This window comes from Fundidesulfovibrio soli (assembly GCF_022808695.1).
GTDB classification, from domain to species: Bacteria; Desulfobacterota; Desulfovibrionia; order Desulfovibrionales; family Desulfovibrionaceae; genus Fundidesulfovibrio; species Fundidesulfovibrio soli.
In genome coordinates, this window is sequence record NZ_JAKZKW010000015.1 from 31177 (window position 1) to 86778 (window position 55602).

Annotated in this window: 52 protein-coding genes and 1 tRNA gene (1 of these 53 only partly in view); 25 read left to right on the forward strand and 28 right to left on the reverse strand. The window is 67.0% G+C overall.

What is annotated here, in order from left to right; genetic code table 11:
* The first annotated feature begins 156 nt into the window (after window positions 1-156).
* Window positions 157-1080 carry an ADP-ribosylglycohydrolase family protein gene (locus tag MLE18_RS12830; RefSeq protein WP_243439202.1) on the forward strand — a complete coding sequence of 308 codons (924 nt, stop codon included), beginning with the start codon at window positions 157-159 and terminating at the stop codon, window positions 1078-1080.
* An 87-nt stretch (window positions 1081-1167) separates the two neighbouring features.
* Here the strand turns inward: MLE18_RS12830 and MLE18_RS12835 are convergent, their stop codons facing one another.
* From MLE18_RS12835 to MLE18_RS12870, 8 genes are all read right to left on the reverse strand, one after another.
* On the reverse strand, window positions 1168-1944 hold the full coding sequence (locus tag MLE18_RS12835) for a TIGR03943 family putative permease subunit (RefSeq protein ID WP_243439203.1): 777 nt from the start codon (window positions 1942-1944) through the stop codon (window positions 1168-1170).
* Window positions 1941-2915, reverse strand: a complete 975-nt coding sequence (locus MLE18_RS12840; RefSeq protein ID WP_243439204.1) for a permease — start codon at window positions 2913-2915, stop codon at window positions 1941-1943. The genes MLE18_RS12835 and MLE18_RS12840 overlap by 4 nt, the downstream gene beginning before the upstream one ends.
* A 166-nt stretch (window positions 2916-3081) precedes the next feature.
* Window positions 3082-3990: a DUF1571 domain-containing protein gene (locus MLE18_RS12845; protein WP_243439205.1), complete on the reverse strand. Its 909-nt coding sequence runs from the start codon at window positions 3988-3990 to the stop codon at window positions 3082-3084.
* A gap of 338 nt (window positions 3991-4328) precedes the next feature.
* Window positions 4329-5384: a class I fructose-bisphosphate aldolase gene (locus MLE18_RS12850; protein WP_243439206.1), complete on the reverse strand. Its 1056-nt coding sequence runs from the start codon at window positions 5382-5384 to the stop codon at window positions 4329-4331.
* Window positions 5385-5470: 86 nt separating this feature from the next.
* Complete coding sequence (locus MLE18_RS12855; protein WP_243439207.1) at window positions 5471-5890, reverse strand: Fur family transcriptional regulator; 420 nt, start codon at window positions 5888-5890, stop codon at window positions 5471-5473.
* Window positions 5890-6693, reverse strand: coding sequence for a metal ABC transporter permease (locus MLE18_RS12860; RefSeq protein ID WP_243439208.1), 804 nt, complete (start codon window positions 6691-6693; stop codon window positions 5890-5892). Before MLE18_RS12860 ends, MLE18_RS12855 begins: the two co-directional genes overlap by 1 nt.
* Complete coding sequence (locus MLE18_RS12865) at window positions 6690-7469, reverse strand: metal ABC transporter ATP-binding protein (RefSeq protein WP_243439209.1); 780 nt, start codon at window positions 7467-7469, stop codon at window positions 6690-6692. The genes MLE18_RS12860 and MLE18_RS12865 overlap by 4 nt, the downstream gene beginning before the upstream one ends.
* 48 nt (window positions 7470-7517) lie before the next feature.
* Entirely contained in the window at window positions 7518-8414 is an 897-nt protein-coding gene (locus MLE18_RS12870) for a metal ABC transporter solute-binding protein, Zn/Mn family (protein WP_243439210.1), read from the reverse strand.
* A 224-nt stretch (window positions 8415-8638) separates the two neighbouring features.
* Between MLE18_RS12870 and cbiM the strand changes: the two genes are divergently transcribed.
* From cbiM to MLE18_RS12890, 4 genes are all read left to right on the forward strand, one after another.
* Complete coding sequence (gene cbiM / locus MLE18_RS12875) at window positions 8639-9229, forward strand: cobalt transporter CbiM (protein WP_243439211.1); 591 nt, start codon at window positions 8639-8641, stop codon at window positions 9227-9229.
* Entirely contained in the window at window positions 9230-9964 is a 735-nt protein-coding gene (cbiQ, locus tag MLE18_RS12880) for a cobalt ECF transporter T component CbiQ (RefSeq protein ID WP_243439212.1), read from the forward strand.
* Window positions 9961-10674 carry an energy-coupling factor ABC transporter ATP-binding protein gene (locus MLE18_RS12885; RefSeq protein WP_243439213.1) on the forward strand — a complete coding sequence of 238 codons (714 nt, stop codon included), beginning with the start codon at window positions 9961-9963 and terminating at the stop codon, window positions 10672-10674. The genes cbiQ and MLE18_RS12885 overlap by 4 nt, the downstream gene beginning before the upstream one ends.
* Window positions 10675-11249: 575 nt before the next feature.
* A complete protein-coding gene (locus MLE18_RS12890; protein WP_272881651.1) occupies window positions 11250-11984 on the forward strand; it encodes a superoxide dismutase in 735 nt (244 codons plus the stop codon).
* 382 nt (window positions 11985-12366) lie between these two features.
* Here MLE18_RS12890 and MLE18_RS12895 read toward each other — a convergent pair whose 3' ends face one another.
* Window positions 12367-12945, reverse strand: a complete 579-nt coding sequence (locus tag MLE18_RS12895; RefSeq protein ID WP_243439214.1) for a hypothetical protein — start codon at window positions 12943-12945, stop codon at window positions 12367-12369.
* 87 nt (window positions 12946-13032) lie between these two features.
* Window positions 13033-14592: an SDR family oxidoreductase gene (locus MLE18_RS12900; protein ID WP_243439215.1), complete on the reverse strand. Its 1560-nt coding sequence runs from the start codon at window positions 14590-14592 to the stop codon at window positions 13033-13035.
* A 145-nt stretch (window positions 14593-14737) separates the two neighbouring features.
* Here MLE18_RS12900 and MLE18_RS12905 point away from each other — a divergent pair.
* Window positions 14738-14814 (forward strand) — tRNA-Pro (locus tag MLE18_RS12905).
* 158 nt (window positions 14815-14972) lie between these two features.
* Entirely contained in the window at window positions 14973-15389 is a 417-nt protein-coding gene (locus tag MLE18_RS12910) for a hypothetical protein (protein ID WP_243439216.1), read from the forward strand.
* Between the two features lie 193 nt (window positions 15390-15582).
* On the opposite strand, the gene MLE18_RS12915 is transcribed toward MLE18_RS12910, so the two are convergent.
* Entirely contained in the window at window positions 15583-16713 is a 1131-nt protein-coding gene (locus tag MLE18_RS12915; protein ID WP_243439217.1) for a glycerol dehydrogenase, read from the reverse strand.
* Window positions 16714-17404: 691 nt separating this feature from the next.
* On the opposite strand from MLE18_RS12915, the gene MLE18_RS12920 reads away from it, so the two are divergent.
* Window positions 17405-18268, forward strand: coding sequence for a helix-turn-helix transcriptional regulator (locus MLE18_RS12920; RefSeq protein ID WP_243439218.1), 864 nt, complete (start codon window positions 17405-17407; stop codon window positions 18266-18268).
* Window positions 18269-18301: 33 nt separating this feature from the next.
* On the opposite strand, the gene MLE18_RS12925 is transcribed toward MLE18_RS12920, so the two are convergent.
* From MLE18_RS12925 to MLE18_RS12935, 3 genes are all read right to left on the reverse strand, one after another.
* Window positions 18302-18622 (reverse strand): hypothetical protein, encoded by a 321-nt coding sequence (locus MLE18_RS12925; RefSeq protein ID WP_243439219.1) that lies wholly within the window; start codon window positions 18620-18622, stop codon window positions 18302-18304.
* A gap of 388 nt (window positions 18623-19010) precedes the next feature.
* Complete coding sequence (locus tag MLE18_RS12930; RefSeq protein ID WP_243439259.1) at window positions 19011-20234, reverse strand: aminotransferase-like domain-containing protein; 1224 nt, start codon at window positions 20232-20234, stop codon at window positions 19011-19013.
* Window positions 20235-20325: 91 nt separating this feature from the next.
* Window positions 20326-22005 carry a putative transporter gene (locus MLE18_RS12935; RefSeq protein ID WP_243439220.1) on the reverse strand — a complete coding sequence of 560 codons (1680 nt, stop codon included), beginning with the start codon at window positions 22003-22005 and terminating at the stop codon, window positions 20326-20328.
* 213 nt (window positions 22006-22218) lie between these two features.
* Between MLE18_RS12935 and MLE18_RS12940 the strand changes: the two genes are divergently transcribed.
* The 3 genes from MLE18_RS12940 (at window position 22219) to MLE18_RS12950 (ending at window position 24705) form a co-directional block, all read left to right on the forward strand.
* Window positions 22219-22569, forward strand: a complete 351-nt coding sequence (locus MLE18_RS12940; protein WP_243439221.1) for a hypothetical protein — start codon at window positions 22219-22221, stop codon at window positions 22567-22569.
* Window positions 22570-22680: 111 nt separating this feature from the next.
* Window positions 22681-23043 (forward strand): response regulator, encoded by a 363-nt coding sequence (locus MLE18_RS12945; protein ID WP_243439222.1) that lies wholly within the window; start codon window positions 22681-22683, stop codon window positions 23041-23043.
* Between the two features lie 48 nt (window positions 23044-23091).
* Window positions 23092-24705: a chemotaxis protein CheA gene (locus tag MLE18_RS12950; RefSeq protein ID WP_243439223.1), complete on the forward strand. Its 1614-nt coding sequence runs from the start codon at window positions 23092-23094 to the stop codon at window positions 24703-24705.
* A 23-nt stretch (window positions 24706-24728) separates the two neighbouring features.
* On the opposite strand, the gene MLE18_RS12955 is transcribed toward MLE18_RS12950, so the two are convergent.
* On the reverse strand, window positions 24729-25748 hold the full coding sequence (locus MLE18_RS12955; protein ID WP_243439224.1) for a GGDEF domain-containing protein: 1020 nt from the start codon (window positions 25746-25748) through the stop codon (window positions 24729-24731).
* On the reverse strand, window positions 25745-26362 hold the full coding sequence (locus MLE18_RS12960; protein ID WP_243439225.1) for a chemotaxis protein CheC: 618 nt from the start codon (window positions 26360-26362) through the stop codon (window positions 25745-25747). The genes MLE18_RS12955 and MLE18_RS12960 overlap by 4 nt, the downstream gene beginning before the upstream one ends.
* Before the next feature lie 253 nt (window positions 26363-26615).
* Between MLE18_RS12960 and MLE18_RS12965 the strand changes: the two genes are divergently transcribed.
* The gene (locus MLE18_RS12965) at window positions 26616-27437 is read left to right on the forward strand and encodes an enoyl-CoA hydratase-related protein (RefSeq protein ID WP_243439226.1); all 822 of its coding nucleotides are present in this window, start codon (window positions 26616-26618) and stop codon (window positions 27435-27437) included.
* 14 nt (window positions 27438-27451) lie between these two features.
* Here MLE18_RS12965 and MLE18_RS12970 read toward each other — a convergent pair whose 3' ends face one another.
* The 6 genes from MLE18_RS12970 to MLE18_RS17995 are packed head-to-tail and all read right to left on the reverse strand — an operon-like array spanning window position 27452 to window position 32891.
* The gene (locus MLE18_RS12970) at window positions 27452-28195 is read right to left on the reverse strand and encodes a hypothetical protein (protein WP_243439227.1); all 744 of its coding nucleotides are present in this window, start codon (window positions 28193-28195) and stop codon (window positions 27452-27454) included.
* 7 nt (window positions 28196-28202) lie between these two features.
* Window positions 28203-29120 (reverse strand): tol-pal system protein YbgF, encoded by a 918-nt coding sequence (gene ybgF, locus MLE18_RS12975; RefSeq protein ID WP_243439228.1) that lies wholly within the window; start codon window positions 29118-29120, stop codon window positions 28203-28205.
* The gene (locus tag MLE18_RS12980) at window positions 29117-29425 is read right to left on the reverse strand and encodes an MTH1187 family thiamine-binding protein (protein WP_243439229.1); all 309 of its coding nucleotides are present in this window, start codon (window positions 29423-29425) and stop codon (window positions 29117-29119) included. Before MLE18_RS12980 ends, ybgF begins: the two co-directional genes overlap by 4 nt.
* The gene (locus MLE18_RS12985; RefSeq protein WP_243439230.1) at window positions 29422-31617 is read right to left on the reverse strand and encodes a rhodanese-like domain-containing protein; all 2196 of its coding nucleotides are present in this window, start codon (window positions 31615-31617) and stop codon (window positions 29422-29424) included. Before MLE18_RS12985 ends, MLE18_RS12980 begins: the two co-directional genes overlap by 4 nt.
* The gene (locus MLE18_RS12990) at window positions 31614-32270 is read right to left on the reverse strand and encodes a YeeE/YedE thiosulfate transporter family protein (protein WP_243439231.1); all 657 of its coding nucleotides are present in this window, start codon (window positions 32268-32270) and stop codon (window positions 31614-31616) included. Before MLE18_RS12990 ends, MLE18_RS12985 begins: the two co-directional genes overlap by 4 nt.
* A 3-nt stretch (window positions 32271-32273) precedes the next feature.
* Complete coding sequence (locus MLE18_RS17995) at window positions 32274-32891, reverse strand: rhodanese-like domain-containing protein (RefSeq protein WP_272881652.1); 618 nt, start codon at window positions 32889-32891, stop codon at window positions 32274-32276.
* A 191-nt stretch (window positions 32892-33082) separates the two neighbouring features.
* On the opposite strand from MLE18_RS17995, the gene lepA reads away from it, so the two are divergent.
* The 4 genes from lepA to MLE18_RS13015 are packed head-to-tail and all read left to right on the forward strand — an operon-like array spanning window position 33083 to window position 37911.
* Window positions 33083-34885 (forward strand): translation elongation factor 4, encoded by a 1803-nt coding sequence (gene lepA, locus MLE18_RS13000; protein ID WP_243439232.1) that lies wholly within the window; start codon window positions 33083-33085, stop codon window positions 34883-34885.
* A 37-nt stretch (window positions 34886-34922) separates the two neighbouring features.
* Complete coding sequence (gene lepB, locus MLE18_RS13005) at window positions 34923-35525, forward strand: signal peptidase I (RefSeq protein WP_243439233.1); 603 nt, start codon at window positions 34923-34925, stop codon at window positions 35523-35525.
* Between the two features lie 13 nt (window positions 35526-35538).
* The gene (locus MLE18_RS13010) at window positions 35539-37080 is read left to right on the forward strand and encodes a YifB family Mg chelatase-like AAA ATPase (protein ID WP_243439234.1); all 1542 of its coding nucleotides are present in this window, start codon (window positions 35539-35541) and stop codon (window positions 37078-37080) included.
* Between the two features lie 45 nt (window positions 37081-37125).
* Window positions 37126-37911 carry a YecA family protein gene (locus MLE18_RS13015; protein WP_243439235.1) on the forward strand — a complete coding sequence of 262 codons (786 nt, stop codon included), beginning with the start codon at window positions 37126-37128 and terminating at the stop codon, window positions 37909-37911.
* A gap of 244 nt (window positions 37912-38155) precedes the next feature.
* Here the strand turns inward: MLE18_RS13015 and MLE18_RS13020 are convergent, their stop codons facing one another.
* Both MLE18_RS13020 and MLE18_RS13025 read right to left on the reverse strand, forming a co-directional pair.
* A complete protein-coding gene (locus MLE18_RS13020) occupies window positions 38156-40315 on the reverse strand; it encodes a PAS domain-containing sensor histidine kinase (protein WP_243439236.1) in 2160 nt (719 codons plus the stop codon).
* Window positions 40316-40446: 131 nt separating this feature from the next.
* Window positions 40447-40839: a hypothetical protein gene (locus MLE18_RS13025; RefSeq protein ID WP_243439237.1), complete on the reverse strand. Its 393-nt coding sequence runs from the start codon at window positions 40837-40839 to the stop codon at window positions 40447-40449.
* Window positions 40840-41263: 424 nt separating this feature from the next.
* On the opposite strand from MLE18_RS13025, the gene MLE18_RS13030 reads away from it, so the two are divergent.
* From MLE18_RS13030 to pstA, 3 genes are read left to right on the forward strand one after another with little or no spacing between them, the layout of a single operon-like run.
* Entirely contained in the window at window positions 41264-42073 is an 810-nt protein-coding gene (locus tag MLE18_RS13030) for a PstS family phosphate ABC transporter substrate-binding protein (protein ID WP_243439238.1), read from the forward strand.
* Window positions 42074-42133: 60 nt separating this feature from the next.
* Window positions 42134-43027, forward strand: coding sequence for a phosphate ABC transporter permease subunit PstC (gene pstC, locus MLE18_RS13035; RefSeq protein WP_243439239.1), 894 nt, complete (start codon window positions 42134-42136; stop codon window positions 43025-43027).
* Window positions 43028-43039: 12 nt separating this feature from the next.
* On the forward strand, window positions 43040-43909 hold the full coding sequence (gene pstA, locus MLE18_RS13040) for a phosphate ABC transporter permease PstA (protein ID WP_243439240.1): 870 nt from the start codon (window positions 43040-43042) through the stop codon (window positions 43907-43909).
* 317 nt (window positions 43910-44226) lie between these two features.
* On the opposite strand, the gene MLE18_RS18135 is transcribed toward pstA, so the two are convergent.
* A complete protein-coding gene (locus MLE18_RS18135) occupies window positions 44227-46827 on the reverse strand; it encodes a methyl-accepting chemotaxis protein (RefSeq protein ID WP_243439241.1) in 2601 nt (866 codons plus the stop codon).
* Window positions 46828-47031: 204 nt separating this feature from the next.
* Here MLE18_RS18135 and MLE18_RS13050 point away from each other — a divergent pair, with 204 nt between their 5' ends.
* Complete coding sequence (locus MLE18_RS13050) at window positions 47032-48240, forward strand: PhoH family protein (RefSeq protein ID WP_243439242.1); 1209 nt, start codon at window positions 47032-47034, stop codon at window positions 48238-48240.
* Window positions 48241-48415: 175 nt separating this feature from the next.
* Here the strand turns inward: MLE18_RS13050 and MLE18_RS13055 are convergent, their stop codons facing one another.
* Window positions 48416-49165, reverse strand: coding sequence for a sulfite exporter TauE/SafE family protein (locus MLE18_RS13055; RefSeq protein ID WP_243439243.1), 750 nt, complete (start codon window positions 49163-49165; stop codon window positions 48416-48418).
* Window positions 49166-49174: 9 nt separating this feature from the next.
* Window positions 49175-49549: a carboxymuconolactone decarboxylase family protein gene (locus MLE18_RS13060; RefSeq protein ID WP_243439244.1), complete on the reverse strand. Its 375-nt coding sequence runs from the start codon at window positions 49547-49549 to the stop codon at window positions 49175-49177.
* 128 nt (window positions 49550-49677) lie between these two features.
* Here MLE18_RS13060 and MLE18_RS13065 point away from each other — a divergent pair, with 128 nt between their 5' ends.
* Window positions 49678-50631: a LysR family transcriptional regulator gene (locus tag MLE18_RS13065; protein ID WP_243439245.1), complete on the forward strand. Its 954-nt coding sequence runs from the start codon at window positions 49678-49680 to the stop codon at window positions 50629-50631.
* On the opposite strand, the gene MLE18_RS13070 is transcribed toward MLE18_RS13065, so the two are convergent.
* A complete protein-coding gene (locus MLE18_RS13070; RefSeq protein WP_243439246.1) occupies window positions 50628-52109 on the reverse strand; it encodes a GGDEF domain-containing protein in 1482 nt (493 codons plus the stop codon). The two genes, MLE18_RS13065 and MLE18_RS13070, sit on opposite strands and share 4 nt — an antisense overlap.
* Window positions 52110-52269: 160 nt before the next feature.
* Between MLE18_RS13070 and MLE18_RS13075 the strand changes: the two genes are divergently transcribed.
* The 4 genes from MLE18_RS13075 to MLE18_RS13090 form a co-directional block, all read left to right on the forward strand.
* Window positions 52270-52857: a GAK system XXXCH domain-containing protein gene (locus tag MLE18_RS13075; RefSeq protein ID WP_243439247.1), complete on the forward strand. Its 588-nt coding sequence runs from the start codon at window positions 52270-52272 to the stop codon at window positions 52855-52857.
* Between the two features lie 90 nt (window positions 52858-52947).
* A complete protein-coding gene (locus MLE18_RS13080; protein ID WP_243439248.1) occupies window positions 52948-54123 on the forward strand; it encodes a hypothetical protein in 1176 nt (391 codons plus the stop codon).
* Between the two features lie 71 nt (window positions 54124-54194).
* Window positions 54195-54512 carry an amphi-Trp domain-containing protein gene (locus MLE18_RS13085; RefSeq protein ID WP_243439249.1) on the forward strand — a complete coding sequence of 106 codons (318 nt, stop codon included), beginning with the start codon at window positions 54195-54197 and terminating at the stop codon, window positions 54510-54512.
* 3 nt (window positions 54513-54515) lie between these two features.
* Window positions 54516-55602: the 5' portion of a PhoU domain-containing protein gene (locus tag MLE18_RS13090; protein ID WP_243439250.1), read on the forward strand. The gene runs 569 nt beyond the window's last position; 1087 of the gene's 1656 nt are visible here — the first part of the coding sequence; the start codon lies at window positions 54516-54518; its stop codon lies off the right edge, out of view.

The window sequence follows — 55602 nt, forward strand, 5'->3', positions numbered from 1 at the left end:
CTACCCCCACACCCCCCCCCCCCCCCCACCCCCCCCCGCGCGCGGGCCCCCCCCCCCCCCCCCCCCCCCCCCCCGACCGTTTTCAGGCTCTATCCCCTTGCCCCGGCCCGCCAGGGGGGGTAACAGGGAGCGTAATCGCAACCTTGGAGGTTCGGAATGGCAGACGCGGCGCGCGCAATGGTGTTGGCCAGCTTCATCGGGGACAGCCTGGCCCTGGGCGTCCACTGGATTTACGACCAGCAGCTCCTGGCCGAGGCTCACGGCCGCGTCGACAGGCTCAAGACCCCTGGGCCAGACTCCTACCACCCGGGCAAGCAGGCAGGAGACTTCACCCACTACGGCGACCAGACCCTGGTGCTGCTCGAGTCCCTGGCGCGGGCCAAGGGCTTCGACCCCGAGGATTTCTCCCGCGCCTGGCGGGCCCACTTCGAGGGGGGCGCCCCCAGCTACGTGGACCGCGCCACCCGCAACACCCTGACCCAGCTGGCCGCCGGGTGGGAATACGGCGACGCGGGCTCGATTTCCGACGAGCTGGCCGGGGCTGCGCGCATCGCCCCGCTGGTCTATCTGCTGCACCATGACGAGGAGGCGCTCGTGGCCGCCTGCCGCCGCCAGACCACCATGACCCACAACAACTCCAAGGTGGCGGACTCTGCCGAGTTCTTCGCCCGCACCACGGCAGCCGTCCTGGGCGGGACGCCCCCCCGAGATGCCATGGCCCGGGCTCTCGAGGGCAGGCTGCCCGGCTCCCCGCTGCACCAGTGGTTCGCCGACGCCCAGGACCAGGCTGGCACGGATTGCCTCACCGCCATCTACAGGTTCGGCCAGAGCTGCCACATCGACGGCGCGTTCCAGGCCACGGCGCAGGTGATCCTGCGCCACCAGGACTCCCCGGCCGAAGCCCTGGTGGACTCCGCCATGGCCGGTGGCGATTCCGCCGCGCGCAACATGATCATCGGTATGGTCCTGGGGGCCTGGCGCGGGCTGGAGGCCCTGCCCCCGCACTGGCTGGAGGCGCTCAAGGCGCGCGGGAGGATCGAGGCCCTGTTGGACGAGTTGGACGCCGCATCAATGGCCTGATTCCGGCATCTTCATCACAAGATGAAAGCCCCGCGCACGGTTGTGCGCGGGGCTTCTTGTTCCGTCAGGTATTCTCCGGCCGGACCGCTAGTAGGCGTAGGGCTCCTCGGGGTGCCACTCGTACATCATGCCCATGCCGGGAGGGGTCTCCGTCTCGATGAGCGTGGCCGCGATCCGGTACTCCTCCTGCACGGAGGAGAAGGCCGAGCCGCCGAGGGTTTCGCCGGTCTCGGGCCTGGGGCGGTCCATGCGATCGAGCTTTCCGTAGGCCACCACCCAGGCCCCGTTCTCCGGCAATTTTTCGCCCTTGGCCGGACGCACCCGGAAGCCCACGGCGGTGGAATCCGCGTAGCAGCAGTAGAGGGCCACCCGGTAGAGCACGAACTCGCCCTCGGCATCCAGTTCGGGCGCGCGGCGAACGAAGCCGCGCACGGCGTAATCCAGGCCGATGAGCTCCGGCCGGGGCTTGCCCACGATGTCGTACAGCTCTCCCAGGTTGATGCGGATGTACTCCACGCCGCGTTTTTTCACGCGCGGTTCCAGGGGCGTCTGCGCCTCCCGCATGGCCTGGGCCTCCACGCCCATCTTCTCGGTGCCCTCGCGTACGGCCAGCGCGCTCACCACGCACAGGGCCAGCGTGAACACGTACAGCCCGGCGCGCAGCCAGGCGGCCCTGGGCGAGGGGCGCCACAATCCGTAGACGCCCAGCAGGGCCAGAGCACCCGCGGCGGCCCAGGTGAAGGCCCTGAAGCGCGGATTGAGATACATCCAGTAGTCGCCGCCCAGCAGCAGCCAGACCATGAACCCGGCCAGGCCGAGCAGGCACAGCGATTCCACCGTGGCGGGCAGTTTGCGCGGCGTCATTGCGGCCCCCAGAGCTTCAAGGCCGCTCCCAGCAGCATGCAGATTGAAAAGACCAGGACCACGGGCACGAGCACCAGCAGCTTGATGACCCTGTACCGGAAAGCCCCCTGCCACATGAGCACGAGCTTGACGTCCAGCACCGGCCCCAGGGCCAGGAAGGCCAGCCGGGCGGCCAGGGGAAAGCCCGATAAGGATGCCGCCACGAAGGCGTCGGCCTGGGAGCACAGGGAGAGCAGCACGGCCAGGCCCATCATGCCCACCACCGAGAGCATCAGGTCGCCCTGCATCAGGCTCACGAAGCCCGCCGGAACGAAGGTCTTGAATGCCGCCGCCACCATGGCCCCCAGAATGAGGATGCGGAACATGTCCAGGAAGTCCCCCTGGGCGTGGCGCAGGGCGTGCTCCAGCCGGGAGCCCAGGCTTGGCCCCTTGAGCGCCGAGAGGGGCGCGGCGTCGGCAAGGGAGCCGAACAGCCCCCCGGCGGCAGTCGCGGGTTCGTCGCCGCAGCCGCAGGCGGCCCCGGGCGCGGCGCCGGGCAGCAGGATGTCCTCCGGGGCCTTGTTGCGCAGGCAGAACCCTATTGCGACGGCCACGGCTGCCACAAGGGCGCAGCGCAGGGCCACCACGGTCAGGTCCCCCTGGAAGGCCACGAAGGTGGAGGCCAGCACCACCGGGTTGATGACCGGCCCGGCCAGCATGAAGGTCATGGCCGTGGCCGGGGGCACGCCCTTGGCGATGAGGCGGCGCACCAGGGGCACGATGCCGCATTCGCAGCAGGGCATCATCAGCCCGAGCACCGTGCCGGCCAGCACGCCCGCCAGGGGGGAGCGGGGCATGAGCCGCTCGATCCAGTCCCTGGAGGCGAACACCTCGAACAGGCCCGAGGCCAGCGCCCCCAGAAGCAGAAACGGCGCGGCCTCCAGCAGGATGGCCACGCAGATCTGGGCGAAGATCTGAAAGGATTCGTACATGTTGGGGGACTGCTCCGGGGGCCTCAGCGCGCGGCGAGAGGGGTGAAACGTACGCCTTGTATTACATGTACGGCAGTATCTGTCATACAAATCACAGCCAAACCGCTACAACGGTTTCAGGCACAACGCAAAGCCGGGGCCGGCGGTTGTGCGCCCGAGGCAGCCGTTAGAAGCGGTATTGCTTGTTGTCCTTGGAGAAATCCATTTCGGTCAGGCCGGAGTTGGGCTTCAGGTTTTTGTAGATGTATTCCTCCTGAAGTTCGCCCTTGTCGTCGTAGCAGGCGATGCCCACGGGCAGCAGGAACTCCTTGTCCACGTGGAAGACGATGCGCGATGTGTAGTACTGGCGCCCCTCGTTCGATTTGAACTTGGCCTCGACCACGGTGGCTGGGCGGCCGTCGAACTGGTCGTCGGCCATCTTGACGATCTCCATGTCGCCGTTCTCGTGGGCCTTGGGGATGTTCTTGTTCATCACGTCCAGGATGAACCCGAAGCCGACCTCGGTGATGGGGTGGCGGCTCTCGCGCATGAGCGCGGAGCTCCTCGGGCTGAAGGACCAGGTCGCAAGGCCCAGCAGGCCGTCACAACGGGCCAGCACCTTGTTGTTGTACTCCCCCTCGACGTAGAGGGCTTCCTTGGCCTCGCCCATCCATTTCATGTAGACCTTGAAGGGCTTCTGGAACTTGAGCTCGATGTGGTCGTCCCGGAACATCTTGTTGCCGACCTTCTCCTGCTTCTGGAAGGTGGCGGTGAAGTCCTTGAGAGAGGCGTAGCTGGATTTCATCCTGTCCAACAGGGCGAGCAGGGCCTTGCTGCGGTCCGGCGCGACCGTGGCCGCGGGCTTGGGGGCTTCCAAAGTCGCCTCGGGCGCGGGTGCGGCGGCGGCCTCCGCGCCGTCCTGGGCGGCCCTGGCCGGAAGGGCCGCGAGCGTCAGCGCCAGGCCCAGGAGCAGCGCCGCGAGCAGCACGGACAACCGGGTGGCGGGGCAGGTCATGATTCCTTCGCGCAGGGTCCCCTCCACGGGGCGAATCCTGCCGTTGTATCGGGCACTGGTTTTCTGACAGTGCTGCTTCATGCTGTGATCCTCTGAGTGATGACGTTTCCGGAATAGGCCTGGTTACCAAAGGCCGAATGCGCAAGCGTTTTCTTGCCGCCTGCGTCCGCCTGTTCATGTCGCTGCCCCCGTGCCGCGCCTTGCGGCGCGGGTCGTCCGGCCCGTGGGCGTGTCGCTTATGCCGGTTGCTTGAGCTTGTCCACCGGGGGCATTCATAAGATATAAGGCCGGAAAAATGGGATGGCTAGCGGGAGGGGCCAGGCAGCCCCTCCCGAAGTGCGTCACCTTGAGTAGCCGCAGGAGTCGGTAGTGGACGAAGCGCCTGTAAAATCAAGCCCATGCGACAGTGATTCGGGCAATCAGGCCACGGTCACGTCTTTGCAAAGGTATACGTCCATGATGGCGTGCAGCAGGCGCACGCCGTCCTCCATGGGGCGCTGGAAAGCCTTGCGCCCCGAAATCAGACCCATGCCGCCCGCGCGCTTGTTGACCACGGCGGTCATCACGGCTTCGGCCATGTCCGTGGCGCCGCCCGACGGCCCGCCCGAGTTGATGAGCCCCATGCGCCCGGAGTAGCAGTTGAGCACTTGATAGCGGCAGAGGTCAATAGGGTGTGCGGTGGTCAGCTGCGAATAGACGCGCGGGTCGGTCTTGCCGAACTTGATGGCCGTGTAGCCGCCGTTGTTGGTGGGCAGCTTCTGCTTGATGATGTCGGCCTGGATGGTCACGCCCAGGTGGTTGGCCTGGCCGGTGAGGTCGGCGGAGGTGTGGTAGTCCACGCCGTCCTTCACGAAGCCGGGGTTGCGCGTGTAGCACCAGAGGATTGTGGCCATGCCCAGCTCGTGGGCGCGGCGGAAGGCGTGGGAGACCTCCTGGATCTGCCGGGTGGACTCGGGCGCGCCGAAATACACCGTGGCCCCGACTGCGGCGCAGCCCATGTCGAAGGCCTGCTCCACCTGGGCGAACATGATCTGGTCCGCCTTGGCGGGCAGCGAGAGCAGCTCGTTGTGGTTGAGCTTGAGGATGAAGGGGATCTTGTGGGCGTACTTGCGCGCCACGGCCCCGAGCACCCCCAGGGTGGAGGCCACGCCGTTGCAGCCGGCCTCCAGGGCCAGCTTCACGATGTTCTCCGGGTCGAAATAGATGGGGTTGGGCGCGAAGGAGGCCCCGGCGGAGTGCTCGATGCCCTGGTCCACGGGCAGGATGGACACGTAGCCGGTGTTGCCGAGCCTGCCCGAACCCACGAGGGCCTGCAGGTTGCGCAGCACGGGCACGGGGCGGTCTGTTTGGGAATAGATGCGGTCCACCACGTCGGGGCCGGGCAGGTGCAGGGTGTGCCGGGGAACGGCTTTGCAGACGTGATCGAGGTAGTAGGCGGCCTTGTCACCGAGGTGTTGCGCGATGTCGTCGATCATGAGCGTCTCCTGCTGGTGGGGATTTCAAGCCTCCATGTACTCCGAGGCATACCCACGGGCAACGAAAATCCTTCCCGGAACCGACCTCAGCCGCCCGCGCCCGTGCGGCAGCGCTGGCAGGTGCCGTCCAGGCGCACGCTCACGTGGCTCACGCCGGGCACATGGGTGCCCACGCTCACGGCGTCCTGCTCCAGGCAGTAGAGCCTGCGGCAGCTCAGGCAGTAGAAATGGTGATGGTCCGGGTGGGCTGGCCCGGCGGCGCAGTAGCGGACGCTGCCGTCCCCGGCCTCGTGGCGGGTGGCCAGCCCGGCCTGGAGGAGCGTCTCCAGGGTGCGGTAGAGGCTCACCTTGTCCGCCGGGGCCTCGCGGCGCAGCAGTTCGAGCAGGGCGGGCGCGCCCTGGGCCTCGCTTTCGCCCAGCAAGGCCGAGAGCACCCGCAGGCGCATGGGCGTGGCCTTGAGGCCGCCGCCCTCCAGCAGGCGCGCGGGATCGCAGGAGCCGCACATCAGGCGCGCCTGCCCTTGAAGCCTTGGCTGGCGAAGAAGCACACCGTGGCCACCGCGATGATGCTCGCGCCCGAGGTCAGGTCGAAGGCGTAGGAGAGGGCCAGGCCGCACAGGCAGAAGAACATGGAGTAGAGGGCGGATGTGACCATCATCCCGCCAAGGGAGCGCCCGCCGCGCTCGGCCAGGTAGGGCGGAATGGTCAGCAGGGCGATCACCAGGATCAGGCCCACCACCCGGATGATCATCACGATGGACACCGCGATCATGCAGAGCATGGCCAGATGCAGGAGCTTGACCGGCACGCCGCGCAGCCCGGCGAACTCCGGGTCGAAGCTCATGGCCAGAAAGCCCCGGTAGCCGAAGGCCACCACGACGGCCAGCAGCGCGTCCAGCCCGGCCATGAGCCACAGGTCGGACTGGGGCACCGAGAGGATGGACCCGAACAGGAAGCTCATGAGGTCCACGTTGTAGCCGTGGGTCAGGTCCATGAGGATGATGCCGAAGGCCATGCCCGCGGCCCAAAGCACGCCCACCACGGTGTCGGCCCGCTCCCGCCGCCCGAAGGTCACTTTGGCCATGAGCGCGGCCACGCCCAGGGAGAAGGCCACCGTCACCGGCAGCACGGGCAGGCCCAGGAAGAAGGCCAGGCCCACGCCGCCGTAGGCCGCGTGGGAGATGCCCCCCGCCACGAACACCACCCGGTTGACCACCACCAGCGTGCCGATGATCCCGCAGGCCACGCTGGCCAGCAGCCCGGCCATGAGCGCGTTGCGCATGAAATCGTAGGAGAGGATGTCGATCACGGCTTGACCTCGTGCGGGGCCAGCACCCTGTGGGGGATGCCGTGGGCGATCATCTCCACGGGGCAGCCGTGGGGGCCGCACTGGTACATCATGCCGAACATCTCCGGCGTGACCTCGGGCCTGGGGTGGAAGTGCACGGTGCGGTTGATGCAGGCCACGCAGGTCACGTGACGCGAGATCACGGAGAGGTCGTGGCTGACCAGCACCACGGTCAGGCTCTTGGCCAGCTCGCCCAGCAGCTCCTGCAGGGAGGCGCGGCCTTCGGGGTCCACGCTGGCGGTGGGCTCGTCCAGCAGGAGCATCCGGGGCTCCCCGGCCAGGGCCCGGGCGATGAACACGCGCTGGCGCTGGCCGCCGGAGAGGTCGGACAGGGGCCTGTCCGCCAGGTGGGCCACGCCCACGCGCTCCAGGCACTCCATGGCCTTGTCCCTGTCGCGGCGGGGCCAGCAGGGCCACCAGGAGCGGGAGTCCAGCCGCCCGAGCAGCGCGGTTTGCAGCACGGAGATGGGAAAGTTGCGGCCGTGCGTCGTGAGCTGCGGCATGTAGCCCACGAGGCGGGCGGCCTGCGAGGGCTCCTGCCCCAGCACGCGCACCGTGCCCGCGGTGGGCTGCTCCAGCCCCAGCAGGAGCTTGAGCAGCGTGGTCTTGCCGCCGCCGTTGGGGCCGAGCACGGCCAGGTATTCGCCCCCGGCCACGCTCAGGTCCAGCCCTTCGAGCACGGGCGGGCCGTCGTAGCCGAAGCTCAGGCCCTTGAGTTCGATGGCGGGTTGCTGCATGGGGCTGTTCATCCTTGGTTCGGGTGCGGGCGGGCCGCTACAGAGCCTCTACCGGGCGGCTTCCCTGAAGGCCTTGGCCACCTGGAGCAGGTTGGCGGCCCAGTCCTCGGCCAGGTCGTCGGCCACGGCCAGGGTGGCCCCGATGCCCTCGGCCACGGTCTGCGCCGCCTTGCGGGAGAACTGCGGCTGCACGAAGACCACCTTCACCCCCTTCTTGCGGGATTCGTCGATGATCTTGCGAAGGATCCTCGGCCCAGGCTCCCTGCCTCCCACTTCGATGCCCACCTCGCGCAGGCCGTACTCCCTGGCGAAATAGGCCCAGGCCGGGTGGAAGGCCAGGAAGGAGGCCCCCTCGGGCAGGCCGCGCAAAGCCTCCCGGATGGCGGCGTCCAGGGCGTCGATCTCCCTGTTCAGGGCCGCCAGGTTGGACTCGTAGGCCTGGGCGTTGGCCGGGTCGGCCTGGATCAGGGCGCGGGCCATGTTGGCGGCCTCCACCTTGGCCAGGCGGGGGGAGGTCCAGGTGTGGGGGTCTGTCTCCTTGCCGGAGGGGGAGGCCGGCTTGGCGTGCTGGTGCCCAACCTCCTTCTCGTGGCCGTGCTCCTCGAGGGGCAGCAGCTCGATGCCGGCGGTGGCGTCCACCACGGTCAGCCCCTTGTTGGAGGCGGCCATCCTGGGCAGCCAGACCTGCTCGAACTCGACGCCCTGGGCGAAGTAGAGCCTAGCCCCGGCCACCTGGGCCATCTGGCTGGCCTTCGGCTCGAAGGTGTGCGGGTCCGCACCGGGGGAGACCATCACGGAGACCCGAGCCAGCGGCCCGGCCAGCTTCTGGATGAAATATTTCTGCGGCGCCACGCTGACCGCAACTTCGAGGGGTGCGGCCTGGGCGGCCACGCCCAGGAGCACGAAGGCCAGCAGGACGAGGATGCCTGCAAATGCGCGGATCATCTGAGAACCTCACGTTGGGATGTCCGGGTAATGCAACTTGGTTGCATCGATGTCAACAAATCCCTTCGAGTCAGGTGCTTTTCCTGGAGGCACGAATCTGAAAAATGTATGCTTGCCCAAGCAGGCGGCACAGGGTACTGGTCAGGCTCCCGAAGGGGGAAACCCTCGCGGGGCGGTTCCTTCACCGCAACATTTTCAAGCAAAGCCTCTCCGGACGTATCACCATGCACATCTCAGAAGGCATCCTCTCAGCCCCGGTGCTGGCCACGGGCGCGGCCCTGGCCGCCGTGGGCCTGGGCGTGGGCATCCGCAAGCTGGAGGGGGAGGCCCTGGTGCGCACCGGCGTGCTCTCGGCGGCCTTCTTCGCCGCCAGCCTCGTGCATCTGCCCCTGGGGCCCGCCAGCGTGCACCTGATCCTCTCCGGGCTCATGGGCGCGCTGCTGGGCTGGGCGGCCTTCCCGGCCATCTTCGTGGGGCTTCTGCTCCAGGCGCTGCTCTTCCAGTTCGGCGGGCTCACGGTTCTCGGTGTGAACACCGTGGTCATGGGCCTGCCAGCCGCCCTCACTGGGCTGGCCCTGCGCCCGCTGCTGCGCAAGGGCGGCCCGGCCTTCCCGGTGGCCGCCTTCCTGTGCGGGGCGCTGTCCATCCTTGGCAGCCTGGCGCTGCTCTACACGGCCCTGGTGGCCAGCGGCGGTGAACTGGCCCTGTTCGCCGGGCTGTTCTTCTGGACGCACCTGGCGCTCATGGGCGTGGAGGGCGTCATCACCCTGCTCATCCTGGGCTTCATCAAACGCCTGCGCCCGGAGTACCTGTAGGTGGCCCCGGCACCCGCTCCCGCACCCGCATTGGACGGCCGCTCCAGGCTGGCCGGGGCTGTGGCCCTCTGCGTGGCCGCCGCCGTCTGCAACAACTGGCTCGGGGCGGGCCTGGCCCTGGCCTGCGGGCTCACCGCCCTGGCCCTGGGCTGGGACGGCCCCGGGCCGCTCCTCAGGCGCATGGCCCTGGTCAACGTCTTCTTCCTGGGGCTTCTGGCCACGGTGCCCTTCGCGGTGCCGGGGTCGCCGCTCTTTTACATGGCGGGCTGGCCCTTCAGCCGCGAGGGCCTGGCCCTGGCGGCGCTGATGACCGCCAAGGGCAACGCCATCATGCTCATCTTCTGGGGGCTGGTGCGGCCGCTCAGCCCGGCGGAGTTCGGCGCGGCCCTTTCTGGGCTGGGCATGCCGGACAAGCTCTGCCTGATCCTGGCCCTGACCGCCCGCTACCTGGAGCTCATGCGCCGGGAGTGGGACCGGCTGCTCACAGCGGCCAGGCTGCGCGGCTTCGACCCAGGCACCAGCCGCCGGACCTGGAGCACCTACGCCCTGCTGCTGGCCCTGCTGTTCATCCGGGCCATGGACAGGGCAGGGGCCATCCACCAGGCCATGCTCTGTCGGGGCTTCGACGGCCGCTTCCGCAGCCTGGGAACCAGCGGCTGGCGCGCGGCGGACACCGCCCTGTGCCTGGCCTGCGCCGTCCTGGCCTGCGCGGTGCTGTTCACGGAGGCGTTATGACGCTCATCGACATCGAGGACCTGTACTGCGGCTACCTCGGCCGCGAAGTGATCACCGGCCTGAACCTGAAGCTGGAGCCGGGCGGGCGCGTGGGCCTGGCCGGGCACACCGGCTCGGGCAAGACCACCCTGCTCAAGACCATCATGGGCCTGGTGCGCCCTGTGCGCGGCACGGTGCGCGTGGACGGCACCACCTGCTCCGACGCGGAAGGCCTGCGCTGCGCCCGGCGCGTGCTGGGCTACCTGTTCCAGCACCCCGACGACCAGCTCTTCTGTCCCACCGTCATCGAGGACGTGGCCTTCGGCCCGCTGAACCTGGGCCGCTCACCGCGCGAGGCCAAGGAGATCGCGGAGGAGTGCCTTGAGATGGTCGGGCTGGCCGGGTTCGGCCCCCGGCTCACGCACCGCCTTTCAGGCGGGGAGAAGCGCCTGGCCTCGCTGGCCGGGGTGCTGGCCATGCGCCCCAAGGCCCTGCTGCTCGACGAGCCCACCACCGGCCTGGACCCGGAGAGCAAGGCCCGCGTGGCCGAGGTGCTCACCGGGCTGGACCTGGGGCTGCTGGTGGTCTCCCACGAGTGGGACTTCCTGCTGCAGGTGGCCGCGGAGCACTACATGCTCGACCACGGGCACCTGCACGCCGTGGCGGCCTCGCCCCACACCCACGTGCATGTGCACCCGCTGGGCGACGTGCCCCACAACCACGACGAGTAGAACTGAGAGAACGTCAGGAGGGGAAGCCTCCGGCGGCCAAGGGGCTATGCCCCTTGGAACCCCTTCCGTCTTCGCGGGCCGATTGCAAGCGTGTCTTCTGACGGCTGCAATGGCCGCATATTCGGGCCGGAGTAAGTTCTGCTCATTTTGACGGGCAGCCTTTGACGGGGCGGCAACGGCAATGCCGCCCGCCATCCGTCCCAAGAATCCGGCTTCTTTTTCCACCCCGATCCATGGTTGCGATGCGCGCTCTGGCGGTCCGGCCCGGCGGGCTTGATCTTGCGCTGGCGCTTCGCCAGAGGGCCGAAGGCCCGGCAGCTTGGATCGTGCCCGCCGGGCCAGGCCGCCAGGACGAGCCACCCGAACATCAGTGTCCCCCTCCCCCAAATGGCATCGGACGTGCGAACCTCAAGGCGCGCCTTCACGGCGTGCCGCGGGCCTTTCCGAGCCGGAAACCGGTCCGCGCTTGACAGTGGCCGCGGTGTGCCTCATGGAGCATACATGGTGTTCCTTCCCGGCTGTTTCCGGGCAACCGCTCAACATAATTCACTCTGCGCACCACTACGGAGGTCTCCATGAATCACTCGGAACATGACGAAGCCTCGCAGGGCGGCATGACCCGCCGCCAGTTCGGCGCCCTGGCCGTTTCAGCCGCAGCCGTGACGGCAGCGGCGAGTGCCTTCCCCGGCGTGGCCGGGGCCCAGGCCGGGCCGGGCGTCACCTTCCCCATGCCGGAGCTGGGCTATCCCCTCGAGGCCCTGGAGCCGGTCATCTCCGCAAAGACCCTGAGCTTCCACTACGGAAAACACACCAAGGCCTACTACGACAACACCAACAAGGCCCTGGAAGGCAAGCCCACCGCCGGGCTCACCCTGGAGAAGGTCTTCATGGACGCCGCCAAGGATCCGGCCGCCGTGGGCCTGTTCAACAACGCGGCCCAGGCCTGGAACCACACCTTCTATTTCAACGGCATGAAGAAGGGCGGCGGTGGTGAACCCACGGGCAAGCTGGCTGAGAAGATCAAAGCCGCTTTCGGGGGGTACGACGGCTTCGTGAAGGAGTTCATGACCGCGGCCACGACCCAGTTCGGCAGCGGCTGGGCCTGGCTGGTCGCCGACGGCGACGCGCTCAAGGTGGTCAAGACCCCCAACGCCATGAACCCCCTGGTGAACAACCAGAAGCCGCTGCTCACGGTGGACGTCTGGGAGCACGCCTACTACCTGGACTACCAGAACCTGCGCGGCGACTACGTGAAGGCCTTCCTGGACAAGCTGGTCAACTGGGATTTCGTGGCCAAGAATCTGGGGTAGGTCGAGCGGGCCTGGGGCTCCGCCCTGGTCGCACTGGCGGGCAGGGCGTTGGAGCGCGGCACCCAGCGGTATCCGCGCAGGATAGCGGGAAACCTGGCGTGTCCTCTTCGGCAGCCTGGGCGCTACCCTTAATCGAGCTGACCATGCCGGGGAGGCGCTGCCTCCCCGAGCCCCTCCGCCCAGAGTGCCGGGTAGCGGAGTGACTCCCCCGCACCCCCAACCGCTTCGCGCCCAGGCCAGCGCACATGGCGCTCGCCCGAACAACATTTCAGCCCGGGAGGCTCCGCCTCCCGGGCTGACTATTGCGGGGTCCAGGGGGATCATCCCCCTGGCGGGGTGCGGGGCAGGGCCCCGCTCTTCCCCCGGCTCTCGCCGCCGGGGCCTAAATGAACTTCAGCAGCAGATAGATCTGCGACCCACCGTCGGAGAAGACCACGTTCATGTCCAGCTTGGTCTTCTCCACGGTGTATGTTTCCAGAGTCTTGACCTTGATGCTGGTCAGCTCTTTCTTATCGAAATTGATCGTCTTTTTGCCGCTGCCGATCTTGAACACCAGTTTCTTGCCGCCGTCGTACCAGAAGTAATACGACTTCTGCTGCGTGAAGTAGTACTCCGGCACCAAGTCGATGACGTCACGCTGGTATTTCTTCTTGAAGGTCAGGTCCAGGCGGTAAATGTCCGGGGCCACGGCGGTGATGGTGCTGCCCGCCATGAAGTAGCGCCCCGAGGACTCGGGCGATTCGGTGCGCAGGTCCGCGTAGCCGCCGGTGATCTGGAAATCCAGGGCCTTGGCCGAGGGCTTGGTCTCGGCCTTGAAGAAATCGTAGAGCCCCTGGGCGTTGGGGTCTGGCGCGGCCTCCTGCTGCGGGGCGGCGGGCGGTGGCGATTTCTTGGCTGCGGGGGCCTGGGCGGCAAGGCCGAGGACGATGAGTGCCGCGAGCACCAGCCGGATCATGTTCATGGCGACCTCGTGAGTGAACGGGTGGTTCCCCGAATACGCCCAATGCCCCCGCGAGGCAACGCCCGCCGGCCTGTCAGCTCAGGGAGGTCAGCCCTGCCCTGTCCTGCGCCCCGGCAGCTGGCAGGCCTCTGCGGATGGCGGGCTGAAGCGCCACGGCCCGCGAAGCACGCGCGCGCCGGCGGCCTGGGCCAGCCTGCGGATCAGCCCCGGGAACAGCACCAGGTGCGGCAGATACATGGCGTACCAGTAGGCCAGGCCAGCCAGGCCGCGCGGCTGGAAGCGGGGCAGCAGCGTCAGTTCGCAGCGCCCGCCCTCCATCGGGGCGAGGGTGAACTCCAGGGCCGCCTCCCCGGGTGACTTCATGGTGGCCAACAGGGTCAGGCGGGACGGCGGGCTGGCCTCGTGCACGCGCCAGCAGTCCAGGGCGTCGCCGGGGCGCAGTTCGCCCGGATGCCACCTGCCGGGCCCCAGGCCTTCGCCTCCGGCCAGCCTGTCCATCAGGCCGCGCAGCTTCCAGAGGATATCGGCGAAGTACCAGCCGTTCTCGCCCCCGATGCCTTGCAGCGCGGGCCAGACCAGCCGGGGCGGCCTGTCCAGCAGGGCCTTGAAGCCCATGTCGAACACGGGGCCGCCGGAGGAGGGCGCGTCGCCGCAGATCAGCCACTCGGGCGGCTGCGCGGCCCCGGCGTCCGCCCAGCAGGTGGGAACCAGCCGCATGGCCAGATCCCGCCGGGCTGCGGCGAAGGTGTCGCGGCAGCTTTGCAGCTCCAGGGGGATGATCTCCCGGATGCGGTTCTCCCGGCAGACCACCTCGTTGCGCAGTCCTTCGATCAGGGGTGTTATCAGGGAGGGAGACACCGGGGTGATCAGCCGCACCCACAGGCGCGACAGCCGTGGGGAGAGGAACGGCACGGGGATGATGATCCGGCGGCGCAGACCGGCCACCTGGGCGTAGAGCTGGAACAGTTCGCCGTAGGCCAGCACGTCCGGCCCGCCGATGTCGTAGGTCTGGCCCGCGGTCTCGGGATGCTCCAGGCAGCCCGCCAGGTACTCCAACACGTTGCGGATGGAGATGGGCTGGCAGAGGGTGCGAACCCAGCTGGGGGTGATCATTATCGGGAGGCGTTCCGCCAGGTTCCGCAGGATCTCGAAGGAGGCGCTGCCCGCACCCAGGATGATGGCCGCGCGCAGGAACGTCACCGGCACCGGGCCGGAGGCCAGGGCCTTGGCCGTTTCCAGGCGGGAGCGCAGGTGGTGCGAGAGGTTGGCGTCGCGCTCGTCGCCCAGCCCGCCGAGGTAGATGATGCGCTCCACCCCGGCCTCGGCGCAGGCCTGGGCGAAGGTCCGGGCCGCGGCCAGGTCGGCTGCGGCGAAGTCCTTCGTGGCGGGGTTCATGGAGTGCACCAGGTAGTAGGCCGCGCGGCAACCGCGCAATGCCTCGCGCAGGGAGTCGGGGTCGTGCATGTCCGCCTTGGCCAGTTCGCAGCGGGGGTGGGAGGCGAAGGGGCGGCAGCCGAGCTTGTCCAGGGAGCGGGCCACGGCGCGCACGCGCCAGCCGCGCTCCAGCAAAAGGGGGGCGAGCCTGCCGCCCACGTAGCCCGTGGCCCCGGTGACGAGCACGGGTGCGTTGCGATCCGTTCCGGTCATTGTCTCCTCCGCGGTCGCCGCGCTCTGGGCGGCAACCGGAGCATACAGGGCCACGCCCGGCAAAGAAACGGAAAAATATTTCCTCCGTGCAGATTCCTGATTGACAGACCCCGATTCCAGGGCTATTCAACGCTTCCTTTCGCGTCGGGATGTAGCGCAGCCTGGTAGCGCACCTGAATGGGGTTCAGGGGGTCGGAGGTTCAACTCCTCTCATCCCGACCAGCTAGATTAAGGGCTTACGGTTAATCGCCGTGAGCCCTTTTTCGCTGGGTCGGATTTTGTCCCGCCCCTGTCCCCTTTTCTCCGCTTGCCCGCCTTCGCGCCTCCTCGGTATAAGTTTCTCCAGGCCCGGAACGGCACTTCAAGCCTGGGGGAACTCCATGCTGCGATGCTTCGAACAGAAAGACGCCAAGCCGCCCAGAGGCAAACACGGCAAGAGCGGCGGCCCTCGCCAGCTGAGCTTGTGGGGGGCGACGGCCAGGTCGGCCTCCAAGACCGCCAGGGCCCTGGAAGAGCACTCCCTCAGGGAGGTTGCGGTGCTCTGGACGCCCGCTGCGAAGAAGTTGGACTTACCTGCGGTCCAGGAATTGGAAGCCAGGTGCCGGGCTCTGGCCGACTCGGTGACCAGCGGCGCTGCAGCCACTCATGGCGCAATCAGAAACGCCGGGCTGACTCACCCTTCGGATGTGGCCGCCTACCTGACGCTCCGGGAACTGGATGACAAGGGGCGGAGCGAAGTTCCGCAGCACAGGCTGCAGGTGATCGACTTCGGCGTGAAGGCCCTGGTCGGGAGGTAGGTTCAAAACCCAAGCCATTCGCTCGGGCCTGGCTTTTGACTCTCCGTTACAGGGTGCAGTTGATCCAATTCGCTGGACACCGTGGTACTCTATTCATCCAACACCTGGGCCGGGTGTGCCCGCTGCGTTGAATCACCCTTGGCCTTCCCGGGGAGATGTCCCCCTAGAGAGGCTCGGCCAGGAATTCCTCTGTTCAAGAATCGCGCATGCCCGGCACTCCCGTGGCCCTCGGCTGGCGCTTGCGGCGTCGGCCCTCGGCGTCGGCGGCCTTCAACGCCGCCCGCACCAGTGCGGGGGATATCTCCGCCGGCTCGTTGTGGATGCTCTCGCCTTCGGCGCAGGCCTTCTCCCCGACGCGCAGAAGATCGTGGTCCGTCACTCCATCAAGACCCAAGTCGGCCAGGGTCGTCGGCAGCCCCACGGCCTCGCACAAGGCGTAGACCTCATCCATGAGGGACACGGGCTTGTCCGTCAGGAAGAGGGAAGCCAGGACGCCGAAAGCCACCTTCTCCCCGTGCTGCCGGCTTCTGGCCTCGGGCAGGGCCGTCAGGCCGTTGTGGATGGAATGGGCGGCGCCCAGGCCGCCGCTCTCGAAACCCAGGCCGCTCAGAAGGGTGTTGGCCTCCACCACCCGCTCCAGGGCCGGGGTGACCACGCCGGCCTCGCAGGCCGTGAGGGCGGCCTGGCCCCAGTCCCGAACGGTCTCGTAGCAGAGGCAGGCCAGAGCGTGCGCGGTCATGGAGCCCGCGTCGCCGGCGATGTTCTTCGCTCGGCTGATCCGGCAGGATTCGGCCTCGAACCAGGTGGCCAGGGCGTCGCCCATGCCCGCCATGAGGAACCGCGCCGGGGCCTGGGCCACCACCGCGGTGTCCACCAGGACAAGATTCGGATTGCGGGGCAAAAACTCCACCCGTTGGAAGACGCCTTCCGGGGTGTAGACGATGCAGACGGAGCTGCATGGCGCGTCCGTGGAGGCGATGGTGGGCACGATAGCCACGGGGACTCCGGCGCGGGCAGCCACGGCCTTGGCCGTATCCAGCGTCTTTCCCCCTCCGACGGCGGTCACGGACTGCGCCTTGAAGTCCAGGGCCAGGGAAACAAGGCGTTCGATTTCATGATCCGTACATTCCCGGCCGAACGGCTCCGTGCGTACCGCCCCGGCCTCATCCAGGCTCGGCAACACGGCTGGCAGCAGATGCTCGAGGGGGTGGGGGGAAGATATCAGGAAGTGCCGGTTTCCAAATCGGGAGAGCTCCGAGCCGAGACGGCTGAGCGCCCCGGCGCCCTGGACATAACGGCCAGGAAATAAGGTCGTGGTGATCATGAGGTCTCCTTCCCGGATGCCGCAGTGTTCAGACGTGAGAAACCGCACCCCGAAGTTTGAAACCGTAAGGCCTGGCCACTGTCGGAAGCCGCACAGCAAAACCGGCTCATGATCGAACGGGAGCGGCCTGGGAACAGGGAGCGAAGGCAACCAGTCCCCGTAGCCCTGGTTCCGCGCTTGGCGTCAGAAGGAGAGGGCTCCTCGCCACCGCTTCCTGCGCCCCAGTGCATATTTTGCAGCTCCGTGGGTGGTAATGCAATAATTTCGTTGGTTCTTCCCGCCTGTTGCCCTGCTGGCGCGTGAACGGGGTTTAGAGGGATAGAGCCAGCCTCTCACGCAAAGGTTGTTAATATCAGTGGCTTGCGGTTGGTCGCCGTGAGCCCTTTTGTTTTTTCAATGGTTGGTCACAGCTGAGCTGTCTGGCGTCACAAGAAGATGCTCATGGGTGATGATGCCGCCAGGCGGTGCGGGGGGGGGCACATGCGTCGCTGGCCACTGGGCCGCGGTTGTTGGTTCCAGGAAAATGACAGCCTGCGTTACGGATAGCCGGGGGGTGTCGCGAGTACGAACTTGCGCGCTGTACCCACTTTCTTCACAGGGTGGGATCTTCAATGGGCCCGACTGGCCGACCGGGCCTGTCGGTTTGCATATCTTCAGCGAAGCAGCTATTAATCCTATGAGTTTGGTTTAGATGCCGCAGCCTGGCGTACCCATTCGGGAACACTTTGAACATGTGCTTTTCATGCCGCAGTGCGGCCATCAGTTGCGCTGCAAATTGACTTGGAAGGATGTCGGCATGCCGTATCCGTTGGAATTTCTTCCTGGACATGAGGCGACATTTCTACTGGAAACCATTCAGAAACTCATAACAGCAGATTCAAGGGAGACATACATATCGATCATAAAATCACTCAACAGCATAATCCCGTATGATTTTGCCACCTCAGGGTTGGTCACTCTCGACAATAGCGGAGCGGTCGTTGGCTATGATCTGCTGAATATCAATTTTACGGAACAGTGGATCTCCGCTTATGCTGAGCAAAAAATGTACAGCATCGATGTGACTGTTGAGGAGAATTTTAGATACTACAAAACGCAGTGCTGGCGCGAGACGTACAAGAAGTATGACAATCCCAGAAAATTGTTGTCCTTTGCGCATGACTTCAATTTGCTCAACGGCTACTCCTGTGGCGCGAAGGGTTTTGGCCTCTTTAAAAAGCCGAGCATGATTTCATTTGTTTGGAACTTCAATAAAAACTGCGAACATATTTCCGGGCTGATAGAATATTTGACGCCGTTCATCCATGTCGCACTGAGCAACGTGTTGCATGCGCAAGCGGCAATGTCCGCCAGCGGTTTGTTGACCAAGAGGGAAAAGGAAGTTGTGTCGTGGCTTAAAGAAGGAAAAAGTTCATGGGAGATGTCAGAAATCTTGAAGGTGAGCGAGTCGACGATCAATTTCCATGTGAATAATATCATGCAGAAGCTTGACGCGGTCAATCGGGCGCAAGTCGTTGCTATTGCGTTACGGAATGGAATTATAGACTTTGATTGATTTGAGAGGTTTCAAGTTCGTGCGAGCGGTGCATTAGGTGTTGTTCCGTGGCCCGCGCAACTCCAGGCTGCTGCCGCCGGCCATGATGGATTGCGAATGATGCATTTTTGTGCCTGAATTGCTGCCGGCACCACGTTTTGCAAACGAATGCCGTAGCGACTTGATCGTGTGAAGCTCAAGTTCTTTGTATTCAATGTCAATCTTGGCCTTCGTGATCTGCCTCCTGAAATAATAGACGGCTACAGCGACAAGCACCAAGAGTATGGCTGTGAGAATATCCATGTCATGCGCTCTTCGTTGTTGTGCCGCCAGACGCAACCCGGAAGGGGCTTGGCCAGGCGCGCTTTGCTGCATTCCATCCACATCCGCCAACAGAGCGGGATTGGGTCATTCCTTAGGAAAACCGCGGGAGGGCGTCACCTGGCAAATCTTACAGGTGGGTTCAGGCCGGGGTTTGCGGACCCGTTGCTGGCGCACGCTCTCAACGGGGGGGCGGAATTGTCCCTGGTTCAAAGGAAGGCCTGCCGGCCGGGCCTTCGAACCTGTGCCTGGAGGATTCCGGGGGCCACCGGGCCTGCATCCTTCTCGCGGCCACACGGATGCAAGGGCCAAAGGTGAAGCCCCCCGAGCCGTGTTCGTCTGTGGATACAGCGCGTCAGTCCGGTTCCCAGCAAGTGCGGGGCGAACGAAAAAAGGCCGGGGCTTTCGCCCCGGCCTTTCGCGTTCTATCACCGCGCCCCGGCTAGATGTCCAGCGCGGCGCCGTTGGCGGGTGCGGCCTTGCCCTTGGAGGATTTGGCCAGCACCTCCTTGAGGCAGCGGCCCATGCGGGTGATGCCTTCCTCGATGCGCTCCGGCGTGGAGTTGGAGAAGTTGAGCCGGAAGGCGTTGTCCGTGCCGTCCACGTAGAAGGGGCGGCCGGGCACGAAGGCCACCTTGTTGGCGATGGCCTTGTTGAACACCTCCTCGGAGTCCACGTCCTTGGGCAGCTCGCCCCAGAGGAACATGCCGCCTTCGGGCTCCGTGAAGCGGACCTCCTCGGGGAATTCGCGCCTCATGACCGAAACCATCACGTCGCGGCGTTCGCCGTAGGCCGTGCGGATCGTGGCGATGTGGGCGTCGAGGTCGTTGGTCTCCAGGAAGCGGTGCAGCACGCGCTGGGCGAAGATGGAGGTGTGCAGGTCCGAGGCCTGCTTGGCCGTGACCAGCTTGTGCATCAGCTCGTTGCCCGTGGCGATCCAGCCGATGCGCATGCCGGGGCTGGCGATCTTGGAGAAGGAGCCCATCAGGGCCATGCGCTCGCCGTCCAGGAAGGCCCGGATGGGGGGGACGTCCTCGCCCTTGAAGCGCAGCTCGCCGTAGGGGTTGTCCTCCACGAGGATGGTGTCGCTGTTCTCCATCAGGCGGGCGACCTCGCGGCGGGTGTGGGCGTCGTAGGTGGCCCCGGAGGGGTTCTGGAAGCTGGGCACCGCGTAGAAGATCTTGGGCCGGGCGCGCAGCTGCTCGGCAAGCTCCACCAGGTCGATGCCGTGGGGCCCGAGCGAGGCCGTGAGGAAGTTGGCCCCGTAGAGCGAGAAGGCCTGGATGGCCCCCAGGTAGCCCGGACGTTCGATGAGGACGTCGTCGCCCACGTCGAGCATCACCTTGGCCATCAGGTCCAGCCCCTGCTGGGAGCCGGTGGTGATCAGGATGTTGTCCACCGGTACGTCCATGGACCACTTGCTCTTGTAGCGCTCCGAAATGAACTCCCGCAGCTGGGGGTAGCCCTCGGTGATGGAGTACTGCAGGGCCTGGGGGCCGCTGTCCTCCAATACTTCGGTGGCGGCGCGGGCGAAGGCCTTTGCCGGGAAGTGGTCGGGGCTGGGCAGGCCGCCCGCGAAGGAGATGATTTCGGGGTTCTGTGTGACCTTGAGGATCTCTCGGATGTAGGACCGGCGAACGCCGGCCATTCTGGCGCTGAACCGCACGATGGCCTCCAGATGGTCGATGATGTGCAAAGTTTGGACCCTAGCGGATTTGCCCTCCACCCACAACCTCGCAGTGCGGAACAGGCGCCGCTCAGAGGCTGGAAGCCAGCAGGAGCACCAGCAGCTGGCCCGCCAGGATGCGCAGGATCATCACCAGGGGGTACACAGTGGCGTACACCGCGGCCGGGGCGTCGCTGCCGAGCATCTGCCCGGCGAAGGCCAGGGCCGGGGGATCGGTCATGCTGCCCGCGAAGAGCCCGCACATGGAGGCGTAGTTGCACTTGAGGAAGATGCGCCCGATGAGCCCGGCCACGAGCAGCGGCAGGAAGGTGATGCAGGCCCCGGCGAACATCCAGTAGAGGCCGTCCCCGCTGGTGATCGCGCCCACGAAGCGGTCCCCGGCCTTGAGCCCCACGCAGGCCAGGAACAGGCAGATGCCTACCTCCCGCAGGACCAGGTTGGCGCTGGCGGGCATGTACCAGACCATGCCCCCGAAGTGGTGCAGGCGAGACAAAAGGATGGAGACCAGCAGCGGCCCGCCCGCCACGCCCAGCTTGATGCCCGAGGGCAGGCCCGGAAGCGCCACGGGGATGGCGCCCACCACCGTGCCCAGCAGGATGCCCAGGAAGATGGGCAGCACCTGGGGGTGCTCCAGCTCCTTGGCGGAGTTGCCAAGCACCGCTTCGGCAGCGGCGAGCTGCTCCGGTTGGCCCACGCACTGCACCGTGTCGCCCATGTGCAGGGGCAGCTCCGGCCCGGGGGCCAGCTCCGTGCCCGCGCGGGTGACGCGGGTCACGGTGACGCCGTACCGCTGCGACAGGGCCAGCTCCGGCACGCTGCGGCCGAGCACATCCCGGCGGGAGACCACGAAGCGCCCGATGGCCAGGGGGCCGGGAACCTGGGGCAGATCCGTCTCGGAGCGCGGCCCCACGAGCACCCGCAGCTTTTCCAGGTCGGCCGGGCGGCCCACGGCGTGCAGCAGCATCCCGGAGCGCAGCACCGTGCCGGGGGCGGCCGCGCTCACCTGACCCGCGAGCATGGTTCGGGAGATGGCGACGCCCATCTCCGCCAGGCCGGGCACGGAGCCCAGGGCCAGCCCCTCCAGGTTGGGGTTGGCCACCTCCAGGGTCATGGTCTCAAGCGGCGGGGAGAGGGCCAGGGCCTGCTCCTGCATCTGGCGCAGCTCCTCGGCGGGGTCGATGCGGAACAGGGCGCGGATGAGCAGCATCACCAGGATGATGCCGAAGATGCCGAAGGGGTAGGCCACGGCGTAGCCCAGCCCGGCCTGCCCCACGGCCTGCTCGGCCAGTGCGGGGGCCACCTCCTTGAAGGCCTGGGAGGCCGCCGCCAGGGAAGGGGTGTTGGTGGTGCCCCCGCTGAACAGGCCAACGGCGTAAGGCAGGGGGATGCCCCCGTAGACCGCGAAACAGACGGTGACGGCCACCCCCAGCAGCACGATCAGGGTGGCCACCGCGTTGAGGCGGAAGCCCCTGCGGCGCAGCGAGTCCGCGAAGCCGGGGCCCACCTGCATCCCGATGGAGTAGACGAAGAGGATCAGGCCGAACTCGCGGGCGTATTCCAGCACCTCGTGCTCAAGGGACAGGCCGAAGTGGCCCAGGGCCAGGCCGCTGAAAAGAACGCCGCCCACGCCCAGGCGGATGCCGCAGACGCGCACCTGCCCCAGGGCCAGGCCAAGCACCACCGCCAGGCCGAGAACGACCACGGCCTGGGCCGCGCCGTGGGCGAGAAACAATTGGGTGAACCAGCTCATGAAGGCTCCGTCGAGATGTCTCGGCCGGGGCGGCTGCTCCCGGCGCGGCTCGATGCTAGCCCACTTCGCCCCGGAACAGGAAGCGAAACCGGAGGATTCCGGCGGCCGGCCCAGCGCGCGGACCGGAGCGCCGTTGACGCGGAGACGCGCCGGACGGTATGATGTGGGAACCGCCGTGCCTCCTGGCGCGGCGCGCCCCCCAGGAGGCACGCCATGTGGATATTCACCCGAGACGGCTTCTTCTCCCTGTCCGTCACCCCGTTCTGCAAGCCCGGAGACGTGGCCGTGCGCGCCCGCAGGCGCGAGCACCTGGAGAACCTCATGGCCCGCCACGGCGTCCAGGCCGAGATCATGGTCTTCCCCGAAGCGGACTACCGCTTCCGCATCCAGATACCCAGGGAGCAGTGGGGCGGGATCATGCGGGCCGAGGGAGAGGGGCTGGACTACGAGTCCTTCAAGGACGCCATGGGCCAGACCGCCGACGACGCGGACTACATGCGGGCCATGTCCGCCACGCGCGCGGCCATCCGCAAGATCCAGATGCATGCCTTGCCCCAGGATTAGCCCTGGGGCCGCCGTCAGGACGCCTTCCGCCGGGCCGCTTGCCGCCGGGGGGAATAGCCGCTACTGTTCCGCCACGTTTTCAGGGGGCGGTTCCGCCCGATGGTGCACCCAATGCCGCAGATCCTCATCGCTGACGACTCCATGTTTCAACGCTTCGTGCTCACCAAGCTCGTGAAGGACATGGGGTGCGAACCCCTCGAAGCCTCCAACGGGCAGGAGTGCCTGGACATCGGCCTGGCCGCCGATCCTGACCTCATCGTCCTGGACCTGAACATGCCCGTGCGCAGCGGGCTGGAGGTTCTTGAAGAGCTCCGCAAGGCCGGGCGGAAGGCGCCGACCCTGGTGGTCACGGCGGACATCCAGTCCACCACGCGCCAGCGCTGCGAGGAGCTGGGAGCGGCCCGGCTCCTGAACAAGCCCGTGGAGGAAGCCGACTTCCGCGAAGCCGTCCTCCAGCTGCTCGGAACGCGTTGAGCGCGGGCAGCGCCTTCCCTCCCCCGGGGCCGCCGGACCCAGAACGTCATGGACGAATCAGCTCTGTTTGAAATCTTCAGGCTGAGCAGCCTGCAGCAGCTCGCCCAGGCTGAAACGGCCCTGCTCGACCTCGAATCGAGCCCGTCTTCCCCCGCAGGGTCCGCCCTGGAGGTCCTGTTCAGGGCAGTTCACACCGTCAAGGGCGACGCGGGTTCGCTCAAGCTCACCGGTCTCTCCCAGCTCTGCCACAGCGTCGAAAACGCGCTCTCCGGCCTGCGCGGCGAGGGGCGGACCCTCTCGCCCGGGGCCGTCACCAGCCTGTTGGTTGTGCTGGACGCCCTCAAGCAGGCCGTGGAGAGCGGGCAGGATGCTCCGATGACCTCCCTGCGGGGGGGGCTGTTCGCCGGGCTGCTGGAGGACGTGGCCGCCCACGCCCGGTCGGGGCAGCCCGCAGCCAGGGCCGCATGCGCCGGGCCCGCGCCCCAGGAGGAGCCTCAGCCCCAGGAGCGCGGCGCCGGTGACTTCACCGTGCAGGCCGAGCAGTTGGACCAGATGATCGGCCACGCCAACGAGATCATGCTGCTCCAGTCCCGCCTGGCCGCCCTGGCCCAGCGCGACGGCCTGCACGAGTACGCCGCCCTGGCCGACGAGCTGGCCGGCCGGAACGCGGCCATGGGCCGGAGCGTGCTGGCCATGCGCATGATGCCTTTCTCCCGCGTGGTGCCCAAGTACCGGCGCATCGTGCGCGACGTGAGCGTGCGCACGGGCAAGAGCGCGGAGCTGCGCGTGTCCGGCGAGCTGACCGAGCTGGACAAGACCGTGGTGGAGAAGCTTAACGTGCCCCTGGTGCACCTGCTGCGCAACGCCGTGGGGCACGGGCTGGAGACCCCGGAGCAGCGCGCCCTGGCGGGCAAGCCGCCCACCGGAGTGGTGTCTCTGGACGCACGGCAGGAAGGCGGGGAGATCGTCATCGCCGTCAGCGACGACGGCGCTGGCATCGACCCGCAGGCCGTGCTCAAGCGCGCGAGGGGCATGGGGCTGGCGCCACAAGGCCATGATCCGACGCCCCATGAGGCGCTGGAGCTGGTGTTTCTTCCGGGGCTCACGACCAGCGAGGCGGTGGACGACATCTCCGGCCGCGGCGTGGGCCTGGACGCGGTGCGCGCCGCACTGGCCGCCCTGGGCGGCTCCGTGGCGGTGGAAAGCGAACCGGGACGGGGCACATGCTTCACCCTGCGCCTGCCCGTGGCCCTCACCCTCATGGAGTGCCTGCGGCTGAGCGTGGCGGACCAGCAGTACTTCCTGCCCCTGGAGTGCGTGCTGCACTGCCAGGAAGGCTCCGGCATGGAGCCGGGAACCGCGGCTCACCTGGGCAACTTCAGCCTGTTCGGGCGCAAATGCCCCTGTCTGGCCCTGGACGTGTACTTCGGCCTGCGGGAGCGCAGCCAGTCGCTCACGATGGTGGCGGCCCGGCTGGGAGGGGCCGTGTTCGGGATCTGCGTGGACGGGGTGCCGGGGCTCGCCCAGGTGATGGTCAAGCAGCTGGACCGGCCCCTGACGGCGGGCGGCTGTTTTCTCGGGGCCGCGCTCAACGACGAGGGCGGCATGTCGCTCATCGTGGATCCGCGCCACGTCCTGCGCCTGCTGCATCCGGAGCGCTGAGCGGGGAGGAGGCCGGGAGGAGCTCAGGCTTGCGGCGGGGAAGGCTCCGGCGCGCCGGAATCCACATGGACGCGGTTACGCCCGCCGGCTTTTGCCGCGTAGAGGGCCTGGTCCGCCCGGTAGAGCAGGGCGTACATGTCCATGCTCTCGTGCAGGCTGGCCACGCCCAGGCTCACGGTGTAGCGCACCTCGTCGCCGTTGTCCGTTAAGTGCGTGCCCGCCTCCACCGACTTCCTGATGCGCTCGGCCACCCGGGCGGCGTCCCCGCTGCAGGCGGAGGGCAGGATGATGAAGAACTCCTCGCCGCCGGTGCGCGCCAGCACGTCCGAGGCCCGCAGACCCTGCGAGGCCGCCTCCGCGAAATTCCTGAGCACGTCGTCGCCCACCTGGTGGCCGAAGCGGTCGTTGATGGACTTGAAGCGGTCCAGGTCCATGGCGATGAGCGCCAGGGGGTTGCCCGTTCGCCGGGACCGGCGGATCTCGGCGTCCAGCCGGTCGAAGAAGGCCCGGCGGTTGTCCAGCCTGGTCAGGTGGTCCTTGGTGGCCAGCTCGATGAGCTTGGCCTCCATGGCCTTGCGGTTCTCGATCTCGTTTTCCAGCTCCCTGGTGATGCGCAGGTTGTCGCGCAGGCGGTTGTGCAGCTCAGTGACGTCCTGCAGGGAGAGGATCACCCGCTCCACGTCTCCGTCCTGCCCCTTCACGCCGTAGGCCACCCCGTGCTGGAGCCGCAGGCTCCCGTCGGGCAGGGGGGAGGGGATCAGGTGGTTGTGCAGGTGGTAGGAGAACACGGCCGGAGGCCCGCCCAGGAAGATGTCCTCCAGGCGGGACAGCACCGTGCCCCGCTCCAGGTTGGGGAAGACCTCCTGCACCCGGCGGCCGAGCACCTTGTCCCTGCGCAGGCCGGACCAGAACTCCAGGCAGGAATTGAAGAAGCGGACGCGCATGCCCTGGTCGAGCACGAGGATGCCCAGGGGCAGGAAGTCCATGTGCCGGAAGGCCGCTTCCTCGTCGAGCTCCCCGGGGTCGCGCAGAAGGCCGTTCACGAGAGGGTCCCGCGCTCGATGATGGCGTCGATCGAAGCCAGGAGGTTCTCGAAGGTGGCCACCTGGAAGATGATGATGATTTCTCCTTCCACCACGCCCGACTCCAGGGCGAGGCGGGTCTTGATCAGGAGCACCATGTTGCGCTGGTCGAGCTGCGGCGTGAAGAGACGCCGCAGGCTGGTTTCCTGGTAATCGGGGGGGAAGTAGTCCACCCGCAGGCCCAGCACATTGACGATGGCCCCCATCACGCCGTTGAGCACGATGTTGCCCACCTCCTGGATGGTGCCCACGTAGAGCGAGTCCATGTCCATCGTGGTGGTGTCGAAGCCGCCGCCCACCAGCTGGTTCACCAGCCAGTTGGCGCTGGATTTGGGGAAGAGCAGCCCGGCCCAGCCGCTGAAGCCGCCCTTGAAGCCCAGCCGAACCGAGGAGAGGGGGGTCTCTCCGCGCTGGGCCAGGAAGTCTCCGAAGTCCTGCGAGTCCCAGGCCAGAATCTCGGGGATGTCCAGCTGCACGTGGGCCTTGACCATCTGGTTGATCAGCCCGGCAGCCTTGCCGATGCCGATGTTGATCAACTCCCTGAGGACGTCGTGCTGGATGGGGGTGAGATTCACTGGGGCGCTCCAGATTCCGGGGATGGGCGGAAAGCTCTTTTGACGGGGAGGTTTGTAGAACTGTTGCCCGGCCCTTGCAACCCCACATTCAGCCGCGTGCTCCGTTTCTGCATTGAGGCAGAATTCTTCGCGTGCCGTAACACTACGTATTTAAAAAACTTCACTTCACGACCAGCGCAGTTTGAGGCTATGGTGGGGCCGAAAGACCCGGGCACTCCGCCCTGGCGCAAGCTCATGACTGCGGGAGCAAACCATGAAGACCCATGCGAACCTCACCACCGACAACGAGCTGTTCACATCCACCCTGGAAAACGGCGTGCTGGTCATCAGGAAGAAGCGGCACATGCTGCACGTGGCCAAGGACATCGCCAGCGTCTTCTCGTTCTACGAATATCTCGAATCCATGCTGGCCAGCCGGGCCTTCAAGGCCCTGGTGGTCTTCGGCCACCCTGGCGAGGCGGGCCAGCTCGCGCACGGCAGGTTCCTGTGCAAGGCGCTCTCGGCCTCGCGGGAGAAGGCCATGGACATGCTCATCAACGTGGTCAACAAATTCATGCTGACCCTCTCGGCCCTCAACAGCGTCACCGTGTACGCCGGGCGCGGCACCATGTCGCTCTTCAACCTGAACCTGGGCCTGGCCTACGACTACCGCCTGGCGGCCGACGACACGGTGATAGAGAACCCCAACGCGGCCCTGGGCATAGTGACCAAGGGCAGCGGCTACTTCATGCCGAGGCTGCTCGGGGTGCGCAAGGCCACCGAGGTGCTGCAGTGGAAGAGCTTCTCCGCCGAGGAGGCCCTGCAGCTCGGGCTCATCGACCGCATCGTGCCGGCGGCCCGTCTGGAGCAGGAAACCATTGAGTTCGTGGCCCAGAACCTGGCGGGCTCGCCCTCCAACCTGCTGGCCATCCGCAAGCTGCTCAAGTGCGACCTGCAGGAGCTGGAGCGCTCCCTCCAGCTGGAGGACCACCTCATCAAGGAGCGCCTGGAGTCGCCCGATTTCAGGCAGACCTTCGCCGAGCACTGCCGCAAAACCTACGGCTGCGACATGGAGGCCCTGCTGGCTTCGGAATGAACCGCGCGGCGCGGCTACTCCTCCTGCAGGCCCCGGAGCAGGCAGGGGAAGTTGCCCTCGTACACGCGCCCGCCGGAGTGGGTGAAGCGGCTCATCACGTCGCCGTGGATCACGCCGCCGATGTCCGTCCAGCGCTTGCAGAAGGCGTAGTCCTCCGGGAGGTAGTCCCGGGTCTCGGGGTGGATCATGGTGTCGAAGAAGGCGTAGTTGTCGTACTGCTCGTCCTCTGAATTGATGAAGCTGTTGTGATACAGCAGCTGCGGATAGGCCCTGGCCATCTCCTCCAGCACGTGCCGCCTGATGAGCATGAACCCCGTGGAGCCGTACTCCAGGGGGATCAGCCCGTGGTCGTCCACGGGGAAACCCTTCCTGAACTTCACGGTGTAGCGCAGGGCGGCGGCCTCGGCCTCCAGGTCGCTCATGTCCTCAGGCATGCGGCGCAGTTTGGCGATATCCAGGTGCTTCACGGGGTAGATGCCGCAGGTCACGTCCTTGCCGGCCTCCAGGTAGCGCAGCACGGTCTGGGCCTCGAAGCCGATGTCCGCGTCGATGAAGAGCAGGTGGGTGTACTCCTGCTGGCGCAGGAAGGCGTTGGCGATGGTGTTGCGGGCCCGGGTGATCAGGCTCTCGTAGGAGGGCGTCTCGAAACCCACGCGCACGCCTTTCCCGCTCAACAAGTCCAGGGTCTCCAGCACGGAGCGCATGTAGGAGATGGTCACCGTGCCGTCGTAGCTGGGCGTGCCGATCAGGAGCTGCACGCCGGGCCTACTTGATCTCGCGCAGCTGGATCTGGGCGCTGCGGGCCTCCGGGCTGTTGGGGTAGCGCTGGACCACGTCCTGGAAGAGGATCTTGGCCGCCTGGTTCTTGTTCAGCTTGCGGAAGGCCAGGCCCTGCTTGAGCATGGCCGCCGGGACCATGGTGCTGCTGGGATACTTCTGGATCAGGTCCTGGCAGAGCAGGGCGGAGCGGGCGAAGTCGCCCTGCTGGAAGTTGATCTCGGCCTGCCAGAACAGCGCGCCCGGGGCCTGCCTGGAGTTGGGGTAGCTCTTGAGCAGCTCGGAATAGAGGCTGTTGGCCCGCTCGTAGTCGCGCTGGTTGAAGCTCTCCATGGCCATGTTGTAGACCGCCTCGGCCGGGTCCGTGGTGGTTGGCTCCTGATAGCGGCCGGAGGCCGGCGGCAGGTTGGGGGGCCTGTCCTCGTCGTCGTAGGCCGGGGTGCCGGAGCGGTAGCCCGGGTTGCCGGACGGGGCGACGTAGCCGCCCTGGTAGGTGTCGGGGTATCTGCCACCGGAGGGACCGCTCTGATACGCCCCGGTAGGCGGGGCCGAGGGGGCCACGGAAGGCCCGGAGGGATAGCCGGGCGAGGGATAGGCCCCCTGGGGCGGGGCCGACGGGGCGCGTGCGCCCGTGTCCACGCCCAGGGTGGCGGCGATGCGCGCCACGGTCTCCTCCAGGCGGGAGACGCGGGCGTTCAGGTCCTGCAGGGAGTTGGCGTCGCCACGGTCGCCCAGGCGGGATTCCAGCTCCTCCAGGCGCATCCTGGTCTCCTGCTGTTTGGACTTGATGGCGTTTATGTCGGCAACGGCGTTGGCCTGGGCCATCTGCTGATCGTCCACCGACCGCGCCGGGGCGCAGGCGGACAGGGCGCACAGCAGCAGGGCGGCGGGAATGATACGGTTCATGTGTCGCTCCGCAAGTGGGTTGCGACGGCCTCGGTCTTGGAGGCGAGGCCGCCTTGGCGGCCTTTGCGCCAATCGGCCTTGATCGTCAAATAAATCCTTTCGTGCCCGCCCTGCCTGAGGGCCTCGAAGCAGCGGTTGACCACGTCCATGACCTCCTCGAACTCCCCCTCGATGCACGTGCCCATGGGGCCGAGCTGGTACGGCAGCCCGGAGTCCCGAATGACGGCCACGGCCTTGGCCACGGCCGGGGAGAGGCTCCCGGCCTGGCCCATTGGGAAGATCGAGAGCTCGGCGATGACGCTCACGGCTTTTTCTCCTGGCTCTGGGGCTGGGCCTGGCCCTGGGCCGGAGCCTGCTGCTCCTGGCCCTGCTGCTGGCCCTGCTGCTGGCCTTGCGCCTGGCTAGGAGCCTGGGGCTTGGGCGAGGTCACGGCGGGCCACTCGGGCCGGGCGGACCACTCGGTCCAGCCCGCGTCGTAGTACTTCACGTTGGTGTAGCCCAGCAGGCGCGTGAGCACCCACCAGGTCTGGGAGGCCTGGTGCCCGGTGCGGCAGTGCACGATCACGGCCTGGTCCTTGGAGGGGATGATGGCCGCGTAGGCCTTTTCCAGCTCCTCGCGAGGCTTGATCACAGTTGCCTCGCCCGACTTGGCCTGGTCCTCGGTGAAGGGGCGGTTGACGGCGCCGGGGATGTGCCCGGGCCGGGCCTCGTCGCTCTTGGTCCCGGCGAAGTAGTCGGCCGGGCGCACGTCCAGGATGATGGTCTTGCCTCCGGCCATGGCGGCCTGCACCTCGCGCCCGGTGACGGTGAAGCCGTCCGGTCCCTCGGGGGCGTGGGGGCGTATGGCGGTGGCGGTGGCGGTGGGGAGCTGGGTGTCCTTCGGCAGGTTCGCGGCGCTCCAGGCCTTCATCCCGCCCTGCAGGATGGCGTAGCGTTTGTGGCCCAGGCGCTCCAGGGCCACTGCCACCAGGGTGGCGTCGATGGGGGCTTCGCCCGTGACGATCACCACCAGGTCGCGCGCTCCGATGCCCATCTGCGCGAAGTGCTGGGCCAGCATGGGCGCGGGCAGCAGCATGGAGGGCAGCCCGGCCAGGTTGCCGCGCAGGCTCTCCACGTTGAGGGCGAAGCTGCCGGGGATGTGGCCGCCGTTGTACTGGGGCTGGGGCCGCAGGTCGATGACCTTCAGCCCGGGCTTGCCCAGGTTGGCCGCCAGCCAGGCGGGCTCCACCAGGGCGGGCAGGACCGCGGGCGCCTGAAGCACGCCTGCGGCCGCCGCGCCGGAGGGGGCGGCGATTTCGGCGGGCAGGAAGAAGCTCCGGGCCGCTGTGATGGCCTTGGCCTGCTCGGCGCTCACCGGGCCGTCGCGCAGGGAGGCGGGCTTGAGCACGCGCTCGAAGAAGCCGCGCAGACCGTCGGTGAGCAGATAGACGTTGCCGAAGCCCAGGCGGGCCAGGGCGTCGCGGGCCTGGGCCGGGTGGGTCATGCCGTTGGAGTAGAGCACGATGATCCCGTGGCCGCGCTTGGAGGCCAGCTCCTCGGGCAGCTGCTGCACGGGGATGTTCACCGCGCCCTTGAGGTGGAAGGCGTCGAACTCGGCCTTGGAGCGGATGTCCACCAGGGTGAGCCCCTGCTCGCCGGCCATGAGGCGGCGGGCCAGCTCCTCTGGTTCGATGTGGTCCTTACCGGAGGCCATGGCCGCCAGCAGCTGGGCCTCGGGCGAGGCGGCCTGCCCGTTTTGCGCCTGGCCCTGGGGCGCGGCGGCGGGAGCGGGCTGGGCGGGCGCGCGCGAGGCCGTGAGCGCGGGGCCGCTGCCCGGGGCCAGATTGAGCCTGGGCAGGTTCAGGGCCACCACGGCGGCCAGACAGAGCAGGATGCTGAACACGGCCAGGAACACGCGGCTCACGCCCGGGCGGCCGATGGCCGGTCCGCGTTCGATGATTTCGCTGATCCAGAACATGACCACCGCGCCCACGGTCAGGGCCAGCACCAGCTGGTCGCGGGTGATGTCCAGCGACTGGTGCAGGAAGACCACCCCGCGCGAGCCGTAGCCCGCCAGGGGGGCCACCCAGGGGTAGGCCTCGTTGAAGCCGATGGAGCCCAGCACGACGCCCGTCAGGAACACCAGGGCGTCCATCCTGCCGGAGCCCAGGCCCACGGCGGCAGTGCCCGGGCACCAGCCGCCCATGGCGAAGCCAAGGCCGAAGAGCGCGCCCCCGGCGGCGTGGGCCCCGAGGATGGTGGGCATGAGGAAGAGGTCGTCCTGGGCCACGATGCCGAGCTTCTGCGCGGCCACCAGGCCAAGCGCGGCGGTGATGAGGGCCGAGAACATGACCTTCACCACGGACATGTCCGTGAAGTAGAACACCCCGGCCAGCCTGCGGGAGCTGCCGAAACCGGCCTTCTCCAGGCACAGGCCGAAGCAGAACCCGATGGCCAGGGCGGCGGCGAAGCCCAGGGGGGCGTTCAACTGCCCGGTGGAGTAGAGGGTGGCGATCATGTCCACTGCCTCCTGAAGATCCAGGCCGTCAGGTAGCCCGTGGCGAACAGGCAGCCCATGAACAGGAAGCTGCCCGTGAGCAGCACGGCCCCGCCGGAGAGGCCCTGCCCGGAGGTGCAGCCCTGGGCCAGGCGTGAGGCGAAGCCCGCGATCACGCCGCCGATCAGGGCCAGGGCCAGGCGGCGGGCGCGCGAGGCCGTGGGCCCGCGCTCGATCATCAGGCGCAGCCGACCGCCCGAGGCCGCCGAGACCAGGCCGCCCACGAACGTCCCGGCCAGCATGAACACCAGGTAATAGGAGAGCGGGTTGGGGAACCAGGGCCCGAAGTAGGCCGATGCCTCGGCGCGCGCGGGCAGCACGGCGTGCTCCAGCACGGCGCCCAGCCGGGCCAGGGCCCCGGAGGCCCCGAGGCCCGCGCCCAGGATCAGGTAGGAGGCCAGCAGGGTCAGGCCCAGCAGCACGCCCGCCAGGTAGGGGTTCATGGGGGCCTTGTCCTGCGGGAGGGCCACCTGGGGCCGGGGGGCCGCCGCGCGGGGCGACTCGACCTGCGGCTCGGGCGCGGCCTGCTCCGCAGAGGCGGCCTGGACGTCGGCCTCGAGAGCCTGGCTGTCGGCCTGGGGGGAAATCTCTTTCTCTTTATCGGTATCGCTCATGGTCTAGCATCCTGCGCTTTTGGAGGCCGGGGGTTGGGGAACATCGCCGGGTCCGGGCTGGCCGGGCTGGCCGGGCTGGCCCGGAGCGGCCGGGGCCGGGGGCGCGGGCTGCGCGGGGGGAGCCTGCTTGGCGGGCGCGCCCTGGGCCGGGCCTTGCGCCGGGGCGGCAGCGGGGGCGGGCGCGGAAGTCGGGGCCGCCTGGTTCAGGGGCACCTCCTTCACGGCCAGGCCCAACTCGCGGGCCTCCCACCAGCCCGCCAGTCCGCCGCGCAGCACCAGCACGGGGCGCGCGGTCTTCTGGGCCAGGGCTCCGGCCACGGCCATGGCCGTGGTGCCGTCCTTGTCCACCAGGAGCAGCGGGCCGGGGGCGGAGAGGAAGCTCTCGTCGCCGAGCACGGCCGAGGCCTCGATGTTCATGCTGCCGGGCAGGGCGTAGTCAGAGAATTCGCCCTGAGGGCGGATGTCCACGATTTCGAGCCCCGCCGGGGGCTTGGCGAGCATGGCCGCAACCTCGTCCGGCGCGGCGGCGCGGGGCAGATCCTGCTCCTTGGCCAGGGCCGGAGTCCGGGGGGCGAGCCCCAGCGCGGCCGCCAGGACCAACAGCAATAACGGGCGTTTCATGAGGTGTTCTCCTTCGCTCATTGGTACCACCGTGCCGTTTTTTTGCAACCGGCCGGGCCCGGCGTGCGGCCCTGGCCGGGACTGACGCCCCTTTTGGGCGCGACAGGATGCCCCGATTGTGCGAAGCTCCAATTGACCTTCCCCCCGCCATCTTTTAGAGGGCGTTTGCACATACGCCAACAGGTGAGTTCATGGTAGACAAGTCGCGCATAAGAAACTTCAGCATCATCGCCCACATCGACCACGGGAAGTCCACCCTGGCCGACCGCATCCTGGAGGTCACCAAGGTGATCACCCAAAGGGAGATGCGCGAGCAATATCTGGACAAGATGGACCTCGAGCGCGAGCGCGGCATCACCATCAAGGCGCAGACCGTGCGCATCCCCTACCGCGACCCCGAACACGGGGACTTCGTGCTCAACCTCATCGACACCCCGGGCCACGTGGACTTCTCCTATGAGGTCTCCCGCTCCCTGGCCGCCTGTGAGGGCGCGCTGCTGGTGGTGGACGCCACCCAGGGCGTGGAGGCCCAGACCCTGGCCAACGTCTTCCTGGCCCTGGACAACGATCTGGAGATCATCCCGGTCCTCAACAAGATCGACCTGCCCTCCGCCGACGCCGACCGCGTGAAGTCCGAGATCGAAGAGGCCATCGGCCTGGACACCAAGGACTCCGTGGCCGTTTCCGCCAAGACCGGGCTCAACGTGGAGCAGGTGCTCAAGGCCATCGTGGAGCGCCTCCCCGCGCCCAAGGGCGAGACCGACGCGCCCCTGCAGGCCCTGATCTTCGACTCCTGGTACGACGCCTACCAGGGCGTGGTGGTGCTCTTCCGGGTCATGGAAGGCTCCCTCAAGGTGGGCCAGAAGATCAAGATGTTCTCCACCGGCGCGGTGTTCGAGGTGCTTCGCCTGGGCGTGTTCTCCCCGGGCCCGGTGGACGTGACCGACTTCGGCCCGGGCGAGGTCGGCTTCATGAGCGGGTCCATCAAGAACCTGCAGGAAGCCCGCGTGGGCGACACCATCACCCTGGCGGACAATCCCTGTTCCGCGCCGCTGCCCGGCTTCAAGGAAGTGAAGCCCATGGTCTTCTGCGGGCTCTACCCCGTGGACGCCAACGACTACGAGCAGCTCAAGAACGCCCTGGAGAAGCTCCAGCTCAACGACGCGGCCCTCACCTACGAGCCCGAGACCTCCCAGGCCCTGGGCTTCGGCTACCGTTGCGGCTTCCTGGGCCTGCTGCACATGGAGATCGTGCAGGAGCGCCTGGAGCGCGAATTCCAGGTGGAGCTCATCGCCACGGCCCCCTCGGTCATCTACAAGGTGGAGCGCACCGACGGCTCCGTGATCTCCATCGACAACCCCTCCAAGCTGCCCAAGACGCAGGAGACGGCCACCCTCTACGAGCCCTACGCCCGCGTGGAGATCCACGTCCCCAACGAGTACGTGGGCAACGTCTTCAAGCTCTGCGAGGAGAAGCGCGGCATCCAGAAGGACATCCGCTACCTCACGGCCACCCGGGTGATCATCACCTACGAGCTGCCCTTCGCCGAGATCGTCTACGACTTCTTCGACCGCCTGAAATCCGGCACGCGCGGCTACGCCTCGCTGGACTACGAGCTCATCGACTACCGCGCCTCGGACCTGGTGAAGCTCGACATCCTGATCAACGGCGACCCCGTGGACGCCCTGGCCGTGATCGTGCACCGCGAGAAGGCCTACTACCTGGGCCGCGACGTGGCGCTCAAGCTCAAGAAGGTCATCCCGCGCCAGATGTTCGAGGTGGTGATCCAGGCGGCCATCGGGGCCAAGATCATCGCCCGCGAGCGCATCGCGCCCCTGCGCAAGGACGTCATCGCCAAGTGTTACGGCGGCGACATCACCCGCAAGCGCAAGCTGTTGGAAAAGCAGAAGGAAGGCAAGCGCCGCATGAAGCGCATGGGCAACGTGGAGCTGCCCCAGGAGGCCTTCCTGGCCGCCCTCAAGGCCGGGGACTAGCCCCCGCATCCGAAGCCAAACAAAAGGACGCTACCGAATGAATCCCCGTTGGCAGAAAGTGCTCAAGGAATACGTCGAAGCCCTGGCCGTGGCCCTGGTGCTGGCCCTGTTCATCCGCACCTTCGTTGTCCAGGCGTTCAAGATACCTTCCGAATCCATGGTGAACACCCTGCTGGTGGGCGACCACCTGCTGGTGAGCAAGTTCGCCTACGGCATCAAGCTGCCCTTCGTGGAGAAGCCCGTCATCGACACGGGCAACCCGGCCCGCGGGGACGTGATCGTGTTCGAGTACCCCAAGAACCGCGAGCTGGACTACATCAAGCGCATCATCGGCCTGCCCGGTGACGTGATCGAGCTCAAGAACAACGTGGTCTACCGCAACGGCCAGGCCGTGGACGAGCCCTACAAGCGCGTGGACGCCGCGCCCCTGGGCGGCGGCATCAAGGCCAACTACGGCCCCGTCACCGTCCCGGCGGACCAGTTCTTCGTCATGGGCGACAACCGCGACCACTCCGAGGACTCCCGCTACTGGGGCTTCGTGCCCCGCGAGTACATCCGGGGCAAGGCCTGGGTGATCTACTGGTCCTGGGGCGGGGGCGCCGAGATTCGCTGGGACCGCATCGGCAAGACGATCCAATAAACTAGGAGGCGCGGTGGCGCTGTCTCGGGTGCTGTCCGCCGCCCTGGCGGGGGTGGAGGCCCACACCATCGTCCTGGAATGCGACCTGGCCCGCCAGGGCATGCCGTCCTTCACCATGGTGGGGCTGGCCGAGGGGGCCGTGCGCGAGAGCAAGGAGCGCGTGTTCGCCGCGCTCAAGAACCGGGGCTTCAAGCTGCCGCCCTCGCGCATCACGGTGAACCTGGCCCCGGCAGACGTCCGCAAGGAGGGCAGCGGCTACGACCTGCCCCTGGCCCTGGCCCTGCTTTCCGCCGCCGAAATACTCCCCGCTTCGACCCTCACCGGCTACTTCCTGGCCGGGGAACTCTCCCTCACGGGCGAACTCAAGCCCGTCTCGGGCATCCTGCCCCTGGCCATCCGGGCCCGGCAGGAGGGCGCGCGCGGCCTGCTGCTGCCCGCAGAGAACGCCCAGGAGGCCAGCGTGGTCAAAGGCCTGGACGTGTTCGCCATCTCCAGCCTGGACGAGGCCGTGCGCTTCCTGGCCGGGGAGCAGACCCTGGCCCCCGTGGCCTTCGACGACTCCGTGCTGGCCCCGCCCGTGGAGGCCTTCCCCCTGGACTTCGCCGAGGTCAAGGGACAGGAGCACGCCAAGCGCGCCATCGAGATAGCCGCCGCCGGGGGCCACAACCTGCTGTTCATGGGGCCGCCGGGCTCGGGCAAGACCATGCTGGCCAAGCGCATCCCCACGGTGCTGCCGCCGCTGACCTTCGACGAGGCCCTGGAGGTCACGCGGGTCTATTCCGTTGCCGGGGAGCTGGCCCGGGGCGGCAGGCTCATCACCACGCGGCCCTTCCGCTCGCCGCACCACACCATCTCGGACGCCGGGCTCATCGGCGGAGGCGGGGTGCCCAGGCCCGGGGAGGTCTCCCTGGCGCACCGGGGCGTATTGTTCCTGGATGAATTGCCGGAGTTCAAGAAGAGCGTGCTGGAGGTGCTGCGCCAGCCCATCGAGGACGGCCGCGTGACCATCGCCCGCGCCGCCGTGAGCCTGACCTATCCGGCCGGATTCATGCTGGTGGCGGCCATGAACCCCTGCCCCTGCGGCTACCACGGCGATGAGCGTCACCCCTGCACCTGCACCGGGGCCAAGGTGCGGGCGTACCGCTCGCGGCTCTCCGGGCCGCTCCTGGACCGCATCGACCTCCAGGTGGAGGTGCCCGCGGTGCCCTACAAGGACCTGAAGGCCGACTCCGGCCGCGTGGACTCGGCCACCATGCGCCACAGGGTGCTGGCTGCGCGGGCCGTGCAGGCCACGCGCTTCGCCGGAACCAGAATCCTCACCAACAGCCAGCTCTCGGGCAAGGCCCTGGGAACCTTCTGCCCCATCGGGGAAGAGGGACACCGCTTCCTGGAAATGGCCAACTCCCGCCTTGGGCTCTCCGCCCGGGCTCATACGCGCATCCTGCGCCTGGGCCGCACAATCGCCGACCTGGATGGAAGCAGCGACATCCGCGTGGAGCACCTGGCCGAAGCCATCAATTACCGGAATCTGGACAGGGGCGCGGGCGGTTCATAGAGGTTTTGCATACGTTAGGTCACGACGTTGGGGTGAGGAAAAACTATGAATAGCAAGATATCCCTGACGAAAGCAGATCTTGAGAAAAAGCTTCATCAGCAGCTTGAGTATATACAAAGATCAGCGGAGCTGTTTGACGCAGGTCATGAAGATGAAGCAATTCGACTAGCTGTCCCAATTCGAGTTTTGGTTCATCAGACAAAACACTCTCATTCCCTGCTTGACCAACTCGGCATGAAGGGGGTGAAGTTCTTCGATTCTTCCTTTGTCTTGATCAGAGAGAGTTTGGTGCCGCATTCCGGGTTAGTTTTTATGGATGGAGCAGAGGCAAAATTTATTCCACCTCTCGATATGGCAGGCCTAGAGTTTAGGAAAGTCGATTTTGAGGACTGGTGGAATGGGAATGTTTTTCGAGACTCAAATGATAATTTGTACACTAGGAAAAACTTGATTCTTACTGCTGCAGACCAAGATGGTGGAGCCCATGTTGATCCTGCGCTAGAGCATATATATGAAGGCTTGCTTAGAAAAAATACACACGGATGGAATAGTAAGGATCAAGATGGTAAAGATGTTTTTTGGTCTCCAGTCTATCCATCTATCCGCCAAATTGCCCATGAGGTTCTAAAAACATTGATCGATGGGTATGGCAAGCAAACTTGCTATGCAGGGCCAATGCTCGTTGGTGGAGTATCAGTGTCGAATGACCCCCCTCCATGGGCGGCTTATATGCAGGCAAAAGGTAAGAATAAAATTCAACGAAACGGCCCTTGTCATTGTGGGAGTGCGAAGAAATATAAGGCGTGCTGCTATTTGACTAAAAATACTTGAAATTCATGGGTGGTAGATCTTCATTGGCGAAAGTGAAACGGTCACAAATCTTTCTCCAAGGTCTTTTGTAAAACTCAAACACAAATCTTGCTACAATAGAGTGAGCCGCTTCCATAAGGTGCTCCGTCCCGTTGTGGGTTCCGGGCATTCGCCGGATTGATGAACACACATCATACCCAGGCCGGGCGGCGTGTCTCCCCATATAGGGCTATGTGGGGAGAAAGTTGAAATTATCCGCTGCGCCTCACTCCACCCCCAGCGGCAGCCTGATGATGAACGTGGTCCCCTCGCCGGGGGCCGAGCGCACCTGGAACGTCCCGCGGTGGTTGCCGGTGACGATGAAGTAGCTCACGGAAAGCCCGAGCCCCGTGCCCGCCCCCACGTCCTTGGTGGTGAAGAAGGGCTCGAACACCTTTTTGCGCACGTCCTCGTCCATGCCGGGACCGTTGTCCTCCACCTCCAGCACGGCGTAGTCGCTCCCGGCGCGCAGGCGCAGCGTGATGCGCAGGGGCTCGTCCTTGACGGGCCGGTCCACGCCGGCCTGGGCGGCGTTGTCCAGCAGGTTGAAGACCACCTGCTGGATCTCCTGGGGCGAGCAGGGCACCTTGGGCATTCCGGGCTGGTAGTCCCTCACGATCTCGATGCGCCTGAAATCGTACTTCTTTTTCAGGTCGTAGTGGGTGGCTGCGATCTCCAGGGTGTTCTCCAGCAGCTCGGCCATGTCGGTGGGCGCATGCCTGGAGGAGCTCTTGCGCGTGAAGCTGAGCATGTTCTGCACGATCCTGGCGGCGCGCTCCCCCGAGTGTTTGATGGCCTCCAGGAATCCGAGGATCTCGCGGTTCTCCAGATAGCGGCGCATGGCCTCCAGGTCGACCCCGGCCTCCGTCGCGGCCTTGGCGTTGGCGGGCAGCTCCGGCGCGAACCTGCGCAGGATGTTCTGCACGGACTGCAGGATGCCGGCCAGCGGGTTGTTGATCTCGTGCGCCACGCCCGCAGCGAGCCCGCCCACGCTGAGCATCTTTTCGGTCTGCACCATGAGCTCGCGCATGCGGATGCGCTCGGAGATCTCCGTGAAACTGACCACGAGCATGTTCTCCCCTGTCTTGAAGGCGTGCACCTCGAAGGTCCCGGAGATGGCGCCATCCTTGTAGGGGGTCTCGAAGGACTGGGGGGGCAGCTCGCCCAGGGCGACACGCAGGTATGTCTCGGGGATGTGGGTGTTCTGCAGGGCCGGGAAGGCCTGCAGCAGCGTCTTGCCGTAGAGCTCCTTGTGGTTGATGCCCAGGATGCGGTCCGCCGTGAGGTTGGCCAGGGTGAAACGAAGTTCGCCGCTCTGTTCCAACGTATAGAGATGCATGGCCGACGGGGAACTCTCCACGATGCTTCGGAACCGCTCCTCCGAGCGGCGCAGTGCCTCCTCCGCGCGGATGCGCTCGGAGAGGTCAACGAGCATGACCACCGCCAGCCTGCCGAAGCGCGACACATGGAACCCGAGGTTGCGTACCTTGCCGGACTTGTCGGTCACCTCCCATTCGGAAGGCGGAATCGTTTCGCCGGACGGCTCGGTGCTGGAGAACCGCTCTTTCCAGCTGTTCCTGACCCTCTCCCGCAGATCCGGGTCAGGGTAGGCCTGCGGCCACCATGCGTCGATGGTGGGCACGTCTTGGGGCATATAGCCCAGCAGCCGCGTGAAGGCGGGGTTGATGCTGAGCGACCCCGACGTGAGGTCTGTGACGGCGATGGGCAGGGGCGACGCCTCGATGAGCCTGCGGGAGTATTCCTCCTGCTCGCGCAGCAGCAGCTCGGCGTGCTTGCGGGTGGAGATGTCCATGGTGAAGCCGTGGATGGTCTCCTCGCCGGTGAGCGGGTCGGCTATCAGGCTGGCGCTGGTCGAGACCCAGACGGTGCCCCCGTCCGAGCGTTTGCGGAGGCTCTCGAAGTTGTACACGGAACCGTGTTCACGCAGGCTCGCCAGCAATTGGTCGCGGCGCTGCGGGTCGACGTAGAGGTCCTCCCCGATTTGAGTGACGGCGCGAAGCAGGGCTTTGGGGCTGTCGTACCCGTGGATGCGGGCCAGGGCGGGGTTCGCGAAGAGGAAGCGGCCTTCGGGGGTGGTGCGGAAGATGCCGATGGGCGCGGTCTCCACGAGGTGGCTCAACCGCTCCTCCGCCGTGCGCACGGCGGAGCCCTGGGTCTCGGCCTGGCGTTTCACCTGGATCAGGGCCAGGTAGAGCAGGATCGCGGTAATCACCACGAAGAACCAGCCCTTGAACATGCCTGCCAGGACCAGCATGCCCGGGGCGTTGGCGAAGAGCGCCCCCATGAGCTTGTCGGACGTGAAGATCCACAGCGCGCTCAGCACGGCGTACGTGACGGCGACCCTGGTCGGGGTCGGGTTGAACATGCTGCGCGCCTCCCGAAAAGTATGGCCGAAGTTATGAAGCCAGAGGCTTCGGGCCGGAAGCCTGATTCTTGGGATAAACTATACGATGGAGGTGGCGGGGTCCAGCCTCAAGCCCTGTGCGGGCATGAGGCTCAGGCCACGGCCAGGCTGGAGCGGGAGCGGGCGGCGTCCGAGCGCAGCAGGTCGCGGGCCTTGGCGTAGGCGCGCAGGCCCTTGCGCCAGGCTGGGTCGGGATGGTCGGGAGGCGGGGCCGCCAGGTCAGGCCCGGCTTCACTCCAGGCGGCCTCGAAGACGCGTTCGGAGGCTTTCTGGGCCTCGCTTCCGGTCTGTGCGGCCAGCGCCGACTTGGCCAGGGCGCCTCCCAGGCTCGAACCGTTGCGGCTGTCGGGGTCGATGAGCACCTGGCGGGAGCTGTAATCCAGCCCGAAGCCGCCGATGCGCATGCCGAAAGCCCGCGTGACCACGCGCGCCGAGAGAGCGTCGAAGGGGGGATTGGCGGTGTTGCCGGTACGTGAAACTTCCATGGACGGACTCCTGGGGCGGTGGCCCCGATCGATGTGCGCCACGACAAGAGGGCGCGGTTCCCGTCCATGGAAACCGAGTGAGGCGAACAAAAGATAGGCTGGAGTCGGAAGTTTGGCAAGAGGTGGGAAAAATCTTCATCTCAAGCGAAATCCGTGCCATGGTGGTCTCGAAACCTGCGGGGGCGGGCCCTTCTTCCGCGCCGTCATCTCCGCCCGATGCGGGTTTGCTGCGTCCGTAACAATACGATCGTTGCGTTGGCGTCCGTAACTGCCCGTCAGCCCTGATCTCCGGTGGGCTTCGCCGGGAATGTCACGCATTCTCCGGTGGGGCGTCACAGAAACGTCACATACTGTTTTTAGCTTCCGCAGGTCGCCGGAGAGCTTCTCCGGCTGTCAACCATCCACCCTCAGGGAGGCTCATCCAATGAAAAAAATTTCCGCATTCCTCTTCGCCATGCTGCTCATGGCGGGTGTCGCCCAGGCACAGTCCATCCGCATCGACGGCTCCACCACCGTGCTGCCCGCCATGCAGAAGATCGTCGAGGCCTACATGAAGGCCAACCCCGGCGTGAACATCACCGTCTCCGGCGGCGGCTCCGGCAACGGCATCAAGGCCATCATCGACGGCACCACCGACATCGCCATGTCCTCGCGCGAGATGAAGCCCAAGGAATTCGACGCCGCCAAGGAAAAAGGCCGCGTGGTCAAGCCGGTGGAGATCGCCATGGACGCCCTGGCCCCCATCGTCAACCCGGCCAACCCCGTCACCAGCCTGACCGCCGAGCAACTCCAGGGCATCTACGCCGGCAAGATCAAGAATTGGAAGGAAGTGGGCGGCGACGACAAGGAGATCGTGGTCATCTCCCGCGATACCTCCTCCGGCACCTACGAAGCCTGGCAGGAGCTGATCATGAAGGACCAGAAGGTCACCCCCGCCGCCCTGCTGCAGGCCTCCTCCGGCGCGGTGCTCCAGGTGGTGAGCAAGAACAAGTACGCCATCGCCTACGACGGCTACGCCTACGTGAACAACACCGTGAAGGCCCTGAAGGTCAACGGCGTGCAGGGCGGCGAGAAGTCCGTGGCCGACAAGAGCTACCCGGTCTCCCGCCCGCTGTTCATCATCCTGCCCGAATCCGCCTCCGCCGACGCGAAGAAGTTCGTGGACTTCATCATGGACCCGGCCAAGGGCCAGAAGATCATCGCCGAAGTGGGCTACTTCCCGGTCAAGAAATAGGTTCACAACCTGAAACGGCCCTCCCCCGCGAACCGGGGGAGGGCCTTTTTCGGAGCTTACGTGGCAATCAACAGAAAGCTCAAGGACGACCTGATCCGGTACTTCTTCCTGGTCACGGCCATGATCTCCATCATCGCCCTGGGGCTGATCATGGTCTACCTCTTCCTGGAAGGCCTGCCGCTCTTCAAGACCGTCACCGTGAGCGACTTCCTGTTCGGGCGGTTCTGGTACCCCACGGCCGACCCGGGCGAATTCGGCATCATGCCGCTCATCGTGGCCTCTCTGGCCGTCACCCTGCTGTCGTCCTGCATCGCCATCCCGCTCGGGGTGATGACGGCGGTGTACCTGGCGGAGATCGCCGGGCCGAAGACGCGCAGCATGTTCAAGCCCATGGTGGAGCTCCTGGCCGCGCTGCCCTCGGTGGTCATCGGCTTCTTCGGCATGGTCGTGGTCGCGCCCTTCCTGCAGGACAATTTCGACCTGGCCACCGGCCTGAACATGTTCAACGCCGCCCTGATGCTGGCCTTCATGTCCGTGCCGACGATCTGCTCCGTCTCGGAGGACGCCATCTACGCCGTGCCCCGCGAACTCAAGGAGGCCTCCCTGGCCCTGGGCGCCACCCACTGGGAGACCATCCGCCGGGTCGTGCTGCCCGCCTCGCTCTCGGGCGTGTCCACGGCCATCATCCTGGGCATGTCGCGCGCCATCGGCGAGACCATGGTCGTGCTCATGGTGGCGGGCGGCGCGGCCATGGTGCCCACATCCATATTTTCGGCCATCAGGCCCATGCCTTCCTCCATAGCCGCCGAAATGGCGGAGGCCCCCTTCCGCTCGGACCACTACCACGCCCTGTTCGCCATCGGCGTGGTGCTGTTCCTGTTCACGCTCGTCTTCAACATCATCGCCAGCCACATAGCCGAGAAGCACAAGCAGGTCGGCGCGGCGACACTCTAAGCGGAGGCGGCAATGGAAATCAGCTCCACACTCGTGCGCAGGAGAAAATTCGCCCAGTGGTCCATGTGGAACGTGTTCCGGGGGGCCTCCCTGGTGAACGCGGCCGCCCTGGGCCTGATCTGCGTGTTCCTGCTGGTCAACGGCCTGCCGGCCATCTCCTGGGAGTTCCTGACACAGCCCCCGCGCGACTCAATGACCGCCGGCGGCATCATGCCCTGCATCGTGGGCACGGTGATCCTTTCGGTGGGGGCCATGCTGGTGGCCTTCCCCTTGGGAGTCTGCGCGGCCATCTTCCTCAACGAATACGCCCGCCCCGGCCTGACCGTGCGCATCATCCGCCTGGGCATCGCCAACCTGGCGGGCGTGCCCTCGGTGGTGTTCGGCCTCTTCGGCCTGGCCTTCTTCGTCACCTTCTTCGGCATGGGGGTGAGCATCCTCTCGGGCGTGCTGACCCTGACCATCCTGGTGCTGCCGGTGATCATCGGCACCGCCGAGGAGGCCCTGAAATCCGTGCCCAACACCTACCGCGAGGCCTCCCTGGGCCTGGGGGCCACCAAGTGGCAGACCATCCGCCTGGTGGTGCTGCCCGCGGCCCTGCCCGGCATGCTCACCGGGGCCATCCTGGGCCTTTCGCGCGCGGCGGGCGAGACGGCTGCCATCATGTTCACGGCGGCTGTGTATTACGCCCCGCAGCTGCCCAAATCCATATTCTCAGACGTCATGGCGCTGCCCTACCACATCTACGTGCTGGCCACGGCGGGCACGGACATCGAGAAGACCCGCCCCCTGCAATACGGCACCGCCCTGGTGCTCATCGCCCTGGTGCTGGGCATGAACCTGATCGCCATCATCTACCGGGCCAAGCTGCAGAAGAAGCGCTGATCCGGCCGCCTGTTCTCCTGTCCTCCCGCCACGCGACAGCCCCCGGTTCCAGGACCGGGGGCTGCCGCCGTTTCGGGGCTGTTCAACCCTCGTCAACACCTCGGGAGAACGCGAACCCATGTGGGATTCCAAAGGGGGGAACCCCCTTTGGCCGCCGGAGGCGATCCAGGGGCTGCCGGTTCCGGCTAGGCCATTGTCCGCGTCGCAAGTGAGTCACCCTCGACGGGCTGTGGCCGTTTCCGCGAGGCGGAGGGGGGGCGGGGAGGCTCGGGCCTCCCCGCATCATGTCACGGGCGGGAGTGCGCGCAGCCCGGCTGCTACATGGGCACGCTGGGCAGGGCGGCGGTGACGCGCGTGGGGCGGTCCAGCAAGGATTTGGCTGTCTTACGCTGGTGGTTCGAAACTTTGGCGCCGGGAGCGGGCAACGCTGCCGGCCCACCGTGCAGGGCTGAGGCGTCCAGCTCATCCACTCCAGCGTCAGGATTGACCATGGAGTCGATGAGCGCCTTGAGCCCGCCAGCCTGGGAGGCCAGGTAGACCACCGCCTCGGCGGTCTGGACCATGCCCTCGCTGGTCTCCTGGGCGATGGCGCTCACGTCGGCGACGGCGGCGTTGACCTGCTCGTGCGCGGAGGACTGCTCCTCGGCAGCGCGGGCGATGTGGCGCACCTCCAGGGCCGTGGCCGAGGTGAACTCCACGATGCTGGACAGGGCCTCGCCCGAGCGCTGCACCAGCTCGTTGGCCTGGCGGATGGCCTGGAAGGATCGCTCGCTGCCGTCGATGTTGAGCCTGGTGAGGCCCTGGATGGAGCTGATGGCCTGGTCCACCTCGCGGGTGGCGGCCATGGTCTTCTCGGCCAGCTTGCGAACCTCCTGGGCCACGACGGCGAAACCGCGCCCGGCCTCGCCCGCGCGGGCGGCTTCGATGGCGGCGTTGAGGGCCAGCAGGTTGGTCTGGTCCGCAATGTCGTCGATGACCCCGATGATCCTGCCGATGGCCCCGGCCTGGCCGCCCAGTTCGTGCATGCTCCCCAGCTGCTCCTGGGAGAGGCGGAACACGCTGTCGATGGAGTTGATGCACTCCGACACCACCTCGGAGCCCTTGCGGGCCTGCTCCTGTGCGGCGTCCGAGCTGGCGGCGGCATCGGAAGCGCCGCCCGCAACCTCCACCAGAGACGCGTTGACCTCCTCCATGGCGGTGCTGGTCTCGGCCAGACGCGCGGTCTGGTGGAGCGCGCCGGTCTGGATGCTCTCCACCTGCCCGGAGAGCTCCTCCGCGCCCTGGGAGACGTGCAGGGCGATCAGGTTGGCCTGCTCGGCCACGCGGGTGATCTTGCGGTTCTGCGCGGCGATCAGGTCCTGCTGGCGGCGGATCTCGGTGAGGTCGGTGAAGAGGGTGAACACGCCCAGGGGCGCGCCGTCCAGGTCGTGCAGGGGGGCGCAGTCCTGGCGGACGAAGAAGGCGCGGCCCTTGGCGCCCGTGCCGGGGGTCTGGGCGTCCAGCGCGGGCTCGCCTCGCTCGTGGGAGCGCCTGGGGGCTGCGGCCAGGCCGGGGCAGGCGGCGAAGAAGGCATTCAGCTCGCGGCCCGAATATTCCTCCGGCTCGCCGTCCAGCTCCATGAGCTCGAGCAGGGCGGTGTTGACGAAACTTACGCGGCCCTGCGTGTCCGTGACAAGGCAGGGCACGGTCATGGCTTCGAGGATGCCCTGGGAGAAGCCGAGCTTGTTCTTGAGTTCGCCCACCATGCGGGTCAGGCCGGTCGCAAGGGTGGCCAGCTCCGCCTTGAAGCGGCCGGAGAGCTCGGCGTGCAGGTCGCCCTCCGCGATGCGCTCCAGGAACACGCGCAGGGATTCGAACGGCGCGCGGATCTCGCGGTTCACGAAACCCAGGGTGGCGAAGAGCACGATGACGGCGGTGACGAGCCCGAGCACCAGGCTGGCCTTGGTCAGGCGGCTCACGGCGGCGAAGGCTTCGGCCTCGTCCACCACGGTCACCAGGGCCCAGGTCACGTCCCCGGCTTTGACGGGCGCGTAGGCGGCCAGGACGTTGCGCCCGGTGACGCCGGTCATGACGCCGCTGCCCGTAGCCCCGGCCAGGGCCTGGGTCACTGCGGCCATGTCCATGCGCCCCTTGGCGGGGTCCGCGAAGGAGGCCGCCACCGAGTGGGTCTCGGGCCGGGCGGCGAAGTCCGAGCGCATGAGCATGTCCGCCCCCACCAGGAAGCTCTCGCCGGAGCCGCCATCGCGCAGGCCGGTGGCCATGACCGCGGCCAGGTCCTTGGGGGTGAGGCGCAGCAGGGCCACGCCGTCGATGCCGCCCACGTGGTTGCGCACCGGACAGGCCACGAAGGCCGTGGGCGCGCCGTCCAGGGGGGCGTAGGGGGCGAAGTCCTCGAACACGGCCTCGCCCTTGAGGGCGCGCCGCCAGGCCCTGCCCAGTGGGGAATCCTTGAGGGGGCCCTTGTCCAGGTCCTCCCCGAGTTCGCGGCCGTTTCCGGCGGAGAAGAGCACGCGGCCGTAATCGTCGGTGAGCAGGGCGTCCTCGTAGCCGAGAACCTTGACGAAGGGGGTGAAGGCCGGGGCCACGAACTGGAGCAGGTCCGCGTATTCGGGGTCGGTCACGTCGGCGCGCACCCCGGGCCTGACCTTGCCGGTGAAGCTGTCGCGCAGCATGCCGATGGCGTTGTAAACCTCCTTGACGGAGGCGTAGATGCGCACCTCGGCCATCCAGCGGGCCACGAGCTGGGCCAGGGCCTGCCCCCGGGAGTCCCGCACGGACTCGACCTGGCTGAAGGCCTGCCGGGCCAGGCTGTCCGAAGCCTGGCGAACGCTGTAGACCCCCATAAACAAAAGGGGCACAATGCCGATGAGCAGGCAGAAGCCCACCAGTTTGGACCGCAGGGTGAGGCGTGTTTTCACGGTGTACTCCTTGAAGAAAGACGGCCGCGAAACTAGCCCCGGAGGATGATGGCTTGAAGGAAACAAGGTGACGCTTGTGTGACGATGCGTACGTTCCTGCGCGGCCGCGCGCCGGATGGAGCGGGTCATGGTTTCGTCACATGGCGGGGATAGGCTGCAATTGCCGCGTGAACGCGGTCATACCGTCCGGACAAGGAAGGCTTTATGACCCCAGAAGGCAGCGTCAAGCGCAAGAATTACGTCATCGACACCAACGTCCTCATCGAAAATCCCAACTCGGTCATGGCGTTGCGCAACGGCAACGAAAACAACATCTTCATCCCCTACCACGTGCTCATGGAGCTTGAGACGCTCAAGAACACTCCCAAGCTCCGCCACATCGTCTCCAAGGTGATCGCCAACCTCATCGAAAACCGCGAGCACATCACCTTCATCCGCAACGGCGAGTCCGAATCCCCCTTCACCAACATCGTCGACAACTACATCCTGCGCGAGATCGAATCCGCCCAGGACATCCCGGACCCCATCCTCGTCACCAACGACCGGCTGCTCCAACTCCAGGCCTCGCTGCGCAACATACGCAGCGAGGAGCTGCGCGACTCCAAGCCCTTCGAGTCCGAGTCGCAGCTGTACACGGGCATCGTGGAAGACCCCGCGGACGCCCCGCCCAACTCCTTCTTCTGGCGCGACGGCAAGGCCGTGCTCCTGGCCCCGGACGGTGAGAAGACCATCGGCTACGTCAACGACGTCTGGAACCTCAAGCCGCGCACCGCCTACCAGAACCTGGCCCTGGAGCTGATCGTTGCCGGGCACGTGGACCTGGTCTCCATCCAGAGCGAGGCCGGGTTCGGCAAGACCTACCTGGCCCTGGCGGCCGCGCTCTACCTGACGCTTGAACGCAAGCTCTACGACAAGATCTTCGTGGTGAAGCCCACCATCGAGATCGGCGCCAAGATGGGCTTCCTGCCGGGCGACGTCTCGGAGAAGATGGAGCCCTACATGAAGTACGTGTTCGACCTGCTGCTCAAGCTGCACAGGCTGCGCCCGGCCAACAAGCTCTTCCACAACCCCAACGAGGAAGTGCTGCGCTTCAACGCCAAGAAGTTCGAGGTGCTGCCCCTGGCCTACGTGCGGGGCATGAACATAGAGAACGCCGTGGTGATCATCGACGAGGCCCAGAACCTCTCCAGGACGGAGGTGCGGGCGGTGCTCACCCGCATGGGCGAGGGCGTGAAGTGCGTGTGCCTGGGCGACACCTCGCAGGTGGACAACCCCTACTTGAACGAGGCCAACAACGGGCTCAACTGGATCGTGCGCAAGTTCAAGGGGTTCGCCAACTACGGGCACATCGTGCTCAAGGGCGACCGCTCGCGCGGGCCCATCACTGACATGGTGCTGAAGAGCAAGCTGTAGGATCGATCAGATAATGAAAAGGCCGCCAGCCGGGACGGACCGGTTGGCGGCGTTTTTTGTTGGCCCGGATGATTGCATTGCGCCCCGGAGGCGGTTGCGGCGGTCGCACGGCGGTGCTGTATTTGAAGAACATCCCCGCCACGCGACCGCCGCAACCGCCTCCGGGGCGTACAGATTACTGCGCGCCAAGCAGCGCCGCCCCGCCCTGCCAGAGCATGGCCATGCCCGAGGCGGCCAACAGGGCCAGCAACGCGCGCCGGAACGCCTTGTCCCCCACGCGGCCGCAGAGCGCCGCGCCCGAATACAGCCCCAAGGCCAGCGCGGGCATTGACCAGGCGTACATGGCCAGCACCGGGGGCGTCACCAGCCCCTGCAGGCCCTGCACGCTCACCGCGCCCACGCCCGCGAGCAGGAAATAGGTGGTCAGGGTGGCGCGCACGGCGTCGCGGCCCCAGGGCTGGCAGGCGATCCAGGCCACCACGGGCGGCCCGTTGACCCCGATGCTCACCCCCATGCAGCCCGAAACGAGGCCCGCCACCGTGGCCCAGGCCGGGCGCGGCGGCCCGGTGCATCTGGGCGGGCGCAGCGACTGCGCGGTCAGCGCCAGGATCGCCGCCCCAAGAAGCGCCTTCAGGGCCGAGTCCGGGGCGTTGCGCAGCATGAGCCCCCCAACCGCCATGCCGGGCACGGCCCCCAGCAGCAGCCTGCGCACGGCTCCGCCTTGGATGTGGTGGCGCAGCCGCTGCGTGAGCATCACGTTGATGGTCACGGCCATGAGGCAGCCCACGGGCACGGCCGCTCGGATGCCCAGCAACGCCACCAGCAGGGGCATGGCCACCAGGGTGGAGCCGAACCCGGCGAAGCCCTGGGTGAACCCGGCCAGCGCGGCGATGCCCGCCAGGGCCGCTATCAGGGGTGCATCCACGTCCGGCTCCTACCGCCCGGCGCCAGCGCGAAGCGCTTCGGGGCCGAACACGTCGGCCATGACGTCCAGGGCGAAGCGCGCCGACACCGTGGCCGGGCCGCCGCCCATCTCGATGCCCACCTCCACGGCCTCCAGCACCTGCCGGGGGCCGGCCCCGGCGGCGGCCGCCTGCTCGATGTGCCACTGCATGCAGGAGCGGCAGTCGATGACCACCGAGATGCCCACGGCGATGAGCTCCTTGGTCTGCTTGGGCAGCGCGCCGTCGGAGTAGGCGGCCTGCTCCATGTCCAGAAAGGCCTTGTACACCGGGCTGCCCATGGCCAGCAGCCGGGCGTGGGCCTTCTTGCGCTCCCTGGTGAGCCGGGAAAGTTCCTCGTCGGGCATGGCCGTCCTCCCTGTTCGCTGAATCAGAACGATGCGTGGTTGCCAAAGCCGTTGCCTAGAGGGGTAATCCCGGGGTAGGCCGATGGCAAACGAATAGTCTCGAACACTCAGTTCAAGGAAATCGAACAATGCTGGACCTGCACCTTTTGCGCACCTTCCTGGCCGTGGCCGCCGGGCTCTCCTTCCGGCAGGCGGCGGCGCGGCTGCATTACGCCCCCTCCACGGTCACGGCGCAGATCAAGGCCCTGGAGGAGCAGGCGGGCCAGCCCCTGTTCGTGCGCTCTGGCCGGACGGTGCTGCTCACGGAGCACGGGGCGCGCCTGGTGCCCCAGGCCCGCAGGCTGCTGGACGTGGAGCGCGAGGCCCGGGCCGCGCTCACCGGCGGGGAGGGCGAGCCGGGGGAGCTGGCCGTGCGCGTGTCCGAGAGCCTGGGCATCCGGCTGATGCCGCGCGTGCTGCCCATGCTGCGCGTCCGCTTCCCGCATGTGCGGGTCTCCCTCTCCACGCGGTCGCTGCACGGGCTGGCGCGCGACGTGCTCCACGGGGTCACGGAACTGGCCGTGATCCTCTCGGAGCCGTTCGCGGCGGAGGGTGTGGAAGTGGAGGCGCTGCGCAGGGTGCCGCTGGTGGTCATCGCCGCGCCCGGGACGGCCCCCGGCGGGGGTGGGAAGGTCTGCGCGCGGGACCTGGACGGGGTGCCCCTGGTGCTCACGCCCCACGTCTGGAGCGCGCGCGGGCTGCTGGACCGATCCCTGGCCAGGGCCCACGCCAGCACGCCGGGCGTGGTGGAGTGCGCCAGCGTGGAGATGGTCAAGCGCTGCGTGGCAGCCGGGCTGGGCATCTCCCTGGTGCCGGGGTTCACGGTGGAGCGCGAGGCCGCTCGTGGGGAGCTGGAAGTTCTGGGCTGGGCCGGGGAGGAGCTTTCCGTGCCCGTGCTGCTGGTCAAGGCCGGGGGGAGGAGACTGTCCGGGGCGGCGGCGGCCTTCGAGGAGGCCGTGCGCCGCTGCGTGGGGGACGACCCCGGTTTGGGCGGGGTTGTGCCGGCTGCCGGCCCGCCATGCGGCGGGCCTGCGCCCGGCTAGCCTGCCATGCGGCGGGGTTCGGCGGCGCGCTGGTCCTCGCGGGTGGGGATCATGCCCACGCGGTCGCGCCCGGCGTTCTTGGCGGCGTAGAGGGCCTGGTCCGCCTGGCTGAGCAGGCTCGCGGGGGTGGCGGCCTGTCCGGGCACGAACGAGGCCAGCCCGATGGAGACGGTCACGGGTATGACGCGCCCGGCGTAGCGCGTGGCGGCGTCCGCCACGCGGCGGCGCAGCCTCTCGGCCAGCATCCAGGCGTGGGCCTGCCCGGTGTGCGGCAGGATGACGGCGAACTCCTCGCCGCCGAAGCGGGCCACGAAATCGGTCTCGCGCAGGCCGGTCTCCAGGGCCTGGGCGGCGTTGCGCAGCACGGCGTCACCGGCCAGGTGGCCGTGGGTGTCGTTGACCTGCTTGAAGTGGTCCAGGTCCGCCATCATGAGCACGAAGCCTTCCTTGTGGCGCATGTGGCGCTTGAGCTCGTGGTCGAGGCGGGCGTCAAAGCTCCGGCGGTTGAAGAGGCCGGTGAGCCCGTCGCGGTCCGCCCTCTGCTTGAAGCGCAGGAAGTCCAGCACGTTGCGCAGCCAGGGCGCGAGCTGGTGCACGGCCTGGCGGGCCAGCTCCTGCTCGTTGCGGTCCAGGTCGCGCTCCAGAAGGACGGAGACGCAGCCGAAGGGCTTCTCACCGTTGTGCAGGGGCACCAGCAGCGCCAGGCCGGGTTCGGTGCGGGCTGCCGGATTCCCGCCGGGAAATTCATGGACGCTGTACGCGCGCGAGGGCAGCCCGCCGATGCGGGAGGCCAGGTCCTGCAGGTAGTCCAGCCGGGTTGCCTTGGCCGCGTCGGGCACCTCCGCGGGCAGGAACATGTGCATCTCGGGGTCGCCGTCCCAGAATACGCCCAGCACCTCAGTGACGGGGAAGAGCCGGGCCAGGCCGTCGCTCAGCGCGGCCAGCACCTCGGGCATCTCCAGGCTGGAGATCGCCTTGGAGAGCAGACCCTGGCGGAAGGCCAGCATGGAGTTCTCGTGGGCCATCTGGTCGCGCTCGCGCTGGGCGTCGGCCAGCAGGGCGGACATCTCGTCGAAGAGCTGCGCGGCCTGGCGGGCGTTCTCCAGCGCGGAGACGATGCGCGCCTTGGCCATGGGCGGCTTGAGGCAGGCCACGAAGCCTTGGGCCAGCACCTCCTCGCGCGAGGGCGGGGGCGAGTCCCCGGCCACCAGCACCTTGCGGGCCCCCGCCATCCAGGAGGGCGGGGCGTGGCGCAGGGAGCGCCAGAGGTCAAGGTCCACGAACACGGCCAGGGGCGCGGCGCGGTCGAAGTCGGCCTGGCTCGGCAGGTCGCGGGCCTCGAAGCGCTGCAGCGGTTCGCTCTCTCCGACAGCCAGGCGGATCTTCCGGGCCGGCTGGCCGGAGACCCCCAACAGCCAGACCGGACGGGTCCGCTTGCCGGTGGCGCGCTTGCGCGTGGTGCGTGGTGCGGTGCTCATGCCTGCGGGCAAGCAAGTTTGGTGCCGGAAAATCTTGCCGGTGGGCCGCGCGAGGGGCGGCGGCGGTAACATGTTCGTCATGATGGCGGGGTAGAGAATAGTTGGACATCCGTTCGCCGGGTGCTAGAAAGTGAGCCTGGAACATCGGGAGGATCAACTCATGAGCATGACAGGGAAACACAAGGTCGAATTCGCGATCCCCGAGAACGGGCTGGCCGACTGGCTGCGCACCTTGGCCGACCAGATCGAGGCGGGCGCCCTTGGCGCTGGCGAGGCTCCGGTGAGCCTGGAGGGTTACCGCGGGCTCAAGATCGCCGTGAAGCCTTCCGTGGAGGGCGAGCTGCGCGCCAAACTCTCCATCAAGTTCCCCAAGCCTGCGCGGAGCGCGGCGGAGTTGCTGGAGCCGGGCATCCTGGAACCGGGAATCATCGAGGGCGAGGAAGACGAGGAAGAGGGCGAAATGCCCAAGTACAAGTCGCTCAAGAAGCACATGAAATCCACCTTCAAGGCCATCGGCACAGCGCTCGCGGCCGGGCAGACGCCCCCCGCCGCGGAATTCGCCAGCTTCATCGCCGATTCCAAGCTGATGGTGGCCTACCCGGGCAAGGGCGACGAGTTCTATCCCGAATACCTCGAGAAGACGCAGGCCCTTGAAGCGGCCTTCGCCGCGGGCGACCTGGAGGCAATGAAGGCCATGCACCAGGAGCTTGCCCGGCTCAAGCGGGAGTGCCACTCCCGCCACGCGTGAGGCCCGCGCAACCCGCTTCGGCACATCACCTTTTCCGCACCGGGCGCGCCCGCTCTTGCCGCGCCCGGGGCGAAAGCATAGAGGCGTCGCATGTCCACACCATCCATCGAACTGGTGAAGCCGGGCTCCCCGGCCTGCGCCAGCATTGACCTGTCCTCCATCCCCCGCGAGGTCACCGACTGGGACCTGGAGACCTACCTGGGCCTCACCTGCGCCGGGGTCACGCCCGAGCAGGCCGAGTCCATCAGAAACCCCAGGACCCGCTATCCGCGCCAGGAATACGTGCTGGCGGTGCACTGGCACCCCGAACAGGTGCCCATGCCCATCATCAGGGAGCGCATCGCGGCCATGTTCCCCTCCAGCCGTGACGAGCTGATCATCCCCACCCAGCACAACCAGCTGCTCACCTGGGGCGACTACGCGGGCGTGGAGGTGGACTGCTACTCCCACGGCTTCAACCGCAAGGTGCAGCTGCTCATCCACCTGCGCGCCGACAGGCTGGAGCGCGCGGGCGTGCTTTCCAACATGCTGCGCCACACCTTCAAGTACCGTTCGTCCCAGCTCTACGAATACCTCGACGCCATGTGCGAGCCCGAGTGGGCCGAGCGCCGCCAACAGGCGGCGGGCATGGCCGGCTCCGACGAGGACGTGGTGGAGTTCGTCTCCATCTACGCCCGCAGGCTCAAGGAACTCGTGATCATGAACGAGTCCCGCACGCCGGAGGACGCCTTCAAGAACAAGCTGGTGCGCAACTATTTCGACTGCCTGCGCCAGATCCACGACCCGCGCCTGGTGAACAAGGCCCAGGTGTTCGCCAAGGCCGTGAAGGAGGTCGTGAAGGAGAACTTCTCCCTGGCCTACTTCTACCGCGCCTCCGAGGTGGTGGAGGAAGCCCGCTCCATCGGCGCGGGCGTCGTCATCCCGCACCCGGAGCAGTTCTGGCCCATCCTGCTGCGCAACTACGACGTGGACGGCATCGAGGTCTGGAACCCGCAGTCGCAGCAGTACACCGAGTTCCTCATCAACGTGGTGATCGACCAGAACAGACGCGGCTACCACAAGGACAGGCCCATGCTCATCTTCATGGGCGACGACTGCCACCTGAGCGAGAAGCTCAAGGCCCCGGACGAGCAGGACAAGGACAAGGTCTCCCGCGAGGTGGGCCTGCAGCCCGCCTGGGACGACCTCGGCATAGCCAAGGGGCTGATCATGTCCGGCGTGAGCCGCAAGACCGTCATGGACGAATACCGCGCGCGGCTCGGCTAGGCCGCGCGGGCACAGCAACACCCCCGGCCGGGCGGTACCGCCGCCTCCGGCTGGATCAGGAGACCATCGTCATGCAGTGCGACGACAAGGACAAGGCGGAACAGCCCTCCACGGAGGGCAAGTTCACCTTCGAATCAGCCCAGGACGTCAAGACCCTGGTGGGCTACCTCCGGGCCATCACCGACGGCTTCGAGGCGGGCTCCATGCGCTTCACCCGCAAGGACCTTGATCTGGTGCTCTCCCCCAAGGGGCTCGTCGGCTTCGCCGTGGAGGCCAAGGGCAAGGAGGGCCGCATGAAGCTCACCCTCAAGTTCCACTGGCGCGAGAACGTGGAGGCCAAGGAACCCGAGGAGGACACCCTCTCCATCACTCCCGGGGATGCGAGGTAGGCGATGAAGTTTTTGGACGGCGTGGAGGAGAACTTCCGCTTCATGGTCCTGGAAGTGACCAAGCAGGTGGAGAACGCCCTCAAGGTCCTCGAACACCCGGACCCCGGCCTCGTGGTCAAGATCGAGAGCCGGGACGACTACATAGACAACCTCAAGAGCGTCATCGAGAACAAGTGCTTCTCGCGCATCCACACGGGCTTCGGGGGCGACAAGCGCGCCATCGACCAGGCCCGGGCCGTGAACATCATCACCGCCAACCTGGAGCGCATGGCCGACCACGCCGTGAACATCGTGATGCAGCAGCAGTACCTGCGCGATCCGGCGTTCATCAAGCGCTACGACTACCGGGCCTTCTTCGCCGAGATCATGAAGGCCCTGCACCTGGTGATCCGGGCGCTCTACAACCAGGACATCGCCCTGGCCTTCAAGATCTGCCGTGTGGAAGTGACCCTGGACACCCTGTTCAAGACCAACTTCGACGCCATCCTGGCGGACCTGCGCAAGGGCGAATCCCCCGAGAACTGCATCACCTGCCACAACATCTTCCGCTACCTGGAGCGCATGGGGGACACCATCCTCAACATCGGCGAGGCCATCATCTTCGCCGCCGTGGGGGAGAAGTTCAAGATCCACCAGTATGAGGCCCTCAAGCAGACCCTGAACCAGCTGGGGCAGGAGGTGCCCATCTCCGACGGGGAGTTCCACTCCATCTGGGGCACGCGTTCGGGCTGCCGCATCGGCAAGGTGGAGGGGACGGGCGGCAGGCAGCGCGGCTCCCGGACCAGCGGCGTGCTCTTCAAGGAGGGCAACGCGGCCAAGCTGCGCAACGAGGCCCAGAACATCAACCGCTGGAAGTCCGTCATGCCCGGGCTGCCGCCCACCATTCAGGCCTTCCAGGAGGACGGCGACTCGGCCTCCATGCTCATGGAGTACCTGGGGGGCTGCACCTACCAGGAGGTTGTGCTCACCGGCGCGCCGGACATCGCCGCCAACGCCACCTTCATCCTGCTGCAGACCGTGCACCAGCTCTGGAGCGACACCATCAGGAAGGAGTCCGTGCGCGGCGGCTACATCAGGCAGCTGCAGAGCC

Coding starts and splice junctions, on each gene's coding strand:
- MLE18_RS12830 (WP_243439202.1), top strand. CDS start 157: ATGGCAGACGCGGCGCGCGCAATGGTGTTGGCCAGCTTCATCGGGGAC.
- MLE18_RS12835 (WP_243439203.1), bottom strand. CDS start 1,944: ATGACGCCGCGCAAACTGCCCGCCACGGTGGAATCGCTGTGCCTGCTC.
- MLE18_RS12840 (WP_243439204.1), bottom strand. CDS start 2,915: ATGTACGAATCCTTTCAGATCTTCGCCCAGATCTGCGTGGCCATCCTG.
- MLE18_RS12845 (WP_243439205.1), bottom strand. CDS start 3,990: ATGAAGCAGCACTGTCAGAAAACCAGTGCCCGATACAACGGCAGGATT.
- MLE18_RS12850 (WP_243439206.1), bottom strand. CDS start 5,384: ATGATCGACGACATCGCGCAACACCTCGGTGACAAGGCCGCCTACTAC.
- MLE18_RS12855 (WP_243439207.1), bottom strand. CDS start 5,890: ATGTGCGGCTCCTGCGATCCCGCGCGCCTGCTGGAGGGCGGCGGCCTC.
- MLE18_RS12865 (WP_243439209.1), bottom strand. CDS start 7,469: ATGCAGCAACCCGCCATCGAACTCAAGGGCCTGAGCTTCGGCTACGAC.
- MLE18_RS12870 (WP_243439210.1), bottom strand. CDS start 8,414: ATGATCCGCGCATTTGCAGGCATCCTCGTCCTGCTGGCCTTCGTGCTC.
- cbiM (WP_243439211.1), top strand. CDS start 8,639: ATGCACATCTCAGAAGGCATCCTCTCAGCCCCGGTGCTGGCCACGGGC.
- MLE18_RS12885 (WP_243439213.1), top strand. CDS start 9,961: ATGACGCTCATCGACATCGAGGACCTGTACTGCGGCTACCTCGGCCGC.
- MLE18_RS12890 (WP_272881651.1), top strand. CDS start 11,250: ATGAATCACTCGGAACATGACGAAGCCTCGCAGGGCGGCATGACCCGC.
- MLE18_RS12895 (WP_243439214.1), bottom strand. CDS start 12,945: ATGAACATGATCCGGCTGGTGCTCGCGGCACTCATCGTCCTCGGCCTT.
- MLE18_RS12900 (WP_243439215.1), bottom strand. CDS start 14,592: ATGACCGGAACGGATCGCAACGCACCCGTGCTCGTCACCGGGGCCACG.
- MLE18_RS12910 (WP_243439216.1), top strand. CDS start 14,973: ATGCTGCGATGCTTCGAACAGAAAGACGCCAAGCCGCCCAGAGGCAAA.
- MLE18_RS12915 (WP_243439217.1), bottom strand. CDS start 16,713: ATGATCACCACGACCTTATTTCCTGGCCGTTATGTCCAGGGCGCCGGG.
- MLE18_RS12920 (WP_243439218.1), top strand. CDS start 17,405: ATGCCGCAGCCTGGCGTACCCATTCGGGAACACTTTGAACATGTGCTT.
- MLE18_RS12925 (WP_243439219.1), bottom strand. CDS start 18,622: ATGCAGCAAAGCGCGCCTGGCCAAGCCCCTTCCGGGTTGCGTCTGGCG.
- MLE18_RS12935 (WP_243439220.1), bottom strand. CDS start 22,005: ATGAGCTGGTTCACCCAATTGTTTCTCGCCCACGGCGCGGCCCAGGCC.
- MLE18_RS12940 (WP_243439221.1), top strand. CDS start 22,219: ATGTGGATATTCACCCGAGACGGCTTCTTCTCCCTGTCCGTCACCCCG.
- MLE18_RS12945 (WP_243439222.1), top strand. CDS start 22,681: ATGCCGCAGATCCTCATCGCTGACGACTCCATGTTTCAACGCTTCGTG.
- MLE18_RS12950 (WP_243439223.1), top strand. CDS start 23,092: ATGGACGAATCAGCTCTGTTTGAAATCTTCAGGCTGAGCAGCCTGCAG.
- MLE18_RS12965 (WP_243439226.1), top strand. CDS start 26,616: ATGAAGACCCATGCGAACCTCACCACCGACAACGAGCTGTTCACATCC.
- ybgF (WP_243439228.1), bottom strand. CDS start 29,120: ATGAACCGTATCATTCCCGCCGCCCTGCTGCTGTGCGCCCTGTCCGCC.
- MLE18_RS12985 (WP_243439230.1), bottom strand. CDS start 31,617: ATGATCGCCACCCTCTACTCCACCGGGCAGTTGAACGCCCCCCTGGGC.
- MLE18_RS12990 (WP_243439231.1), bottom strand. CDS start 32,270: ATGAGCGATACCGATAAAGAGAAAGAGATTTCCCCCCAGGCCGACAGC.
- MLE18_RS17995 (WP_272881652.1), bottom strand. CDS start 32,891: ATGAAACGCCCGTTATTGCTGTTGGTCCTGGCGGCCGCGCTGGGGCTC.
- lepA (WP_243439232.1), top strand. CDS start 33,083: ATGGTAGACAAGTCGCGCATAAGAAACTTCAGCATCATCGCCCACATC.
- lepB (WP_243439233.1), top strand. CDS start 34,923: ATGAATCCCCGTTGGCAGAAAGTGCTCAAGGAATACGTCGAAGCCCTG.
- MLE18_RS13015 (WP_243439235.1), top strand. CDS start 37,126: ATGAATAGCAAGATATCCCTGACGAAAGCAGATCTTGAGAAAAAGCTT.
- MLE18_RS13020 (WP_243439236.1), bottom strand. CDS start 40,315: ATGTTCAACCCGACCCCGACCAGGGTCGCCGTCACGTACGCCGTGCTG.
- MLE18_RS13025 (WP_243439237.1), bottom strand. CDS start 40,839: ATGGAAGTTTCACGTACCGGCAACACCGCCAATCCCCCCTTCGACGCT.
- MLE18_RS13030 (WP_243439238.1), top strand. CDS start 41,264: ATGAAAAAAATTTCCGCATTCCTCTTCGCCATGCTGCTCATGGCGGGT.
- pstA (WP_243439240.1), top strand. CDS start 43,040: ATGGAAATCAGCTCCACACTCGTGCGCAGGAGAAAATTCGCCCAGTGG.
- MLE18_RS13050 (WP_243439242.1), top strand. CDS start 47,032: ATGACCCCAGAAGGCAGCGTCAAGCGCAAGAATTACGTCATCGACACC.
- MLE18_RS13060 (WP_243439244.1), bottom strand. CDS start 49,549: ATGCCCGACGAGGAACTTTCCCGGCTCACCAGGGAGCGCAAGAAGGCC.
- MLE18_RS13065 (WP_243439245.1), top strand. CDS start 49,678: ATGCTGGACCTGCACCTTTTGCGCACCTTCCTGGCCGTGGCCGCCGGG.
- MLE18_RS13070 (WP_243439246.1), bottom strand. CDS start 52,109: ATGAGCACCGCACCACGCACCACGCGCAAGCGCGCCACCGGCAAGCGG.
- MLE18_RS13075 (WP_243439247.1), top strand. CDS start 52,270: ATGAGCATGACAGGGAAACACAAGGTCGAATTCGCGATCCCCGAGAAC.
- MLE18_RS13080 (WP_243439248.1), top strand. CDS start 52,948: ATGTCCACACCATCCATCGAACTGGTGAAGCCGGGCTCCCCGGCCTGC.
- MLE18_RS13085 (WP_243439249.1), top strand. CDS start 54,195: ATGCAGTGCGACGACAAGGACAAGGCGGAACAGCCCTCCACGGAGGGC.